This is a genomic window from Arthrobacter sp. zg-Y40 (assembly GCF_020731535.1).
Lineage (GTDB): Bacteria > Actinomycetota > Actinomycetes > Actinomycetales > Micrococcaceae > Arthrobacter_B.
The window spans coordinates 1-56,390 of record NZ_JAJFZS010000002.1; the positions used below are offsets into that span (position 1 = coordinate 1).

The 56,390-nt window shown below is 66.2% G+C and carries 51 protein-coding genes, 1 tRNA gene, 3 pseudogenes and 1 riboswitch (1 of these 56 running past the window's edge); of the genes and pseudogenes, 25 read left to right on the forward strand and 30 right to left on the reverse strand.

Features of this window, described 5'->3' with window-relative positions; translation table 11 throughout:
* Positions 1-118 precede the first annotated feature (118 nt).
* Both clpB and LJ754_RS03400 read right to left on the reverse strand, forming a co-directional pair.
* The gene (gene clpB, locus LJ754_RS03395; protein ID WP_227925441.1) at positions 119-2,743 is read right to left on the reverse strand and encodes an ATP-dependent chaperone ClpB; all 2,625 of its coding nucleotides are present in this window, start codon (positions 2,741-2,743) and stop codon (positions 119-121) included.
* A gap of 140 nt (positions 2,744-2,883) precedes the next feature.
* Positions 2,884-3,480, reverse strand: a complete 597-nt coding sequence (locus LJ754_RS03400) for an SRPBCC domain-containing protein (RefSeq protein ID WP_227911748.1) — start codon at positions 3,478-3,480, stop codon at positions 2,884-2,886.
* Positions 3,481-3,907: 427 nt separating this feature from the next.
* On the opposite strand from LJ754_RS03400, the gene LJ754_RS03405 reads away from it, so the two are divergent.
* The gene (locus LJ754_RS03405; RefSeq protein WP_227925443.1) at positions 3,908-5,884 is read left to right on the forward strand and encodes a BCCT family transporter; all 1,977 of its coding nucleotides are present in this window, start codon (positions 3,908-3,910) and stop codon (positions 5,882-5,884) included.
* A 54-nt stretch (positions 5,885-5,938) separates the two neighbouring features.
* Entirely contained in the window at positions 5,939-7,930 is a 1,992-nt protein-coding gene (locus tag LJ754_RS03410) for a penicillin-binding transpeptidase domain-containing protein (RefSeq protein WP_227925444.1), read from the forward strand.
* Between the two features lie 117 nt (positions 7,931-8,047).
* On the opposite strand, the pseudogene LJ754_RS03415 reads toward LJ754_RS03410, so the two are convergent.
* Positions 8,048-8,443 (reverse strand): annotated as a pseudogene (locus LJ754_RS03415) (YccF domain-containing protein); the annotation flags it as partial.
* 105 nt (positions 8,444-8,548) lie between these two features.
* On the opposite strand from LJ754_RS03415, the gene LJ754_RS03420 reads away from it, so the two are divergent.
* Positions 8,549-9,010, forward strand: coding sequence for a pyridoxamine 5'-phosphate oxidase family protein (locus LJ754_RS03420; protein ID WP_227911752.1), 462 nt, complete (start codon positions 8,549-8,551; stop codon positions 9,008-9,010).
* 65 nt (positions 9,011-9,075) lie between these two features.
* Here the strand turns inward: LJ754_RS03420 and LJ754_RS03425 are convergent, their stop codons facing one another.
* Positions 9,076-10,689: a DEAD/DEAH box helicase gene (locus LJ754_RS03425; RefSeq protein ID WP_227911753.1), complete on the reverse strand. Its 1,614-nt coding sequence runs from the start codon at positions 10,687-10,689 to the stop codon at positions 9,076-9,078.
* A gap of 278 nt (positions 10,690-10,967) precedes the next feature.
* On the opposite strand from LJ754_RS03425, the gene trmB reads away from it, so the two are divergent.
* Positions 10,968-11,837 carry a tRNA (guanosine(46)-N7)-methyltransferase TrmB gene (trmB, locus tag LJ754_RS03430; RefSeq protein WP_227925446.1) on the forward strand — a complete coding sequence of 290 codons (870 nt, stop codon included), beginning with the start codon at positions 10,968-10,970 and terminating at the stop codon, positions 11,835-11,837.
* Here trmB and LJ754_RS03435 read toward each other — a convergent pair.
* A complete protein-coding gene (locus LJ754_RS03435; protein ID WP_227925448.1) occupies positions 11,834-12,586 on the reverse strand; it encodes an SDR family oxidoreductase in 753 nt (250 codons plus the stop codon). The genes trmB and LJ754_RS03435 overlap by 4 nt on opposite strands.
* 101 nt (positions 12,587-12,687) lie before the next feature.
* Here LJ754_RS03435 and LJ754_RS03440 point away from each other — a divergent pair.
* The 3 genes and pseudogenes from LJ754_RS03440 to LJ754_RS03450 form a co-directional block, all read left to right on the forward strand.
* Positions 12,688-13,427: pseudogene (locus tag LJ754_RS03440) on the forward strand (helix-turn-helix transcriptional regulator); the annotation flags it as partial.
* 249 nt (positions 13,428-13,676) lie between these two features.
* Positions 13,677-14,657, forward strand: coding sequence for an NYN domain-containing protein (locus LJ754_RS03445; RefSeq protein ID WP_227911757.1), 981 nt, complete (start codon positions 13,677-13,679; stop codon positions 14,655-14,657).
* A gap of 106 nt (positions 14,658-14,763) precedes the next feature.
* Entirely contained in the window at positions 14,764-15,429 is a 666-nt protein-coding gene (locus LJ754_RS03450; RefSeq protein WP_227925450.1) for a class I SAM-dependent methyltransferase, read from the forward strand.
* Positions 15,430-15,434: 5 nt separating this feature from the next.
* Here the strand turns inward: LJ754_RS03450 and LJ754_RS03455 are convergent, their stop codons facing one another.
* Positions 15,435-16,394, reverse strand: a complete 960-nt coding sequence (locus LJ754_RS03455) for an SDR family NAD(P)-dependent oxidoreductase (protein WP_227925452.1) — start codon at positions 16,392-16,394, stop codon at positions 15,435-15,437.
* Positions 16,395-16,485: 91 nt separating this feature from the next.
* Here LJ754_RS03455 and LJ754_RS03460 point away from each other — a divergent pair, with 91 nt between their 5' ends.
* Positions 16,486-17,022, forward strand: coding sequence for a TetR/AcrR family transcriptional regulator (locus LJ754_RS03460; RefSeq protein ID WP_227911760.1), 537 nt, complete (start codon positions 16,486-16,488; stop codon positions 17,020-17,022).
* 9 nt (positions 17,023-17,031) lie between these two features.
* On the opposite strand, the gene LJ754_RS03465 is transcribed toward LJ754_RS03460, so the two are convergent.
* From LJ754_RS03465 to dnaK, 4 genes are all read right to left on the reverse strand, one after another.
* Entirely contained in the window at positions 17,032-17,544 is a 513-nt protein-coding gene (locus tag LJ754_RS03465; protein WP_227911761.1) for a heat shock protein transcriptional repressor HspR, read from the reverse strand.
* Positions 17,545-17,607: 63 nt separating this feature from the next.
* Positions 17,608-18,615, reverse strand: coding sequence for a DnaJ C-terminal domain-containing protein (locus LJ754_RS03470; RefSeq protein ID WP_227925454.1), 1,008 nt, complete (start codon positions 18,613-18,615; stop codon positions 17,608-17,610).
* A gap of 138 nt (positions 18,616-18,753) precedes the next feature.
* Complete coding sequence (locus LJ754_RS03475; protein ID WP_227911763.1) at positions 18,754-19,383, reverse strand: nucleotide exchange factor GrpE; 630 nt, start codon at positions 19,381-19,383, stop codon at positions 18,754-18,756.
* A 2-nt stretch (positions 19,384-19,385) separates the two neighbouring features.
* Complete coding sequence (dnaK, locus tag LJ754_RS03480) at positions 19,386-21,263, reverse strand: molecular chaperone DnaK (protein ID WP_227925456.1); 1,878 nt, start codon at positions 21,261-21,263, stop codon at positions 19,386-19,388.
* A 254-nt stretch (positions 21,264-21,517) separates the two neighbouring features.
* Here dnaK and LJ754_RS03485 point away from each other — a divergent pair, with 254 nt between their 5' ends.
* Genes LJ754_RS03485 through LJ754_RS03495 form a run of 3 tightly spaced genes read left to right on the forward strand, consistent with a single transcriptional unit; the run spans position 21,518 to position 23,505 of the window.
* Positions 21,518-22,321 carry a class I SAM-dependent methyltransferase gene (locus tag LJ754_RS03485; protein ID WP_227925457.1) on the forward strand — a complete coding sequence of 268 codons (804 nt, stop codon included), beginning with the start codon at positions 21,518-21,520 and terminating at the stop codon, positions 22,319-22,321.
* Between the two features lie 31 nt (positions 22,322-22,352).
* The gene (locus LJ754_RS03490; protein ID WP_227925460.1) at positions 22,353-22,919 is read left to right on the forward strand and encodes a low molecular weight protein-tyrosine-phosphatase; all 567 of its coding nucleotides are present in this window, start codon (positions 22,353-22,355) and stop codon (positions 22,917-22,919) included.
* On the forward strand, positions 22,909-23,505 hold the full coding sequence (locus LJ754_RS03495; protein ID WP_227925461.1) for a uridine kinase family protein: 597 nt from the start codon (positions 22,909-22,911) through the stop codon (positions 23,503-23,505). Before LJ754_RS03490 ends, LJ754_RS03495 begins: the two co-directional genes overlap by 11 nt.
* Positions 23,506-23,534: 29 nt before the next feature.
* Here the strand turns inward: LJ754_RS03495 and cls are convergent, their stop codons facing one another.
* The gene (gene cls, locus LJ754_RS03500; RefSeq protein WP_442860301.1) at positions 23,535-25,010 is read right to left on the reverse strand and encodes a cardiolipin synthase; all 1,476 of its coding nucleotides are present in this window, start codon (positions 25,008-25,010) and stop codon (positions 23,535-23,537) included.
* An 84-nt stretch (positions 25,011-25,094) separates the two neighbouring features.
* On the opposite strand from cls, the gene LJ754_RS03505 reads away from it, so the two are divergent.
* Complete coding sequence (locus tag LJ754_RS03505; protein ID WP_227925463.1) at positions 25,095-25,976, forward strand: aminodeoxychorismate lyase; 882 nt, start codon at positions 25,095-25,097, stop codon at positions 25,974-25,976.
* Between the two features lie 16 nt (positions 25,977-25,992).
* On the opposite strand, the gene LJ754_RS03510 is transcribed toward LJ754_RS03505, so the two are convergent.
* The 3 genes from LJ754_RS03510 to LJ754_RS03520 all read right to left on the reverse strand — a co-directional run bounded on the left by LJ754_RS03510 (position 25,993) and on the right by LJ754_RS03520 (position 29,080).
* Complete coding sequence (locus tag LJ754_RS03510) at positions 25,993-26,748, reverse strand: energy-coupling factor transporter transmembrane component T family protein (protein ID WP_227925502.1); 756 nt, start codon at positions 26,746-26,748, stop codon at positions 25,993-25,995.
* A gap of 86 nt (positions 26,749-26,834) precedes the next feature.
* The gene (locus LJ754_RS03515) at positions 26,835-28,400 is read right to left on the reverse strand and encodes an ABC transporter ATP-binding protein (RefSeq protein ID WP_231706054.1); all 1,566 of its coding nucleotides are present in this window, start codon (positions 28,398-28,400) and stop codon (positions 26,835-26,837) included.
* Positions 28,401-28,456: 56 nt separating this feature from the next.
* A complete protein-coding gene (locus tag LJ754_RS03520; protein ID WP_227925465.1) occupies positions 28,457-29,080 on the reverse strand; it encodes an ECF transporter S component in 624 nt (207 codons plus the stop codon).
* Positions 29,081-29,178: 98 nt separating this feature from the next.
* A riboswitch (TPP riboswitch) is annotated at positions 29,179-29,311 on the reverse strand.
* A gap of 94 nt (positions 29,312-29,405) precedes the next feature.
* On the opposite strand from LJ754_RS03520, the gene LJ754_RS03525 reads away from it, so the two are divergent.
* The gene (locus LJ754_RS03525; protein WP_227925467.1) at positions 29,406-29,669 is read left to right on the forward strand and encodes a DUF4235 domain-containing protein; all 264 of its coding nucleotides are present in this window, start codon (positions 29,406-29,408) and stop codon (positions 29,667-29,669) included.
* Positions 29,670-29,898: 229 nt separating this feature from the next.
* On the opposite strand, the pseudogene mnhG reads toward LJ754_RS03525, so the two are convergent.
* From mnhG to LJ754_RS03555, 6 genes and pseudogenes are all read right to left on the reverse strand, one after another.
* Positions 29,899-30,240: pseudogene (gene mnhG, locus LJ754_RS03530) on the reverse strand (monovalent cation/H(+) antiporter subunit G); the annotation flags it as partial.
* A gap of 4 nt (positions 30,241-30,244) precedes the next feature.
* Positions 30,245-30,505 carry a monovalent cation/H+ antiporter complex subunit F gene (locus tag LJ754_RS03535; RefSeq protein WP_227911771.1) on the reverse strand — a complete coding sequence of 87 codons (261 nt, stop codon included), beginning with the start codon at positions 30,503-30,505 and terminating at the stop codon, positions 30,245-30,247.
* Entirely contained in the window at positions 30,502-31,098 is a 597-nt protein-coding gene (locus LJ754_RS03540) for a Na+/H+ antiporter subunit E (protein ID WP_227911772.1), read from the reverse strand. Before LJ754_RS03540 ends, LJ754_RS03535 begins: the two co-directional genes overlap by 4 nt.
* Entirely contained in the window at positions 31,095-32,708 is a 1,614-nt protein-coding gene (locus tag LJ754_RS03545; RefSeq protein ID WP_227911773.1) for a Na+/H+ antiporter subunit D, read from the reverse strand. Before LJ754_RS03545 ends, LJ754_RS03540 begins: the two co-directional genes overlap by 4 nt.
* The gene (locus LJ754_RS03550; RefSeq protein WP_227911774.1) at positions 32,705-33,190 is read right to left on the reverse strand and encodes a Na(+)/H(+) antiporter subunit C; all 486 of its coding nucleotides are present in this window, start codon (positions 33,188-33,190) and stop codon (positions 32,705-32,707) included. Before LJ754_RS03550 ends, LJ754_RS03545 begins: the two co-directional genes overlap by 4 nt.
* A complete protein-coding gene (locus tag LJ754_RS03555) occupies positions 33,187-36,237 on the reverse strand; it encodes a Na+/H+ antiporter subunit A (RefSeq protein WP_227925475.1) in 3,051 nt (1,016 codons plus the stop codon). The genes LJ754_RS03550 and LJ754_RS03555 overlap by 4 nt, the downstream gene beginning before the upstream one ends.
* A gap of 207 nt (positions 36,238-36,444) precedes the next feature.
* On the opposite strand from LJ754_RS03555, the gene LJ754_RS03560 reads away from it, so the two are divergent.
* The gene (locus LJ754_RS03560; RefSeq protein WP_227911776.1) at positions 36,445-37,824 is read left to right on the forward strand and encodes an MFS transporter; all 1,380 of its coding nucleotides are present in this window, start codon (positions 36,445-36,447) and stop codon (positions 37,822-37,824) included.
* Here LJ754_RS03560 and dcd read toward each other — a convergent pair.
* Both dcd and LJ754_RS03570 read right to left on the reverse strand, forming a co-directional pair.
* A complete protein-coding gene (gene dcd / locus LJ754_RS03565) occupies positions 37,821-38,435 on the reverse strand; it encodes a dCTP deaminase (protein WP_227911777.1) in 615 nt (204 codons plus the stop codon). The two genes, LJ754_RS03560 and dcd, sit on opposite strands and share 4 nt — an antisense overlap.
* 22 nt (positions 38,436-38,457) lie before the next feature.
* Positions 38,458-39,312, reverse strand: coding sequence for a tryptophan 2,3-dioxygenase (locus LJ754_RS03570; RefSeq protein ID WP_227925477.1), 855 nt, complete (start codon positions 39,310-39,312; stop codon positions 38,458-38,460).
* Positions 39,313-39,380: 68 nt separating this feature from the next.
* On the opposite strand from LJ754_RS03570, the gene LJ754_RS03575 reads away from it, so the two are divergent.
* From LJ754_RS03575 to LJ754_RS03625, 11 genes are all read left to right on the forward strand, one after another.
* The gene (locus LJ754_RS03575) at positions 39,381-39,869 is read left to right on the forward strand and encodes an SseB family protein (protein ID WP_227911779.1); all 489 of its coding nucleotides are present in this window, start codon (positions 39,381-39,383) and stop codon (positions 39,867-39,869) included.
* 189 nt (positions 39,870-40,058) lie between these two features.
* The gene (locus LJ754_RS03580) at positions 40,059-41,075 is read left to right on the forward strand and encodes a M4 family metallopeptidase (RefSeq protein ID WP_227925506.1); all 1,017 of its coding nucleotides are present in this window, start codon (positions 40,059-40,061) and stop codon (positions 41,073-41,075) included.
* A complete protein-coding gene (locus LJ754_RS03585) occupies positions 41,072-41,380 on the forward strand; it encodes a protealysin inhibitor emfourin (protein WP_227925479.1) in 309 nt (102 codons plus the stop codon). Before LJ754_RS03580 ends, LJ754_RS03585 begins: the two co-directional genes overlap by 4 nt.
* Positions 41,381-41,455: 75 nt before the next feature.
* Positions 41,456-41,526: transfer RNA gene (locus LJ754_RS03590), tRNA-Gly, on the forward strand.
* A gap of 88 nt (positions 41,527-41,614) precedes the next feature.
* On the forward strand, positions 41,615-42,076 hold the full coding sequence (panD, locus tag LJ754_RS03595) for an aspartate 1-decarboxylase (RefSeq protein WP_227911781.1): 462 nt from the start codon (positions 41,615-41,617) through the stop codon (positions 42,074-42,076).
* Between the two features lie 9 nt (positions 42,077-42,085).
* A complete protein-coding gene (locus tag LJ754_RS03600) occupies positions 42,086-43,012 on the forward strand; it encodes an AEC family transporter (RefSeq protein ID WP_227925481.1) in 927 nt (308 codons plus the stop codon).
* A 174-nt stretch (positions 43,013-43,186) separates the two neighbouring features.
* Positions 43,187-44,509: an extracellular solute-binding protein gene (locus tag LJ754_RS03605; RefSeq protein ID WP_227925486.1), complete on the forward strand. Its 1,323-nt coding sequence runs from the start codon at positions 43,187-43,189 to the stop codon at positions 44,507-44,509.
* Complete coding sequence (locus LJ754_RS03610; RefSeq protein WP_227911784.1) at positions 44,506-45,468, forward strand: carbohydrate ABC transporter permease; 963 nt, start codon at positions 44,506-44,508, stop codon at positions 45,466-45,468. The genes LJ754_RS03605 and LJ754_RS03610 overlap by 4 nt, the downstream gene beginning before the upstream one ends.
* On the forward strand, positions 45,468-46,310 hold the full coding sequence (locus tag LJ754_RS03615) for a carbohydrate ABC transporter permease (RefSeq protein ID WP_227911785.1): 843 nt from the start codon (positions 45,468-45,470) through the stop codon (positions 46,308-46,310). The genes LJ754_RS03610 and LJ754_RS03615 overlap by 1 nt, the downstream gene beginning before the upstream one ends.
* A gap of 38 nt (positions 46,311-46,348) precedes the next feature.
* Positions 46,349-47,584, forward strand: coding sequence for an ABC transporter ATP-binding protein (locus LJ754_RS03620; protein ID WP_227925491.1), 1,236 nt, complete (start codon positions 46,349-46,351; stop codon positions 47,582-47,584).
* A 134-nt stretch (positions 47,585-47,718) separates the two neighbouring features.
* Positions 47,719-48,696: a hypothetical protein gene (locus LJ754_RS03625; RefSeq protein WP_227925493.1), complete on the forward strand. Its 978-nt coding sequence runs from the start codon at positions 47,719-47,721 to the stop codon at positions 48,694-48,696.
* A 1-nt stretch (position 48,697) separates the two neighbouring features.
* Here the strand turns inward: LJ754_RS03625 and LJ754_RS03630 are convergent, their stop codons facing one another.
* The 8 genes from LJ754_RS03630 to LJ754_RS03665 form a co-directional block, all read right to left on the reverse strand.
* The gene (locus LJ754_RS03630) at positions 48,698-50,659 is read right to left on the reverse strand and encodes an NHL domain-containing thioredoxin family protein (RefSeq protein ID WP_227925495.1); all 1,962 of its coding nucleotides are present in this window, start codon (positions 50,657-50,659) and stop codon (positions 48,698-48,700) included.
* Positions 50,659-52,878 (reverse strand): cytochrome c oxidase assembly protein, encoded by a 2,220-nt coding sequence (locus tag LJ754_RS03635; protein ID WP_442860302.1) that lies wholly within the window; start codon positions 52,876-52,878, stop codon positions 50,659-50,661. Before LJ754_RS03635 ends, LJ754_RS03630 begins: the two co-directional genes overlap by 1 nt.
* 124 nt (positions 52,879-53,002) lie before the next feature.
* Complete coding sequence (locus tag LJ754_RS03640) at positions 53,003-53,287, reverse strand: HU family DNA-binding protein (RefSeq protein ID WP_269437355.1); 285 nt, start codon at positions 53,285-53,287, stop codon at positions 53,003-53,005.
* A gap of 302 nt (positions 53,288-53,589) precedes the next feature.
* Positions 53,590-53,895, reverse strand: coding sequence for a 30S ribosomal protein S14 (rpsN, locus tag LJ754_RS03645; RefSeq protein WP_227902692.1), 306 nt, complete (start codon positions 53,893-53,895; stop codon positions 53,590-53,592).
* A gap of 2 nt (positions 53,896-53,897) precedes the next feature.
* The gene (rpmG, locus tag LJ754_RS03650; RefSeq protein WP_013602737.1) at positions 53,898-54,065 is read right to left on the reverse strand and encodes a 50S ribosomal protein L33; all 168 of its coding nucleotides are present in this window, start codon (positions 54,063-54,065) and stop codon (positions 53,898-53,900) included.
* Positions 54,065-54,301 (reverse strand): 50S ribosomal protein L28, encoded by a 237-nt coding sequence (rpmB, locus tag LJ754_RS03655; RefSeq protein WP_146360594.1) that lies wholly within the window; start codon positions 54,299-54,301, stop codon positions 54,065-54,067. Before rpmB ends, rpmG begins: the two co-directional genes overlap by 1 nt.
* A gap of 374 nt (positions 54,302-54,675) precedes the next feature.
* A complete protein-coding gene (locus tag LJ754_RS03660; protein WP_227925497.1) occupies positions 54,676-55,818 on the reverse strand; it encodes a glucose-1-phosphate adenylyltransferase family protein in 1,143 nt (380 codons plus the stop codon).
* Between the two features lie 80 nt (positions 55,819-55,898).
* Positions 55,899-56,390 carry the 3' portion of a MarR family winged helix-turn-helix transcriptional regulator gene (locus LJ754_RS03665; protein ID WP_227925498.1) on the reverse strand. The gene runs 3 nt beyond the window's last position, so 492 of the gene's 495 nt are visible here — the last part of the coding sequence; its start codon lies off the right edge, out of view; it ends in the stop codon at positions 55,899-55,901.

Below are 56,390 nucleotides of genomic sequence, written 5' to 3' on the forward strand. Positions count from 1 at the left end.
CACCCCCCCCCACCCACCACAACAACACCCCCCCCCCCGGGCGGCCCGCCCCCCCCCCCCCCCCCCCCACGCCGTTCGTTTGTTGCCGTTCGTTTCTACTTGCGCTGCCGGGTCCCGGTCAGCTGACTGCAGCCACCGTGAGTCCGGTTTCGGCCACCAGGCCGTCGCCATCCAGCCCGTCCGGCGCACGGTCCACCAGCACGGTGTCCCCGTCGCTGATCTTCCCGGCCAGAATGCCGCGGGCCAGCTTGTCACCGATTTCCCGCTGCACCAGGCGCCGCAGCGGACGGGCACCGTAGGCCGGATCGTAGCCGGTCAGGGCCAGCCACTCGCGGGCGGCGTCGGTCACTTCCAGCACCAGCCGGCGCTCGTGGAGGCGTGCCGCGAGCGCCCGGACCTGGATGTCCACGATCTTCGTCAGGTCTTCCAAGCTCAGCGGATCAAACAGGATGACGTCGTCGAGGCGGTTGAGGAACTCCGGCTTGAAGTTCGCGTTGACCATGGCCATCACCGACTCGCGTTTCTGCTCGTCGTTCATGCCCGGGTCCACCAGGAACTGGGAGCCGATGTTCGAGGTGAGGATCAGGATCACGTTGCGGAAGTCCACTGTGCGGCCCTGGCCGTCCGTCAGCCGCCCGTCGTCGAGCACCTGGAGCAGGATGTCGAAGACGTCCGGGTGGGCCTTTTCCACCTCATCCAGCAGGATCACGGAATAAGGCCGGCGCCGGACCGCTTCGGTCAACTGTCCGCCTTCCTCGTAGCCCACGTAGCCAGGAGGGGCACCCACCAGCCGGGACACGGCGTGCTTCTCCGAGTACTCACTCATGTCGATGCGGACCATGGCCCGTTCGTCGTCGAACAGGAAGTCCGCCAGCGCCTTGGCCAGCTCGGTCTTGCCGACGCCGGTGGGGCCCAGGAACATAAACGAACCGGTGGGCCGGTCCGGGTCGCTGACGCCGGCCCGTGAGCGGCGCACCGCGTCGGACACCGCAGCCACCGCCTTCGTCTGGCCGATCAGGCGGGAACCGAGGGCCTCTTCCATGTCCAGCAGCTTCTGCGATTCGCCCTGCAGCATCCGCCCGGCAGGGATGCCGGTCCACGCGGACACCACTTCGGCAATGTCATCCGCAGTGACCTCTTCGGACACCATCAGCTCCTGGGCTTCCTCCCCGTTTTTGCTCGCCTCCGCCTGCTGGGCGGCGTCGAGTTCCTTCTGCCGTGCGGGGATCTCGCCGTAGAGGATGCGCGAGGCTTCCGTGAGGTCGCCGTCGCGCTGTGCCTTTTCGGCCAGGCTGCGCAGCTCGTCTATCTTTGCCTTGAGGTCACCAACCCGGTTCAGGCCGGCCTTTTCCGCTTCCCAGCGGGCATTGAGCGCTGCCAGCTGTTCCTTCCGGTTCGCCATGTCCTCGCGCAGTACGGCAAGGCGTTCCATGGAAGCCTCGTCCGTCTCATTGGCCAGGGCCAGTTCCTCCATGGTCAACCGGTCCACCGCGCGGCGCAGCTCGTCGATTTCCTCCGGAGCGGAGTCGATTTCCATGCGCAGCCGGGAGGCGGCCTCATCCACCAGGTCAATGGCCTTGTCCGGTAGCTGGCGGCCCGTGATGTAGCGGTTGGACAAGGTGGCGGCGGCAACCAGTGCCGAGTCCGCAATGGCCACCTTGTGATGCGCCTCGTAGCGCTCCTTCAAGCCGCGCAGGATACCGATGGTGTCCGGAACGCTGGGCTCGCCTACGTAAACCTGCTGGAAACGGCGTTCCAGTGCGGCGTCCTTTTCAATGTTTTCGCGGTACTCGTCCAGGGTGGTGGCGCCGATCAGGCGCAGCTCCCCGCGGGCCAGCATGGGTTTGAGCATGTTGCCGGCGTCCATGGACCCTTCGGCGGCACCTGCCCCCACTACCGTGTGCAGCTCGTCGATGAAGGTGACAATCTGCCCTTCGGCATTGGAGATCTCTTCCAGCACGGCCTTGAATCGTTCTTCAAATTCGCCGCGGTACTTCGCCCCGGCCACCATGGAGCCCAGGTCGAGGGACAGCAGGGTCTTGCCGTTGAGGCTTTCCGGGACGTCGCCGGCAACCATGCGCTGGGCGAGGCCTTCGACGACGGCGGTTTTGCCCACCCCCGGCTCTCCTATCAGTACCGGATTGTTCTTGGTCCGGCGGCTGAGGACCTGGATCACGCGCCGAATTTCCGCGTCCCGGCCGATAACCGGATCCAGTTTTCCGGACCGTGCCATCTCGGTCAGGTCGGTACTGAACTTTTCCAGGGCCTGGAAGGTGTTCTCCGGATCGGCGTTGGTCACTTTACGGTCTCCTCGTACGGATGGAAGCACGGCAATCAGGGCGTCATGCCCTGCGTTGTTGTCCCGCAGCACCTTGCCCGCCGGGCCGCTGTCCAGTGACAGGCCCAGCAGCAGGTGTTCGGTGGATACAAAGGCATCTCCCAGCTGCTCCGCTTCGTGCTGAGCGGCACTGATGACCTGGAGCAGGGGCCGTGAGAACTGCGGCTGGGCCACGGAGGACCCTGAAGAGGATGGCAGCTGGTGAATGGCGTTGCTGGCCGCAGCACTCACCGTGTCGACATTCACGCCGGCGGCCTTGAGCAGGGCCACGGCCACACCCTGCCGCTGGTCCATCAGGGCTTTGAGCAGGTGGGACGGTTCGATCTGCGGGTTACCGGCAGTGTTGGCGTTCATGGCCGCAGCCGAGAGCGCCTCTTGGCTCTTGTTCGTGAATTTGGTGTCCACGGATGGCTCCTCAAAACCTCAGCAATATTCAGCCTCAGTGCTGGTCATATAACAAAGTTGAGTCTAGTTAGCTCAACTTTGAAAGTAAAGTTATCCACAGCACTCTTGGGGCGCCCGTCCCAAGGCGGCGCCGGCGTCTCCTACGGGGCGCGCTCCGCCTCAAACTCGTCGGCAGCCCGGCGCCAGCTCTCGTTCCGGGCGTCGAACAGGTCCACCAGCTCTCCTTCGATCTTCAAATCCGGCATAAGTCCCGGCGGCTTTTGCGGGATGGTGCCGCCCAGGTACTCCTCCAGCATGTCCAGGAAGAACTCCCACCCCGCCCCGCCGGTCCAGATCCCGCCGCCGGGTGCCGCGGTGGTGGCAAACCCCTTGCGGACCGAGGCGTAAAGCAGTTCTATCCGGGTCTGGCTGTCTTCGGCCGTCAGATGCAGCTCCAACTCGGCAGGGGCTGCCCCTTCCCGGATCCAGGACACGGTGAGCAGGCGGGGCGGATCACAGCGCAGGATGTCACCATGGGATCCGTCGGGCAGGCTGTAGTTTCCTCCCCTCCGCAAATCCCCCTCCGGCTGCGCCAGCCATTCAGCCACGCGGTCAGGTTCAGCCAGCGCGGACCACACCTCTCCGATGGGATGCCCGATGTCCCTGGCCATCACAACCATCAGTGCGTGGCCGGCCTGAATCTGCCGGCGGCCCAAGGACCGCTCCGTCCTTCTGAGAATCGTGTCCAAATCGGACATCCGCTCACTCCTCCGTAGAACAACCGGCACCCGATCCGGGTCCTTGCGCGGCTGTCGACGCCGCTCGGGCCGTCGGAAGGTGTCCAGTTGGAAGCGAGTTGTGTCGTTGGCCACAAGAGGGCCATTTCTCCAAAACGGTAGCAGGGAAAGCAGGCCCTGCACAGGTCGGAAAGGCTGCCCTGGCCCGGCTTCCTGGGCTTGCACCTGCCATGTCCGTGTGAGCCGGGTCAAAGGAATCGAGGCACTGCGGGCATTTTGGTAGATTCGAAAATGCCTCCGGACAGCGCGTCGCGCTGCAGCCCCCCGGGTGCCCGCCCGCTCCGTTTGGCCTGCGGACGCCTAGGTGTACGCCGCGCCGCGGCCGCCTCCGCCATCCCGTGCTGCCGGAGCGCCTGAAGCTCCGTAGCAACCCAAGGATCGATCCTCAATGAGCAATCTCGCGGAAGCGGAGAAAGCGGACACCGCTGCTCCGCGGACCCGGGTTAATACAACGGTTTTCATCGGTTCGGCCGCCGGAATTCTCGCCATTGCCCTCTGGGCCATGCTGGCCTCCGGCAATGCCGATTCCGTTATCGGTTCCATGGTGGGCTGGGTTTCGGTCAACATGGGCTGGTACTACTTCCTGGTGGTCAGCCTCGTGGTGATTTTTGTCCTGGCCACGGCCCTGACCCGCGTCGGTAAGACGAAGCTCGGCCCTGACCATTCCAGGCCGCAGTTCAGCATGTTCACATGGGCCGCCATGCTGTTCGCCGCCGGCATCGGCATTGACCTGATGTTCTTCTCGGTCTCCGAGCCGGTCTCGCAGTATCTGGCCCCGCCCGCCGGCGATCCCGGCACTGCCGAAGCGGCACGCAATGCCCTGGTACTGACCCTGTTCCATTACGGCATAACCGGCTGGGCGCTGTATGCCCTGATGGGACTGGCCTTGGGCTACTTTGCCTACCGGCACAACCTGCCGCTGAGCATCCGCTCGGCCCTGTACCCGATTTTCGGCAGGAAGATCGAAGGTCCGCTTGGCCACAGCGTGGACATTGCCGCCCTGCTGGGGACCATCTTCGGCATTGCCACCTCTCTCGGCATCGGCGTGGTGCAGTTGAACTATGGACTGAACGTCATGTTCGGACTGCCCGAAAACCTGACGGTGCAGGTTTCCCTGATTGCCTTGTCCGTCATCATGGCCACCATTTCCACCGTCTCCGGTGTGGAGAAAGGCATCCGCCGGCTCTCCGAGCTCAATGTGGTCCTCGCCGTCGGGCTGATGCTTTTCGTCCTGGTCGCCGGCAACACCAACTTCCTGCTCGACGGCATTGTCCAGAACATCGGGGATGTCCTCAGCAACTTCCCGTCCATGACCATGGACACCATGGCCTATGACCGGCCGGATGCCTGGTTGAGTTCCTGGACCCTGTTCTTCTGGGCTTGGTGGATTGCCTGGGCACCGTTCGTCGGACTCTTCCTGGCCCGGATCTCCCGGGGCCGGACCATCCGCGAATTCGTCCTCGGCACCATGATCGTGCCGTTTGCCTTCATCCTGCTGTGGATATCCATCTTCGGGAACTCCGCGCTTGACCTGGTCATGACCGGCAACACAGCGTTCGGGGAGGTGGCAATGAACCAGCCCGAACGCGCCTTCTACGGACTGCTGGAACAGTACCCCTGGGCGCCGGCGACGGCGGCCATCGCCACCTTCACCGGCCTGCTTACCCTCGCGATGCTGATGGTCGGCGGGGTGACCACGCTGCAGAACGCCACCATCATCATGGGGCTGCCGCTGTCCATCCTCCTGCTGTTCATCATGCTCGGGGTCTATAAGGCCCTGCGGGTAGAGAACACGCTGACCGACAGCTACCGGGCTTCCCTGCCGAGCATCATCGCAGGACGCGGCTTGGACGCGCGCGGCGGCCTCAGCTGGCGCCAGCGCCTCTCCCGCGTGATGACCTACCCGGGTCCGCGGCAGGCCGAACGCTTCCTGCAAACCGTCGCCCGGCCTGCCCTGCAGGAAGTCCATGACGAACTGAAGGCGCGGGGCGCCGACGTCGTGCTGTGCGAAGGAGAGGTGGCTCCGTACGGCATCCACCATCTGGACCTGCAGGTGGGCATGGCGCAGGAGCGCGGCTTCAAATACCAGATCTACCCCGTGCGGTGCGATACCCCGTCCTATGCCCACAACGCGTCAGCGGAAACCAAGTATTTCCGGATGGAGGTTTTCTCCCTCGAGGGCAGCCACGGCTATGACCTCATGGGCTATAGCAAGGAACAGGTCATCACCGACGTTTTGGACCATTACGAGACCCATCTGGAGTTCCTGCACCTGAACCGCGAGGTGCCGGGCAACACTTCCATCGCCGAGGACCAGGTTCCCAAGGACAACTGGGAAACCGACTTCGCACAGCGGCGGGAATAACAACAGGCCTGCCACATCCGCAGGTTCGGGCGGGCAGGCAGGTACCCTGTCGGGATGGGGAAAAACCGCACACCCGTTTCCGTTCTCGCCGTCGCCGCTCTGGCCCTGAGCCTTGTCTCCTGTTCGGCGGACAAGCCGTCACCGGATGACGCCGCCGCTACCCTGGCCGAGGGCCTGGGCAACCTGGATGTGTCAGGATCTGCCTTTACGGCGGGAACTCCGGACCAGATCAACAAGGAGCTTCAGACCCTGCTGGCCGACATGGGGCCCCTGCGGCCGGACGTCACCGTGGCCGGTGTCGACGAAGATCCCGATGACAAGGACACCGCGTCCGCCAAGCTTGGGTATGCCTGGGACGTGAACGGGGATTCGCGGCCGGACTGGAACTATGAAAGCATTGTCCGGCTCGAACGCGGCGAGGATGATCAGTGGCTGGTCCAGTGGGCGCCGTCGGTGCTGTTCGATTCCCTGGCCGACGGCGACCGGTTGGCCCGCGCGACCGTGCCGCCTCCCGCCCGCGGCGACATCCTGGACCGGAACGGGGCGCCGTTGATGACTTCCCGTCCGGTGCTGCGGATCGGCATCAACAAGCCCGACGTCCCGGAGGGGCAGGAGGCGTCCTCCGCCGCCGCGCTGGCCGCGCTGGTGGGACTGGACCCCGAGGCCTACACCGCGCAGGTGCAGGCGTCCGGCCCGGAAGCGTTCGTGGAGGCGCTGGTGCAGCGCGCCGAGGCGGACGGACCGGCCACGGTTCAGAGCGTTGAAGCCATCCCCGGCGCCGCAGCGCTGCCCGCGCAGCGCATCCTGGCGCCCACGCGGAGCTTTGCCCGGGCGTTGCTCGGCACCGTAGGCGAGGCCACCGCCGAGGCGATCGCGGAGTCCGAGGGCCGGCTTTCCGCGGGCGACCTGACCGGCCTTTCCGGACTCCAGCAGCAGTACGACGAGCAACTGCGGGGCAGCGACGGAGTGAGCATCACTGTCGAAAACGCGGGCGGAAGCAAGGGCGTTTTTGCCACGGACGCCCTTTCCGGCACCGATGTACAGACCACCCTCGATCCCCGCCTGCAGGAGCTGGCCGAGGCAGTCCTGGAAGGCGAGCCCTCGGCGTCGGCCCTGGTCGCCATCCAGCCTTCCACGGGCGATATCCTCACCGTGGCCAACGGGCCGGGCAGCGGAGGCCAGCAGACGGCCCTGCTGGGCCAGTATCCGCCCGGCTCCACGTTCAAGACTGCCTCTGCCCTGGCCATGCTGCGCAACGGCGTCACTCCGGAGTCCACGGTCCAGTGCCCGGCCGAACTCAACGTTGACGGGCGGAACTTCGCCAACGTCCCCGGCTACCCCGCCAACGCAACCGGAGACATCCCGCTGCGTACGGCATTCGCCAACTCGTGCAACACGGCCTTCCTGAACGCACGCGACACGGTTTCCCAGCAGGCCTTGACGGATGCGGCAGCGGATCTGGGCATCGGTGTGGACGCGGCTATCGGCACGCCCGCGTTCCTGGGATCGGTTCCGGCGGAGGCCGAGGGCACCGCCCACGCAGCGTCGCTGATCGGGCAGGGCGAAGTCCTCGTTTCGCCGCTGGCCATGGCCGTGGCCGGAGCGTCCATCAGCAAGGGCGAGCGGGTGGCACCGGCGCTGGTCCGTCCCGTCGCGGGAACAGAGGGGACAGCCCCGGCCGCATCGGCGCCTGCCGACCCGTCGGCTGGGGCGAAGGCATCGGCTGCTCCGTCAGCAAGTGAATCGGCGGCCCCCGCCCCTGCTCCCAGTAAGCTCACCGCCGCGGAAGCTGCGTCCCTGCGGGAGATGATGCGCGCCGTCGTCGCCGAGGGCGGCGTACAGATGCTGCTGGACGTGCCGGGTGATCCGGTACTGGCCAAATCAGGGACCGCGGAGTTCGGCAGCGAGGACCCGCCCCAAACCCACGCCTGGGTACTGTCCATCCAGGGTGACCTGGCCGTGGCGGTGTTCGTGGAACAGGGCGAACGGGGTTCGACGTCGGGCGGCCCGCTCATGAAGCAGTTCCTGACCGGTGCCCGGGGCTAGTACTGCCGGGACTAGTACTGCCGTTGGCTAGTACTGGCCCGGGCGGTACTCCCCCGGGCCGTACTGCCCCGGCACCGCCCGGCCCGAATAGCCGGGCTGGCGGTAGGCGTTGCCGGCGTACGGGGTGATTTGCCAGGTGTCCGTAGGCACAATGACCTTGCCCAGCGGCATCAGGGAAATGGGCAGCATCTTCAGGTTCGCGATGCCCAGCGGGATGCCCACAATGCTCACGAACATGGGGATGGCGGTCATCACGTGGCCGATGGCGATCCAGATGCCGGCCAGCAGCAGCCAGATGATGTTACCCACCATGCTCAGCGGTCCGGTAAAGCCGCCCCGGTCCACCACCGTGCGGCCGAACGGCCACAGCGCGTAGTTGGCAATGCGGAAGGACGCGATGCCGAACGGAATGGTCACGATCAGCAGGCAGCAGATCACACCGGCCAGCGCATACCCCAGCGCCAGCCAAATACCGCCGAACAGGAGCCAGATGACGTTGAGGATTGCGTGCATTCATCCATTGTTCTCCACCGGCCCGGGTTTAGCCACGGCACCGGCTCCAGCCACGCCCGCAGTTCCTACTTAGCCCCGCTGCCCTTCCTGTCCTACACTGGCGCCATGCCGACTTCCGGGGAAACCGCCGCAGACCAGCTCACCTCCAGCCAGTGCTGGGACTACATCCGGAAAGCCCGGTTCGGCCGGCTGGCCGTAGTCGTAGAGGGCCACCCGGAGATTTTTCCGGTGAACTTCGCCGTGGACCACGGCACCGTTGTGTTCCGGACCGCCGCCGGCACCAAGCTGTCCGGGGCGCTTTCGGGCAGTTCGGTGGCGTTTGAGATTGACGGCTATGACGACAATCTTTCCTCCGCCTGGAGCGTGGTGCTCAAAGGCACCGCTTCCCTGCTCGAGGACAACGCCGAGCTGATAGCTTCGGAGGAGCTTCCCCTTTTCCCCTGGCAGGCGGGCATTAAGAACGCCTTTGTCCGAGTCGATCCGGAGGTCACCTCCGGGCGCCGGTTCCTGATTTCCAACGCCGCCCGGCGCAATGTGCTGCGCGGCATGGGGCTGTACACCGAGTAGGTCTGCGCGCAAACAAAAAAGAGGTCCCGCATCCGGTGGATGCGGGACCTCTTTTCTCAGAACCCTTAGCGGGAGCGGCGCTCGTTGGAGGCCGGGGCGGTGGCGCGGCGGGGACCGGCGGCACGTGCCGGACGGCCCGATGCGCCGCCGGAACGCTGGCCGCTGCCGGCGCCTTCGGCACGCTGGCCGGTGGCGGGACGGCGGTTGCGGCCTGCAGCGGTGGCAGCACCGGCGCTGGCGCGGCGTCCTTCGGTGGCACGGGCCGGACGCTGGGTGCGGCCGCCGTCACCGGCTGCAGCGCGGTCGTTGCGTTCGCTGCGTTCCGTACGCTCGGGACGTTCGGCGGAAACCCGCCCGCGTCCGCCGTTGCCGCCGCGTCCGCCGGCGCGGGGTGCACTGGTGGAACGGGCCGCGCGCTTGCGCTGGGCATTGGCGCCGGTGGAACGGCCGCCGCCCTGCTGCGGCGACTTGGCTGCCAGCTGCGCGGCACGGACATGCGGTTCCACAACGGCCGCGCGTTCGCCGACGAGCTTGGCGATGGACGGGGAGTTGTGGCTGACCTTCTCGATGGAAACGTCGACGCCGGCAGCCTTCATCAGCTTCGACACCTCGCTCTTCTGCTCCGGGAGGGTCAGCGTGACCACGGTTCCGCTGGATCCGGCGCGGGCCGTACGGCCTGAACGGTGCAGGTAGGCCTTGTGTTCCGTGGGCGGATCAATGTGGACTACGAGCTCCACGTCGTCCACGTGGACGCCGCGGGCGGCGACGTCGGTGGCCACCAGGACCCGGACATCGCCGGAAGCGAACTCCGCCAGGTTCCGGTCCCGGGCATTCTGGGACAGGTTGCCGTGCAGGTCCACCGTGGGAATGCCGTTGTCCGTGAGGAACTGGGCCATCTTGCGGGCGTGGTGCTTGGTGCGCATGAACATGATGCGGCGGCCCTGGCCACCGGCCAGTTCCTTGACCAGCAGCTTCTTGGCCGTCTGGTCCTGGACCAGCAGCACGTGGTGCTCCATGGTGGACACCGCTGCCTGCGGCTCATCCACGGAGTGCGTCAGCGGGTTGGACAGGTAACGGCGGACCAGCTTGTCCACACCGTTGTCCAGGGTGGCGGAGAACAGCATCCGCTGGCCCTTTTCCGGAGTGCGGTCCAGCAGGCGCTGGACAACCGGCAGGAAGCCAAGGTCGGCCATGTGGTCGGCCTCGTCCAGCACGGTGATCTCGACGGACTCAAGGCTGATGACCTTCTGCTTCATCAGGTCCTCGAGGCGGCCGGGGCAGGCAATGACGATGTCGACGCCGGCCTTCAGTGCCTTTTCCTGGCGCTGCTGGGACACGCCGCCGTAGATCACGGTGGTGTTCAGGCCCAGTTCCTTGGCCAGCGGCTCAATCACGTTGTTGATCTGTGTGGCCAGTTCGCGGGTGGGTGCCAGGACCAGGCCCAGCGGGCGGTTCGGACGGCGGCGGTAAGCTGCCTCGTTCTCGGCCAGCCGGGTGACCAGCGGCAGGGAGAAGGCGAGGGTCTTGCCGGAGCCGGTGCGCCCGCGGCCCAGGACGTCGCGGCCTTTAAGGGTGTCGGGGAGGGTTTCCACCTGGATGGGGAACGCCTCGTCGATTCCGGCGGCAGCGAGGGAGGAAACAAGTGCCTTGGGCACACCAAGGGCAGCAAAAGTGGTCATAAAAGACAGGCAACTTTCGGTAAGAGGCCCCCAACGCCGTTTGGGCCGGGGGTTCGCCGAAGAAAAGTCAGACAGTGTCTACCGCGCTAACAGGCGGGACAAAAGAAAGCGTTCATCGACGCAGGCTGGACTGCTTACACACACGGCTGCAACCTTTGGCTGCGGCCGTGGCAGGACCAACATCTCCCTACAGTTTACCGTAATGCGGAAAGTTTCCTAATCGGGGCGGGCGGCAGCGGTGAAAACCGGGGCCCCGGCAGCCGATAGCATTAACGGTGATGACTACTGAACCAGCCCTGCCGCAGGCCGAGGGCACCGACCCTGACATCGACGTTGACTCCGAAACTGACGAGGACCGGCATTTCCGCTCTCCGGTCTCCTTTGTCCGGCGCGGCTCGCGCCTCCAGGGCCGCCGCCAGCAGGCCTGGGATGAACTGTCGGACCGTTTTGTGGTGGATGTGCCGCGCGAGGAAGCCGATACCTCGGTGCATCCGGAGTACGTGTTCGACGCCGCGGCGGAGTTCGGGCGCACCGCACCCCTCGTCGTCGAAATCGGGTCTGGACTCGGTGAAGCCGTCACGCACGCCGCGGAGCAGAACCCGGACAAGGACTTCCTTGCCGTGGAGGTCTACCTGCCCGGCCTGGCACAGACCCTGCAGCGCATCGGGCAGAAGGGCCTGACCAACGTGCGTGTGGTGCAGGCCAACGCCCCCGAGGTGCTGACCAGCATGCTCCCCGCCGGATCCGTGGACGAAGTATGGGTGTTTTTCCCGGACCCCTGGCACAAGACCCGCCACCACAAGCGGCGCCTCGTCAAGGAGTCCTTCGCCGAGCTGGTGGCCCGGGTCCTGGTGCCCGGCGGCACGTGGCGGCTGGCCACTGACTGGTCCGACTACGCCGTACAGATGCGCGAAGTCCTGGACGCCTCCGAACAGTTTGAGAACCTGCATACCGGCGAGCAGGCCGGCGAACAGGGTCCGCTGACCCGGGTGCACCGTGAAGGCCTCGAGAACAAGGTGCCGGAGGACGACGTCGATGAGCGCGGCGGTTGGGCTCCCCGCTTCGAGGGCCGCACCCTCACCAGCTTCGAGAACAAGGCGCACCAGGCCGGCCGGCTCATCTTCGACCTCGCCTACCGCCGGATCTAGGCCGGCACCGCAGGATTGATCGCTGCGACCGCCGCATCGTAGCGGCCTTCGGTTTCGGCAAAACGCAGGAACTTCACGGCCTCGACAAGGATTTCGTGCGCATCGGGCTGGGCCTGAAGGAGGGCCATGACCTCATCTGCGAAAGCATCCAGCGGGAGATAGTGCTCGTTCACCGAGCCGCCGGGCATCAGTTCGGTCCGGACCGCCGGCGGCACCAGTTCAATGACCTGCACGGACGTCCCGGCAAGCTGCAGCCGGAGGCCTTCGCTAAACCGGTGGATAAAGGCCTTGGTGCCGTTGTATGTCGGAGTGTTGGCCAGCGGGGTATGGGCCAGCCCGGAGGAAACGGTCATGATCACCGCATCCGGCCGGGTTTGCAGGTGCTCGATAAACGCGGCCACCAGCCGCAGCGGGCCGTTGATGTTGGTTTCCACCAGGCGCTCGGCTCCGGCGAGGAAGCTTTCGCTGCGCATGTCTTCACCGGTCATGATTCCTGCCATGGCAATCAACACGTTCAAGTCCGGGTGCCCGGCCAGCACGGTGTCGCGGGCCGCCAGGACGGAGGCCGGATCGGTGGTGTCGACGGCGACGGTGGCGAAGCCGTGTTCGACGGCCAGCAGCTCCAGGACCTCAGTCCGCCGCCCGCCGATGATGACGGTGTTGCCGGCAGCCTGCAGGCGGACGGCGAGGGCCAGGCCGATGCCGGAGGTGGCACCGGGAATGAAAATGGTGTTTCCGTTAATGTTCATGCCCCCAGTGTTGGCCCGGCCGGCGGCGGGCGGGAGAGGAGCGTTTGTCGTAGGATTCCCGGTCCCTGTATAGAACGGCTGCGGTGGCCCATGATGGATCCATGGACCGCCCCACACTTGCCGACTTCCTCAAATCCCGCCGGGATGCCCTGCGCCCCGACGACGTCGGGCTGTCCGCCGGGACCCGGCGCCGGGTGGCCGGGCTGCGGCGGGACGAGGTTGCGACGCTGGCCGGGATGTCCGTGGACTATTACACCCGGCTGGAGCAGGCCCGCGGCCCGCAGCCTTCGGAACAGCTGCTGGGATCGCTGGCCCGGGCCCTGCGGCTGAGCTACGACGAGCGGGATTACCTCTTCCGTTTGGCTGACCGTAATCCGCCGCCCCGCGCGTCCCTGGACCCTCATGTGGCCCCTGCCCTGCTGCGGGTCCTGGACCGGCTTGAGGATACGCCGGCGCTGATCCTTTCCGCGCTCGGGGAAACACTGGCGCAGAACAGGCTTTCCATGGCACTGCTGGGAGACCATTCCCGGCTCACCGGGCCCGCCCGCAGCAGCGTTTACCGTTGGTTCACCGATCCCGCTGAACGTGAGCTCTATCCGCCGGCTGACCGCGCACGGCAGGGCCGCGCCCAGGTTGCCGGGCTGCGGGTGGCAGTTTCCGCAAACTCGGCCCGTGCGCTGGAACTGGTTCGCCTGCTGCAGAAGCGCAGCCCTGAGTTCACCGAAATATGGAAGGACCGCGCCGTGGCCACCCGGTTCGCCGACCACAAACGCTGCTGCACCCGGAACTGGGCGAAATCGAGCTCGACTGCCAGACCCTGTACAGCGAAGACCAGAGCCAGGCCCTGCTGGTGCTGACTGCCGCCCCGCGCAGCGAGGCAGCGCAGAAGCTTGGCCTGCTGGCGGTGATCGGCCAGCAGCGGTTCGCCCCCGCCGGATAACCGGCCGCGAAGTACGCTCCTTCGGCGGTGCCCCGGCAGGACCGGACGGCACTGCGCCTTGACCCCGGTTTGCCCTTGCAGTACCGGCGGCGGGAAACTGGTGGTACGGATGGCAGTGAGCCCTCCGCCGGCCCAGAAGGATTTTGCACCATGCCCGAACCGAGCGACGCACGCGTCGGCCTCTATATCGACTTCGACAACATTGTCATTTCGCGCTACCAGCAACTGCACGGCCGGAACGCCTTCCAGCGCGACGGGATCCGCAATTTCGACAAGACCAACCGGGATGCAGATCCCGATATTGCCGCGAAGCTGACCGCTGCCACTGTGGACTTCAATGCGATCATCGACTTCGCCGCGTCCTTCGGCACCCTGGTGGTGAACCGGGCATACGCCGACTGGTCGGTCCCCGTCAACGCCAGCTACCAGCGGCAGCTGATGTCCCGCGCGGTGGACCTCACCCAGTTGTTCACCACCACAACGCGCGGCACCAAGAACGGTGCCGACATCCGGCTTGCCGTGGACGTGGTGGAAGACCTTTTCCGACTGCCGGACCTGACGCACATCATCATTGTGGCCGGGGATTCCGACTACATTGCCCTAGCCCAGAAGGCGAAGCGGCTGGGCCGCTTCGTGGTGGGTATCGGTGTGGCCGGTTCCACCAGCACCTCCCTGGCCGCCGCGTGCGACGAGTTCGAGGATTATGACTCCCTGCCCGGCATTGTTGCGGCTGTCGCCGCGGCACCGGGATCCGCCAAGGCCCCTGCTGCGGCAATGGACCAGACCCCCAGCAAGGCCCGCAAGCTCACTGTGGTGCCCATGTTCTCGCACACCGAAGACGCCCGCTTTGAGGAGCCGGACACCGCTGAAGACATTGACCCGCGGACCCTTGCCACCGAACTGCTTGTCCGTGCACTGAAGATCGGCCATGCCAAGGGCGACGACGAGTGGCTCAACACAGGCACGGTAAAGAACCAGATGCGGCGTATGGACCCCTCCTTCAACGAAAAGCCGCTGGGCTTCCGGTCCTTCACCGACTTCCTTTCCTCCCGCAGCGACCTGGTGGAACTGGACGACGACGGCCCGCAGCGCCTTATCCGGCTGCGGCCCGAGGCCGAAGCCCGGGAGTAGCCTGCTCCGGCGGGCTACTCCCGACGAGGACATGGACGACTGCAGGCATGTTGCCGGTCCGGCAACATGGTTTGCGGTGCACCGGTGGCCGGCGCATGCTTCAGTTATGGATTCGAACACCCCGCATCAGCCCGCCCGTCCCGCGCCGCAGCCTGCCCCTCCCCTGCCGGAACCGGCAGGCGTGGAAGAAGAGTGGGACCAGCGCTACGCGGCCAGTGAAGCCCTGTGGAGCGGGCAGCCGAACGGTGCCTTGGTCTCGGAAGCTGCTGCCCTGGCTCCGGGGCGGGTACTCGACGTCGGCTGCGGCGAAGGCGCCGACGCGCTGTGGCTGGCCGCCCGCGGCTGGGACGTGACCGCACTCGACGTTTCCTCCGTAGCCCTGGAACGGGCAGCACGGCAGGCGGAAATGCAGCGCCTGCAGGTCGCCTGGGTGCACAGCGGCCTGGTCGAAGCCCAGCTCGCCGCGGCGTCCTTCGACCTGGTGTCTGCTCAGTATCCGGCATTGCTGCGCACAGCAGATCATGCCGCGGAACAGGCCTTGCTGCAGGCGGTCGCCCCCGGTGGCCTGCTCCTGGTGGTGCACCATGCCTTGACCTCCGACACCGGGCACAGCCACGATCTGGACCAGTATGTGCTCCCGGCAGATATTGCCGCCGCCTTGGACGGGGACTGGCGGATCGAGGCGCAGGAGACCCGTCCGCGGCACGTAGCTTCCGGTGCCGGCGCCCACCACAACGAGGATGTGGTGCTTCGGGCCCGCCGGCTGCGCTGACCGCGCTAGCGCAGGTCCGGCTGCGTTGCCGGGGCTCCAAGTCCGGGGATTTGCACGCCGGCCAGGTCTTCGAGCTGGAGCCAGAGCCGCTCCGGCGATTCAACCGGGCCTGCCGTGTGCGCGTTGGGCTCCACGGCCACGGGCATTCCCCGCAGCCGCTCCTCCGGGGCGAAGTACTCTCCCCCGCGCACCGCGGGATCGGTCAGGGCGCGCACGGCGGGGTATGCCGCGGCGTCTTTCCCCTGTGCCCACGGTGTGTAGGGATTGCGCCGGTACGGTGTCGCAGCATCCCGGACACCCGCCCGTTCCGGCGTTTTGGCATCTACGCCCACCCCGGGCCGGGTGAGGACTGACGCCACCGGGAGACCCGCTGCACGCAGCCGGCGGTCGAGTTCATGGCCGAAAACCTCGGTGGCCGTCTTGGCCTTGGTATAGGCGCCAATGCCGGTCCATGGCAGGCCCCGCACGTCCTGCAGCCCGTACCGCTTGATCCCGACAAATCCCGTGGACGCATGCACCACGCGGCTCAGCCTGCCGCCGGTCTCCCCTGTGGCCGAGAGCAGGGGCAGGATGCCCGCCATCAGGCGAATGTTGGCGGCAACGTGGGTGCCCAGGAGGATCGGCAGCCCGTCACTTGTCATGGTTCGCCGGTTCATGGTCATGGCTCCACCGTTGAGGAAGATGCCGTCCAGACGGGGCAACGCGGCAATTTTGCCTACGGCTGCATCCACGGACGCGAAGGAACCCAGTTCGATCACCACCTCGGAGAGGGAGGCCTCCGGCACATAGTTCCGGATGGAGGCCTGGGCCGCGCCTAATTTGTCAGCCGATCGGGAGGCCAGGACAACGTGTGCCCCCGCTCCGGCCAGCTGCTCGGCGGCGAAATATCCTATACCCGCTGTGGCCCCGGTAATAACAAATGTGCGCCCCGTCTGGCTGGGAAGGGTGGCTGGGTTCCAGGTCATGATTGCCCTCTCGAATCTAAGTGGATCATCTATCCGCTTAGAACCTAGCACACGAAACGGATACTTCATCCGATTGAGTTACACTGGACCCATGCCACCGCTTCGTTCAGATGCCGCCCGCAGCCGATCACGGATCCTGGACGTGGCCCGCCGGCATGACCCCCAAGAGCTGCGGATGAATGACCTCGCCCGGGAGGCGGGCGTAGGGGTAGGGACGGTCTACCGCCATTTCCCGACCATGCGGGCACTGTTGGAGGCACTCACGGCCGACACCTTGGGCCGGATGCAGGAGATTTCACGCCGTGCCGCAGCTGAACCGGATCCAGGCGAAGCGCTTGCCCTCTACCTCGGCGCGGCCCTCGAACTGCAACTGGAGGACGGCGGACTCCAATCCGTCCTGCTTTCCCCGGAGGATGAAACCGAGGGGGTGCGGGCAGCAAAGGAGGAGATTTTCGCTGCATTCAAAGCTGTGCTCGCCCGGGCCAAGTCCGCGGGCATTATCCGCAGCGAACTGACCCTGCCGCAGCTCTCCCACCTGGTTTGCGGGATCGAGCATGCTGTTCGTCTGGGCACCCCGGAGGACAGGAAACCCATGCTGGCCATACTGCTCGCCGGACTGCGCCCCTAAAGAGGAGTGCTACAGGGACTGGACGTATCCGTCGTCGGCGTAGTTCCGCTGCGCTGTCTTGCCTGCGGGAAGCGCGCGCAGCCGGCTGCGGCGTTCCATCAGCGAGACCAGGCCCAGCTGCTTCACGGCAGTGGCGGCCGCCGGCGGCCGCTGTCCGCGGCTGAGGGTAACGACGTCGCCGGCCAGCCCGGCCGCAAAGACCCGGCTGTGGTCCGGGTTGCGGCGCTGGACCTCATCCAGTTCCGTGGATAGTTCCACGATCCGCTGGCGCAGCCCGGTGACCTGGTTCTGCAGTTCCATGATGCGTTTGATGCCCTCCAGGGAAACGCCCTCCTGGGACAGTTTCTGGACCTCGCGCAGCAGTTCAATGTCGCGTTGGGAGTAACGGCGTGACCGGCCGGGCGCCCGGCTGGGCCGGACAATGCCGAGCCGGTCATATTGCCGGAGGGTCTGCGGATGCATTTCCGCAAGCTCAGCGGCAACGGAGATCACAAAAATAGGCGCATTAGCATCTATGCCCATTGTTCCTCCTTGACGGCTGTTGAAATAGTAACGCGGGAAGTTCGCCCTCCGGCGACCGGCACGCTATAGCCGGGCTTTGGCTGCCAGCGAGGCTCGCGGGTCCTCGCCCTTGGTCGCTTCGGCGAACGCTTCCACGGCTTCGCGGGCATCCTTGTTCAGGTGGGACGGCACGGCGACGTCTACGGTCACCAGCAGGTCGCCGTTGCCCTTGGACGTGTGGACGCCGCGGCCCTTGACCCGCAGGGTGCGCCCGGACGGCGTTCCGGCGGGCACCTTCAGGCGGACGGTATCGGAGGTCAGCGTAGGCACCTCGACGGTCGCGCCCAGGGCGGCCTCGGGGAAGGTGACCGGCACATGGATCCGGATGTTGTTGTCTTCCCGGGTGAAAAAGTCGTGCGGGGTGACGTGCACAGTAACCATCAGGTCCCCGGGACCGGCCGCACCGGGCTGGCCCTTGCCCCGGACCCGGATCTTCTGCCCGTCCTTGACGCCGGCAGGCACCCGGACTTCGACTACTTCCCCGCTGGGTTCCCGCAGCCCGATGACGGTGCCGTTGATCGACCCGGCAAAGGAAATAGTGGTGCTGGCCGTGCGGTCCGCACCCTTGGTGGGCGGCGGGGCGCCGAACCCGCCGCCGCCGAACCCGCTGCCGCCGCCGAAGAGGTCGGCGAATTCGGGCGGAATGTTGCTGCCGCCGGCGTTGAACGTGGTGCGCCGGCCCCCGCGCGGGGATGCGCCCTGGCCGAACAGGCCGCCAAAGATGTCTTCAAAGCCCGCACCGCCGCCGGCGCCGCCGCCGGCACCAGCGGGGCCGCCGGCCGTGAACCTGGCACCGCTTCCCATTGCCCGGATGGCGTCGTACTGCTGGCGCTCCTCAGCGTCGGAAAGAACGGAGTAGGCCTCGGAAAGGTCCTTGAACATCCGCTCGGCGTCTGCATCATTCTGGTTCTGGTCCGGATGGTATTTCCGTGCCAGTTTCCGGTACGCCTTTTTAATGTCGGCGTCCGACGCATCCTTGGGAACACCCAGAATCTTGTAAAAGTCCTTATCGACCCAATCCTGACTAGCCAATTGGCGTCCCCTTCCTCATTTGCCGATCCCGCTCGTTTCGAGCACGGCCACCGGACCTGCTGCTGCCCCGGCTTGCTGCGGGACCTGCCTATGGAAATGTCCGGGGCCGCCTGCTGGCGGCCCCGGACGCGGTACTGCTTACTGTTCCGGAACCGAAACAATCACCTGCGCGGCACGCAGGACCCGGTCGCCGGACTTGTAGCCGGACCTCAGGATCTGCGTCACCGTATCGAACGTGACATCCGCACTCTGCTGCTGGATGAGCGCCTCGTGGATGTTCGGATCGAACTCCACCCCGGTCTCATCGATACGGGCCAGGCCGTAGGTCTTCAGCGTGTTCTCCAGCTTTGTGGCGATCGCGGCGAAGGGGCCCTCCGCCAGGTCGCCGTGCTGGCGTGCGGCGTCGATGTCATCCAGGACCGGCATCAGTGAATTCAGCACACCGATTACCGCCATTTCCCGGGCCACATCCCGGTCGCGTTCCACCCGCTTGCGGTAGTTCACGTACTCGGCCTGCAGGCGCAGCAGGTCGTTGCGCAGTTCCGCCGCCTCGGGCGAACCGGCGGCAGCAGGCTGCGCCGGCACGTCGGCGTTGTTGAGGATCTGCTCCGCCTGGGACAGTGCGTCGCCCCCGGCTGCCGGGGCGGAAGCCGATGCTTCCTCCCCGGTGCCGCCGTTGGCCTGCGTCTCGTCCTGGCCGGGCGTGCCCTGGCCGCTTACCGGTTCTTCGCCTTCGGGAGTGTTCCCGTGCTCGTTACCCGCCGGCATGATTACTTCTTTTCTTCGTCGTCGACAACTTCGGCGTCCACGATGTCTTCGTCATCGTTGGCGCTGCCGGCAGCGGAACCGTCACCGGCCGCACCGGCGCCCGGGGCGCCTTCAGCACCGGCAGCGGAGGCCGAAGCGTAGATGGCTTCGCCGAGCTTGGTCTGGGAAGCCTGCAGCTTCTCAAACGCGCTCTTGACCTCGTCGTCGTTGTCCGTGCCCTCAAGGGCCTTCTTCAGCGAGTCGACGTCGCCCTTGACCTCGGTCTTGACGTCTTCGGGCAGCTTGTCGTCATTGTCGGTGAGGAGCTTGTCCACCGAGTAGGCCAGCTGCTCGGCCGAGTTGCGGACGTCGGCAGCCTCGCGGCGCTTCTTGTCCTCGGCTGCGTGCTCTTCGGCCTCGCGGACCATCCGGTCAATGTCGTCCTTGGACAGCGAGGACCCGCCGGTGATGGTCATGGACTGCTCGGCGCCGGTGCCCTTGTCCTTGGCGGACACGTGCACAATGCCGTTGGCGTCGATGTCGAAGGTGACCTCAATCTGCGGGACACCGCGCGGAGCCGGCGCAATGCCGGTCAGCTCGAAGGTGCCCAGCGGCTTGTTGTCGCGGGTGAACTCGCGTTCGCCCTGGAAGACCTGGATGGCCACCGACGGCTGGTTGTCATCCGCGGTGGTGAAGGTCTCGCTGCGCTTGGTGGGGATGGCCGTGTTGCGCTCGATCAGCTTGGTCATCACTCCGCCCTTGGTCTCGATGCCCAGGGACAGCGGGGTGACGTCGATCAGCAGCACGTCCTTGCGCTCGCCCTTCAGGACACCGGCCTGCAGTGCGGCGCCAACGGCCACAACTTCGTCCGGGTTTACGCCCTTGTTCGGTTCCTTGCCGCCGGCCAGCTGCTTCACGAGCTCGGAAACGGCGGGCATACGGGTGGAACCGCCCACGAGGATGATGTGGTCAATGTCGGCAACCTTGATGCCGGCTTCAGCGATGACGTCGTTGAACGGCTTCTTGGTGCGGTCCAGCAGGTCCTTGGTCAGGTCCTGGAACTTGGCACGGGAAAGGTGCTCGTCCAGGTGGACCGGGCCTTCGGGGGTGACCGAGAGGTACTGCAGGGAGATGTTCGTGGAGGTGGCCGAGGAGAGTTCCTTCTTGGCCTGTTCCGCGGCTTCCTTCAGGCGCTGCAGGGCGATCTTGTCCTTGGACAGGTCCGCACCCTTGGCCTTGGCCTGGCTCAGCAGGTAATCCACAATGCGCTGGTCCCAGTCGTCGCCGCCGAGGCGGTTGTCACCGGCGGTGGCGCGGACCTGGATGGTGGAGAAATCGTCTTCGTCCTTGCCGACTTCCAGCAGGGAAACGTCGAACGTGCCGCCGCCAAGGTCGAAGACGAGAATGAGTTCGTCTTCCTTGCCCTTGTCCAGGCCGTAGGCCAGGGCAGCTGCGGTGGGCTCGTTGACAATGCGCAGCACGTTCAGGCCGGCAATCTCGCCGGCTTCCTTCGTGGCCTGGCGCTCAGCGTCGTTGAAGTAGGCCGGAACGGTGACCACGGCGTCCGTGACCTTCTCACCGAGGTAGGCCTCGGCGTCGTTCTTCAGCTTCATCAGGATGCGGGCGGAGATTTCCTGCGCGGTGTACTTCTTGCCGTCTACGTCCACGCTCCAGTCGGTGCCCATGTGGCGCTTGACGGAGGAGATGGTGCGGTCAATGTTGTTGACGGCCTGGCGCTTGGCGATCTCGCCGACCAGGACCTCGCCGGACTTGGCGAACGCCACGACCGACGGCGTGGTGCGGCCGCCTTCAGCGTTGGCGATGACCGTGGGCTCGCCGCCTTCCAGCACCGAGACGACCGAGTTGGTGGTTCCGAGGTCGATACCTACTGCACGTGACATATTTGCTTCCTCTTTCCTTGGAAAAACCCGCATCTTCGTGACTTCTCCCGCGGCGGTTCCCTTCCCGGACCGGGATGGCTTCCTCCGCTGGACATCGCGTAGAGCAATTGAGCGTTCTGGACTCAACTTTACTCAGAGCTGATTCTTTGTCAACAAACTTGAGCGCAGGAGGCTCAAGTTTGGTTGGAGCCCTTGCGGAACACGCGGTCGCGCTTTGGCTCCCTGCGGCGGCCGGAGGGCGGTAGGGTCCTGCTATGCGTCCCGAAACGTACACCCACGGCCACCACCAGAGCGTGGTGTCCGCCCACGCGGTCCGCACGGCGAAGGACTGCGCCGCGTATCTGCTGCCCGAAGTGAAGCCGGGCATAAGCATGCTCGACGTCGGCTGCGGCCCGGGCAGCATTACGGCGGACCTTGCCGAACTGGCAGCCCCCGGGCCGGTGATCGGCCTGGACGCCTCTGAGGACGTCCTGGTCCTGGCCCGCGAACTGGCCGCCGCCCGCGGCCTGGCGAATGCCTCCTTCGCCGGGGGAAACATTTATGACCTGGACTTCCCCGACGAGACCTTCGACGTGGTCCACGCCCACCAGGTGCTCCAGCACCTGGCGGATCCGGTGGCCGCCCTGCGCGAAATGCGCCGGGTCACCAAGCCCGGCGGGCTGGTGGCAGTGCGCGACGTCGATTTCCATGGCATGAGCTGGTACCCGGCGGTTCCCGAGCTGGCCGAATGGATGCAGGTCTACCAGCACATTGCCCGCGGCAACCAGGCCGAACCCGACGCCGGGCGGCACCTGCTCTCCTGGGCACTGGAGGCAGGGTTCACTGACCTGACACCCTCATCCTCCAACTGGCTGTACGCGACCGAAGACCAGCGGGCCTGGTTGGCCGCATCATGGTCCGAGCGGGTGCTGCATTCCGCCTTCGCCGAGCAGGCCTCCGAACGCGGGCTGGCGGACGGGGAGGGTTTGGAACGGCTCTCCGCCGGCTGGCAGGAATGGGCCGCAGCACCGGACGGCTGGTTCCTGATGCCCTGCGGCGAGCTGCTCGCCCGGGCCTGAGCAGGCCGGTGTTCTGCGTAGGATTTAAGGCATGTTCCGGATCCAGACCGTATGCACGGGCAACATTTGCCGCTCCCCCATGGCCCAGTTTGCGCTGGCCCGCGCCTTCGGCGACGCCGCCGCGGAACGGCCGGTTGCCGGGGAAGAGCCGGCGGCAGTGGCGGTGGACTCCGCCGGACTGAGCGGCTGGGAAGCGGGCAAGCCGATGGATAAGCGGGCCGCGGCCGAACTGCGGCGCCACGGCTATCCGGATACTGGCATCACTGCCTTCCGGGCCCGCGGGTTCCAGCCGGAATGGTTCGCCGAACGTGACCTGATCCTGGCCATGGACTACGGCCATTTTATGGAACTGTCGCTGCAGGCCCCCACGCAGGCGGACCGGGCCAAGGTGATGATGCTGCGGGCCTTCGACCCGGCCCTGCAGACACCGGCCGGCCGGCCGCACCCCTGTGCGGAACTGGGCATTGCGGACCCCTGGTACGGGGACCAAAAGGACTTCGAGGAGTCCTACGCCCTCATCACGGCCGCCGTGCCGGGCGTGCTGGAGTATGTGGAACAGCTCCTGGCGAACCGGCGCGAAAGCCGCCATGACCGCTGAGCCCGCAGCTTCCACCGGAGACTCCCGCAAACCCCTGCTCATCGCCGTCGACGGTTTCTCCGGAGCCGGCAAAACGACGCTCGCCACCGAAGTGGCCGCAGCCTTGAGCCGCCGCGGAAGCGTGCGCCTGTTCCACCTCGAGGACATTTACCCCGGCTGGGACGGCCTGGAATCGGGAATGGCCTACTACCGGGAGCAGGTCCTGCGTCCGCTCGCCCGGGGGCAGACGGCCCGCTGGCAGGCCTGGGACTGGGAAGCCGGACGCCGCGGACCCTGGCGGAGCACCGAACCGGCCGACGCCGTCGTCTTCGAAGGGGTGGGCGCCGCGCACCGCGAGGCCCGCAGCATGCTGGACACCGCCGTATGGGTGGCCGCCGAGGAATCCGTCCGCCGCCGGTACGCCCTGGAGCGCGACGGCAGCACCTACGCCCCGCACTGGGAGCGCTGGGCCGCGCAGGAGCGGCGCTGGTCCGCCGACGACGACGCGTCCGCCGCCGCGGACCTCGCGGTGCGGATGGTGGGTCCGGGCGCCAATCCAGCAGCGGCATTGGCGTCGGTCCTCGGCGTGCTGGACCGCGCTGCCTGAACTGACGGCGCTGGCCGCCGCGCGGGCTCCTACTGCAGGGTGGCGGTCAGCCGGGCCACGTTGTCGATGTAGCGCTGCCAGAGGGGCCGGTCCACCCAGTCCTCCAGCAGCAGTTCCTTGGACAGGGCGCGGTAGGTGTCCTCGACCCGGCGCATCTGTTCCACGATGGTGCCGTCGAACATCATCATGGAGACTTCGAGGTTCAGCGAGAAAGAACGCATGTCCATGTTGGAGGAGCCCAAGACGGCCACCTCGTTGTCAATGGTGAAGTGCTTGGCGTGCAGGACCAGCGGCTTGGGGTACTGGTAGATCCGGATCCCGGCCCGGAGCAGCGCCTCGTAGTAGGAGCGCTGGGCGTGGTCCACCAGGAACTGGTCGCCCTTTTCGGAAACGAACAGTTCCACTTCCACGCCGCGCTGGGCCGCCGTCGTCACCGCGTAAAGCAGGGTGTCATCGGGCACGAAGTACGGGCTGGTGATGGAAATCCGGTCGCTGGCCGAATAGATCAGGGACGCGAACAGGCGCAGGTTGTTTTCGGTGCTGAAGCCCGGTCCGCTGGGGACCACCTGGCAGGTCACGTTGCCCGGGTCGTAGGTCCATTCGTACAGGCTGAGTTCGCGTTCTAGGTTCTCATCGGTTTCGGCGTTCCAGTCGGTGGCGAAAACGACGTTGAGCTCATCCACCACCGGTCCTTCCACCCGGGCCATCAGCTCCACCCATTTGCGGCCGGAGCGGCGGTTGCGGCCCTTGTGGTAGGCCGGCTCAATGAGGTTCTGCGATCCGGTGAACGCAACGGCTCCGTCCACCACCACCAGTTTCCGGTGGTTGCGCAGGTCCGGACGGCGCCAGCGGCCCCGGAAGGGCTCCACCGGCAGCATCCGCCGCCATTGGACATCACTGTTGCGCAGTTCGCGCAGCATCTTCCGGTAGCCCTTGATCCGCAGGGTGCCGATGTGGTCGAAGAGCAGCCGAACGGTGACGCCGCGGGCAGCCGCTGACTTGAGTGCCTGGAAGAACTGCCTGGTCTGGGCGTCGTAGCCCATGATGTAGAACTCCACATGCACGTAGCGTGCGGCTTTTTCCACTGCACGGGTCATCATGTCGATGGACTCCGCGTAGTCGCGCTGCAGGTCGACCTTGTTGCCGTCCAGTGTAGGGAAGGACCCCAGCCGGCGGTTCAGCTCGGCGGCGTTGAGCACCCACTCCGGCCCGCCGTAATTACTGCCCTCGGCCTCAAGTTCCTTGGTGTTCTCGCGCACCGCCCGGTTGATCTCCGCCTGCCGCCGCACCCGGTGGTCCGACAGCCGGTGGTTCCCGAAGAGGGAGAAGAGGATGATGCCCGGGATGGGAAGGAAGAAGATGCACAGCAGCCACGCCATGGCCGTCGTGGGACGCCGGTTGCCGGGAACAACGCCCAACGCAATAATCCGGATACCGTAATCCACCACGGCCAGCACGGTCGCCGTCCATCCGGACAGGTCAAAACCGGTCAGAGACCACCACACGCTCAAGCTCCTCCCAGCAGCACCCTGCCCTCAGCCTATCGGTACGGGGGTCCCGGGCGTGTCCCGCGCCGCTAGGCTGGTGCCATGACTGTTCTGGTTTTCCTGGATTCCGCGTACCCCGACGGCCGCCCTGCCGATCCTGCGGTGCCGCAGCTGCTCGTGAGCGACCTGGGGGTCACCCGCGGTGACGGGATTTTCGAGTCGCTGCTGGCCGTGGACGGTGTGCCCCGGAAACCGGACGCGCACCTGGACCGGCTGGCGTCCTCGGCACAGCTGCTGGACCTGCAGATCCCGGTACGCCAGGCCTGGGAGCGGGCCATCGCGACGGCATTGGCGCTGCACTTCGGGCAGGGCGCTGCCGGGCCGCAGGGCCGGGCCGCGGTGAAACTGGTGGCCACCCGGGGCGTGGAAGGCAGCGGGACCTCCACCGCGTGGGTGCAGGTTTCCGCCGCGCCCGACGCGGCGCGGCAGCAGACCAACGGGATTAAGGTGCTGCTGCTGGACCGCGGCTATGACAGCATGGCCGCGTCCCGGGCACCGTGGCTGCTGCTGGGCGCCAAGACGCTTTCCTACGCCGTGAACATGGCCGCCCTGCGCTACGCCAAGGAACATGGGGCCGATGACGCCATTTTTACCTCCTCGGACGGCAAGGTCCTGGAGGGACCCACCTCCACGGTGGTGCTGGCCCGCGAACGGGACGGCGTCCGGACCCTGCTGACCCCCGAACGGAAGAGCGGCATCCTGGCCGGAACCACCCAGGACGCCCTCTTCAAGGCCGCCGAAGCTGCCGGCTGGGAACTGGGCTACGGCCCAATGGTTCCGGAGGACCTGTTCGCGGCCGACGGCTTGTGGCTGGCTTCCAGCATCCGGCTGCTGGTTCCGGTCCGTTCCATCGACGGCCGCGAGCTGCCTTTCTCCGAGAGCCTGAACAGCGAACTCGCGAAGCTGGCCGACACCGCACTCTGAGCACAGCCCCTGATGCTCAGGTCAGGATGAAGTTGAACGTGCCGGCCGCCAGCGCCGCTGCCACCGCGGCGGCGGACACGACCACTCCCGTGGCCAGCACCGCGGCGTCGATCCTGCTGAACGTTGAGGTCCGTGCCCAGGACCGGTCCCCCGCGCCAAACCCGCGGGCCTCCATGGCCACGGCCAGCCGCGTGGCCCGGCGGATGGCCTGCACCAGCAAGGCCAGTGCCTGCCCGGCGAAACCCTTCAGCCGGGCCGCCGCACCGGCATCGGGCCCCGCGCCGCGCGCGTGGCGGGCCAGCCCGATGGTCCGCCATTCCTCGACCAGCAAACCCACCAGGCGCATGGCCGCCAGTGCGCCCAGCACAAACCGGTGCGGCAGCCGCAGCTTCTGCGCCAGGGCGTCGGCCAGGTCGGTGGGATCGGTGCTGGTCAGCAGGTAGATCCCGGGCAGGGCTATGGCCAGCCCGCGCAGTCCAATGGCAATACCCGCGGCCACGGAACCGGAGGTAAAGATCAGCGGTCCCGCTGCAAGCAGCACCGCCCCGGTCTTCTCCGCCAACAGCGCCGTACCCCAGGCCCCGATCAGCGCGGCCACCAGCAGCGGCGAGATGCGCCGCAGGAGCGTACCCGCCCGGATGTGGAGCAGCGGCAGCAGGAGAAGTTCCAGGGCCAGGACGACGGCGGCGCTCACCCAGTCCACGGTGACCAGCACCGCCAGGGTCAGCAGGGCCGCAGACGCGAGCTTGGACAACGGGTTGGCGCGGGTCAGGAAAGTAACGGCGGTGCGGACGGGCGCGCCCGCGTCTTCTCCAGGCGCCGTTCCACCGGACTCCGCGGCCGAGATCTCCGCCCGGCTCACCGGAGCACCTCGGTTGCATTATCCGCGGCCGGCCCTGCTGCCGGGTCCGGCACCGGCTCGGCGGCGGCGTCCCGGACCGTTCCGCCGCCCACCTGCAGGGTCCGCGCGCCCAGCGCCTGGATGAAGCCGGCGTCGTGGGTCACCGACACCACGCACCGGCCATCGTCCAGCTGGGCACGCAGCAGGGCCACCAGTTCCGCCCAGGTTCGGGCGTCCTGGCCAAACGTCGGCTCATCGAGCAGCAGGATGGACGGCGCCGTGGCGAGCATGGTTGCCACGGACAGCCGGCGCTTCTCCCCGCCGGAGAGCGTGAAGGGGTTGGCATCCAGCAGGGCGTCGAGGTGCAGCCGTTCGGCAAGCTCCCGCACCCGGGCCGCGGACTCCTTTTCCAGCCCGAGCCGGCGCGGGCCGAAGGACAGTTCGTCCAGCACGGTGTTGGTGAGGAACTGGTGCTCCGGTTCCTGGAACACGGTTCCGATCCTGCTCACCAGCTGCGCCGACGTCCACCGGTGCGGTTCGGGCGCAGCGGTGCCGGCCAGCAACGGTTCGGCGGCGATGGTTCCGCTCCGCGGCCGCAGCAAGCCGCCCATGGTCAGGGCGAGGGTGGATTTGCCGGCACCGTTGGGTCCGGTAATGCCGACGGCGGTTCCGGCGTCCAGCGCCAGGTCCGCCCCGGTGACCACGGCAGGTCCGCGGCCCGTCCGGGCGGCAGCCAGCCCGCGGGCCGCCAGCAGCCGGTTCCCGCCGGCAGCCGGGGCCCACGCACCGCCGGGAATCTCCGGCCGGGCGCCCGGAAGCCAAACCCCGGCTGCGGCCAGGGTTTTCCGGTGCACCATATCCCCCAGCACCTGCTCGGGTGGTCCGTCGGCCAGGACACCGCCGCCGGCAGCCAGTACCACCACGCGGTCCACCACCTCCGCCCAGACCTCCACGCGGTGCTCCACCACAATGACGGTGGCGCCGGTGCGGTCCAGCACCCGCACCACGGCGTCGCGGATTTCCGCCACGCCCGCCGGGTCCAGGTTGGCGGTGGGTTCGTCCAGCAGCAGCAGTCCGGGTTCCATCGCCATCACGGAGGCCAGGGCCAGCCGCTGCTTCTGCCCGCCGGAGAGAGCGGAAGTGGAACTCTCCAGCGGCACGTCCAGTCCGACGTCGGCCAGTGCGGCCCGCACCCGGGGCCAGATCTCCCCGGCCGGGACCGCAAGGTTCTCGGCGCCGAAGGCAACTTCATCCCCCACACGGGACAGCACGGTCTGCGCATCGGGATCCTGCAGCACCAGTCCGGTCCGGCCGCGGGCTGCGGGATCCGCCGGATGGACACCGTCCACTGAGATCCTGCCCTGTTCCTCCCCACCGGTATCCGGTCCCAGCACGCCCGCGAGGGAATGCAGGAGTGTGGATTTTCCGGCGCCGGAGGCCCCGAGCAGCAGCACCCGCTCCCCCGGTGCTACCGACAGGTCCAGTCCGGACACAGCCGCACCGGCCCTGCCCCCGTGCCGCCAGCCCCAGCCTTGGGCGGTAACGGCGGCGGGACTGCTGCGCCGCGCGACGGCGGAAGGCAGCACCCGGGGTGCGGCCGCGCCGGGAGCCCGGCGGCGGGCGTTCAAAAACCGCACCGCTATGCCTTGCCTGTCCGTCCGGACGCGAAGGGTGCCAGAGCGCCGGTCCGTGCCAATGCCCGGACCGCCAGCCAGGACAGTCCGCCGGCCAGGACCGCACCGGAGAACGCAGTGAGCAGGACATACAACAGCTTCCACTGAGCTGCCCACTCCACGTTGTACAGAACGTTTTCACTCAGTCCCAGGAACAGGCCCGAACCCAGCCCGGCCAGCAATGCCACGGGCAGGGAGAAGCGGCGGTAGAGGAACAGCAGGAACACCAGTTCGGCACCGAGGCCCTGCAGGAAGCCGGAGAGCAGCACGGATAGGCCGAACTGGGTGCCCAGCACACCGGACACGGCCGAGGCCAGCACTTCGCAGTAGATCGCGGCCCCCGGCTTGCGGATGATTAGCCCGCCCAGCACACCGGCAATAAGCCAGCCGCCGGTATAGAGGCCTGCCAGCGGCGGGAACGCGGCGGTCAGCGCACTGATCCCGGCGTAGCCGAGGGACCAGGCCCAGAAAATGACGCCCACGGCCACGGCCACTACGGACGCAACAACAATGTCCACCACGCGCCATGTGCGTGCCGGCGCTGCGGGCTTGGCTGCGGACGGTGCCGCAGCAGAAGTAAAGCGGTTCATGAATATCCTCCTGATAGCAGGAGGGGAGGGTAGCGGCGCGCCGGCAATGCCGGTGCCGTTCCTGCCGTGCCCCGGCGAGTGCCGGGACGTGGCGGGAATTCCCTGAGCTCTCGACTCCCTTCGCCGGTACTAACCGGATCAGGTTCGAGGGTCTGCGGATGTCCGCACTCTCAGCGCCTTGTCTCCGCTGCCCGAAGGCCGTGCGGAGGGGGCGCTCCCCTGTCGTGTGTTTGCGGTACCACTCTACACACGCGTGCCAGCTCCCCGCAGGGGTACCGAACGGATACCGTAGGGTTAGGAAAAACGCCCGAAGCTAGGAGTACCCATGAACCTGATCCTCAAACTGCTCGGAACCGGAGCCAGTATCCTGTCCGGAATCGTGGCCGCCAAGGTACTGGATTTCGTCTGGACCAAGGCCACGGGCAACGAGCCGCCCAAGGACGCCGAGGGCAGCCTGGAAAACAGCCTCCGCGCTGCCGTGGCTTTCGCCGTGGTGTCCGGCGCCGTCAGCTCGGTCATCCGGGTCCTGACCAACCGCGGCACGCAGCGGGCCATCCAGCGCTACCAGAAGACCCCTGAGGTCGTCTGACCCGGCCTGCCGGCCCAAGCACCGCCTGCGGCGCTCAGCCCTCGGGATTCTTTCCCGGGTGCTGGGCGCCGCTGCTTAACCCGGCCTCGCGTTCGCGGCCGGCCAGCAGTTCGTCGTCGTCCAGTTCCCCGGTGTAGGCCGGTTGCTCCTCGCCGGGATCGTCGTCCACGCGCGGGTCCTCGTTTTCGTCCTCGAGCGCCTCCGCCTCAGCGTCCTGGAGCAATCGCTGGGCGCGCTCGACGACGTCGTCCAGTTCGTCGATCACGAGCAGTTCCGGCCGCAGGTGCTTGGTGCGGTACCCGGCCCGGCCCACCATGTGCGCGGAAACAGGTGCCGTTAGCAGCATAAAGATCCATGCGACGGCCAGGACCGGCAGCAGTTTCCAGCTGCGGAACTCCACGGCCATGGCCAGCAGGAAAAGCAGCAGGCCGAGGACCTGCGGCTTGGACGCAGCGTGCATGCGGCTGAGCAGGTCGGGGAAGCGGATCAGGCCGATGGCCGCCGCCAGGGACATCAGTGCCCCGCCGAACATCAGGACAGCGACAATCGCGTCGTACACGGTTTCGTCCATGGCCCTACCGCCTGTCCGTCACGAAGCGCGCAACCGTTACCGACCCGATGAAACCGACCAGGGAAATGGCGACCAGCAAGGCCAGGTAGTCCAAGTTGCGGTAGACGATCATGTCCACGGCCAGGGCGCCGCCCACAATGGCCAGCAGCACGTCCGAGGCAAGCACCCGGTCCAGGATCGACGGCCCGCGGGCAATCCGGTAAATCGCCCCCGCGCCGGCCACGGCCAGCATGAGGCTCACCACCACCACGGCAACGTTCATCATGCCTTGCCTCCAATCTTCCGCTGACGGGTTTCATCACTCTCGGCGCGCAGGGCAGCCAGTTCCTCTTTGGTGCCCATGGTCCGGATCAGCCACGCCTCGGCCTGCAGGACGTCGGCGCGCACCTTCTCCGCCTGCTCAGCCGTGGACACGTCCAGGGCGTGCAGGTACAGGGTGGAGGTGGAACGGTCGACGTCGACAATCAGCGAGCCGGGAATCAGGGACAGTGCGTGGCCCGTGGCCGTGACCAGCAGGTCCGACCGGCTGCGCAGCTTCACCCCGATCACGCCGTTGCGGATCCGCGGGCCGCGGACAACCGCCAGCCAGAGCACATGGAAACTGGCCTGCACCAGTTTGTAGAAGAACCGGCCGGCAAAGACGAGGCCGTAGAACAGGTTGAACCGGCCGCTGAGCTCCACCGGCGGCAGGTAAAAGATATTCGCCACGATAAACGCGATCACCGTGCCGAAGAGCAGGTTGCCGGCACTGAAATCCTGCCAGAGGGCACCCCACAGGAACACCAGCCAGATCAGCAGCGGCAGTTCCTGCAGCAGCGGGATACGGGCGCGGTTGCGCATGCGCGCTTCCTTCGTCATTGGTCAGCCGCTCCTTCCCCGAGTACCGCTTCAATGTACGGAGTACGTTCCAGCAGGTCCCGGGCGGCACCGTCGCTGAGCGAGAACAGCGGCCCGGCGAGCACGGTCAGGCTGACGCCCAGGGCAACCAGGCCCACGGTGGGATAGACCATGGTGCGCGGCAGCAGGTCCACCGAGTCCCGGTGGGCGAACCGGCCCGTGGTGTGTTCGCTGACGTCCTGCGACTTGCGCAGGCTGGCACCGTCCGGCCCGACGGCCAGCAGGATCGGATCCGGATGGACGGCATCTTCCGGGGTCCGCCAGAAGGCGCGGTTCCATACCCGGGCCATCACCAGCAGCGTCAGCAGGCTGGTGGCGGCGCTCGCGGCTACCAGGACGTAGGCCAGCGGGGTGCCCAGCTCGACGCCGGCCTGCATCAGGCCCAGCTTCCCCAGGAACCCGGAGAACGGCGGAATGCCGGCCAGGTTGATTGCCGGGATGAAATACAGCACGGCGAGCAGCGGGGAGAGCTTCGCCAGCCCGCCGAGGCGGTCCATGTTGGCCGTCCCGCCCCGGCGTTCAATCAGGCCCGTGACCAGGAACAGCGAGGTCTGCACGGTGATGTGGTGCACCACGTAGAACACAGCGGAGCCGATGCCGACCACGGATGCGACTGCCAGGCCGAACACCATGTAGCCGATGTGGCTGACCAGGGTGAAGGAGAGCATACGTTTGATGTCCGTCTGGGCCAGGGCACCGAGGATACCCACGAGCATGGTCAGCCCGGCCACCACCATCAGCAGCGTATTTATCCGGTCTCCCGGGAACAGCAGGGTCTCTGTCCGCACCATGGCGTAGACGCCCACCTTCGTCAACAGGCCGGCGAACACGGCCGTCACCGGTGCCGGGGCGGTGGGATAGGAGTCGGGCAGCCAGAAGGACAGTGGGAAGACGGCGGCCTTGATGCCGAACGCCACCAGCAGCATCAGGTGCAGCATCAGCTGCGTCGCCGGATCCAGCTCCCCCAGCTTCAAGGCCAGATCCGCCATGTTCACCGTGCCGGTGGCCGCGTAGATCATGGCAATGGCGATCAGGAACAGCAGCGAGGACACCACGCTGACCACCACGTAGGTGACTCCGGCCCGGATTCGCGGCGTGGTGCCGCCCAGGGTCATCAGCACATAGCTGGCCGTCAGCAGGATCTCGAAACCTACATAGAGGTTGAACAGGTCCCCGGCCAGGAAAGCGTTGGAGACGCCGGCCACCAGGATCAGGTAGGTCGGGTGGAAGATCGAAATAGGGCCGTCTTCATCGCCGTCGGCCATACCCTGGCCGGCGGCGTAAATGAGCACGGCGAGGCTGATGGCCGAGGAGACCACCAGCATCAGGGCGGAGAACTGGTCCACCACCATCGTGATTCCGAACGGCGGCAGCCAGCCGCCGAGGTTAACCGCCACGGCACCGGTGTTCCAGACCGAGAGCAGCAGAATCACTTCCAGTGCCAGCGTCACGGACAGGATGCTGACGCTGACCACCCGCTGGGAACGCTGGTGCCGGATCAGGATGAAGGCCAGGGCGGCGCCGAGGAGCGGCAGCACGACGGCCAGGGGCGCGAGGCTTGCTGTAGTCATCGGTTCACCTCCGGGTCCTTCTCTGCGTTGCCGCGTTGGGACCCGGGAGCCTCTTCGGCTTCTTCGGGCGGGGTGAATTCCGTGGTGTCCTCCGGTACATCGGCGTCGTCTTCCGCGTCGAAGCTGCTCTGGCTGGCGACGCGGCGGTCCTCAATGTCGTCCTGGACCTCGTCCTGGCGGCCCAGCACCCAGGACCGGTAAATGATCCCGAGCATAAAGGCCGTCACGGAGAACGAAATGACAATCGAGGTGAGGATGAACGCCTGCGGCAGCGGGTCATTGTAGGCATCTGCGGCCAGGTCCTTGTTGAACATGGGAGCCAACCCTGCCGGGCCGCCGGTTGCCAGCAGCAGGATGTTCGTTGCATTGGTCAGCATGGCCAGGCCAAGCACCACCCGGGTCAGGCTCCGTTCAAGCAGCAGGTAGATGCCGCAGGCGTACAGGGCACCCATCACCAGGAGAAGGGTTATATTCACGGTCACCGGGCCACCTCTTCCTCTTCGGGCCGGGATCCCGTGCCGGGAACACCGTCGAGCCGCTGGCCAAGGTCGATGATCTGCGGTTCCTCCACTATGTCTTCGTCTTCGTCGTCGTCGTCGCCCTCGCTGCGTTCATCGATTTCCGAACCCAGGCTGCGGAGGACATCAAGCACCAGGCCCACCACCACCAGGTACACGCCTATGTCGAAAATCGTGGAGGTGACGAACTTGACCTCCCCAAACACCGGCCAGGAGAACTTGAGGATGGCGCTCTGCAGGACCTGCCCGCCGAAGAACAGGGGAGCGGCAGCGGACAGGGCCGCCAGGCCCAGGCCGCCGCCCAGCAGGGCTCCGGCGCTCACGGGGCTCGCCTCGGCCAACTCGAACCGTCCGCCGGCGAGGTACCGGATGGTCAGCGCCAGCCCGGCCATGAGCCCGCCGGCGAAGCCGCCGCCGGGGGCGTTGTGGCCTGCTATCAGGAGGTAGACCGAGAAGAGGATGACCGAGTGGAACAGCAGCCGGGTAATCACCTCGAAGATGATGGAGCGGCGTTCCGGGGCCAGTGTCCGGCCGGCCACCAGCCAGGCATCCCGTCCCACGCTGGAGAATTTGCGGGCCAGGGCCAAGGTTGCCTGCCGGCGCCCGGTGGAGGCGAACTGCTCCCGGCCGCGGTCCACGGAACCGGAGGCCACGCCCTCGGCGCGGCGGCGCTTATCGCCGCGTCCGCGGACGAAAATCAGGGACGCCAGACCGGTGGCGGCGATGGCCAGGACGGAAATCTCGCCGAAGGTGTCCCAGGCACGGATATCCACGAGGGTCACGTTGACAATATTGGATCCGCCGCCGCCCTCGTACGCCAGCGGCGGGAAATCCAGGGAGATGGGGGTGGCCACCCGCGACGCCATGGCTGACATCGCGAAGACAATCATGGAGGCACCGAACGCAATGCCCAGCAGGGCCCGCAGGAAACGGTGCCGTTTGGGCTCGCGCTTCCACAGCCGGGCCGGCAGGGACCGCAGGGCCAGCACAAAGGCCACCAGCACAATTGTCTCCACCAGCATCTGGGTCAGCGCCAGGTCCGGGGCCCCCTGGAGGGCGAAAATAAGGGCAATGCCGTAGCCGCTCACCGACACCATCAGCACCGCCAGGAAACGCTTGCTGGCGCGCGCTGCGGCTACCGCACCGATGATGACGGCAGCACCGATCACGGCCTGCAGCGGGTTGTCGAACCAGCGGAAGCTCTCGGGCATGGGCGCGGAGCGGAGGATGAGCGCCGAAAGGGGCGTGAGGATCGCCATGATGAGGATGACGAACAGGTAGAAGGTGAGCGAACCGCGCTGCGTGCGGCCCGTGACCCAGACGGCGACGTCGTCCAGCACACCGATGGCGCCGCGGTAGGAGCGCTCAGCGTCAATCGGGGAGGCAACGTCCCGCTGGAAGGACTCCATTTGCCGGCGCAGCAGGAACAGCGCTGTACCGGTGGCCAGAGTCAGCACGGTCAGTCCCAGTGCCGGGGTCAGCCCGTGCCACAGGACCAGGTGGGTCGGTTTCCCGTCCGCCGGGAAGAGCCCGGCATAGGAGGACACCACCGAATCCAGCGGGGCCGGCCACAGTCCGAAGACCACGGTGGCGGCGGCCAGCACGGCGGGAGCCCCCAGGAAGGACCAGGGCACGGCCTTGAACGGGGTGGCAGCACAGCCGTTCTTGACGGCAAACGCGCCCCACACAAAGCGGGCGCTGTAGGCGAAGGTCAGGATGGAGCCGGCGACAATGCCGGCCAGCAGCAGCCAGGCCGCAAAGCTGCCCTGCTGTTCGCCGTAGTGCACGAAGGTTTCGTAGATGGATTCCTTCGCCACGTAGCCCAGCAGCGGCGGCACACCCGCCATGGACGCGGCACCGATCACGGCGACTACGCCCAGCTTCGGTGCGGCCCGGAAAATTCCGGAAAGCTTGCGGATGTCGCGGGTGCCGGCCTTGTGGTCGATGATCCCGACCACCAGGAACAGCGTGGCCTTGAAGAAGCCGTGGGCCAGCAGCATGCCCATCCCGGCGACGGCTGCTTCCCGGCTGCCCAGGCCAACCACCAGGGTCAGGAAACCGAGCTGGCTCACAGTGCCGTAGGCGAGGATCAGCTTGATGTCGTACTGCCGCAGGGCACGCCAGCCGCCCAGCAGCATGGTGGCCAGGCCCAGCACCAGCACTATGGGGTGCCAGAACGCGGTTTCGGAGAAGCCGGGAGCAAGCCGGGCGGTCAGGTAGATGCCGGCCTTCACCATGGCGGCGGCATGCAGGTAGGCACTGACCGGAGTGGGTGCGGCCATCGCGGCGGGCAGCCAGAAGTGGAAGGGCAGCAGGGCTGACTTGGACACGGCGCCCACCAGCATCAGGGCGACGGCGACGTTGACCAGCATGCCCGAGCCCACCAGTTCCGGTGCCTGCGCCATGATCTCGGAGATCCGGTAGGTATGCGCGGCCGAGCCGAGCATGATCATGCCAACCAGCATGGCCAGGCCGCCGAAGGTGGTGACGATCAGGGCCTGCAGCGCTGCCCGGCGGGCGGAGAGGCGCTGGGCCGCGTACCCGATGAGCAGATAGGACAGGATGGTGGTCAGTTCCCAGAAAATGAACAGCAGGATCAGGTCATCTGCCGTCACGAGGCCAAACATGGCTGCGGCAAAGGCCAGCAGCTGGGCCCCGAAGGATCCCATCTTCGGATCATTGGGGCGGAAGTACCGGGCGCAGTAGAAAAGGACCAGCGCACCTACCCCGAGGATCAGGATGGAGAGCACGGCTGACAGCGTGTCCATCCGGAAGGCCAGTTCCACCTGCAGGTCCGGAATCCAGGGGATGGTCACGGACGGCGGGGCGTTGGGGGCTCCCGAGGCGAGCGTCTGGTTGGCGCCGGTGTACTGCGGGAACGTGGCCATCAGCCAGGCGAACGCAGCCGCGGGGAAGGCGGCAAGCACGTAGAACGCCGACCGGCCAGCCTTCCGGAAAAATATGGGCGCAACCAGTGCCACCGTAAACATAACGGTGAGCACAAAAAGCACTATGATCTCCCGGACTCTCTCGTCGATTGTGCAGCGCTAAAGGCTGTAGTGATCGCTGTAGTTATCAAGGGGGCGGTCAAGGTCGTACATACATTCTACCCATGGCATACACATCCCTTCCCATTCGGGTCCGCCGGCGCTACACCCAGCAGCCGCACGGCGGCGTGGAATGCCGGGGAAAATGCCGGTTGCCGTTAGGCTCTGCGCATGAGTGTCAGAACACATAAAGAGCCCGCGGGGGCGGCGCCCGCTTCCAAAGCCGCCCGGTGGAAGCAGGTAGCGGCATGGGCCGCCTGGGACTGGGGCTCGGCGTCCTTCAATGCGGTGATGACCACTTTTGTCTTCACCGTCTACCTGACCTCCAATGCCTTCGGGGACACGGATGACAACTCCGCGGTGCTCGGCGCAGCGCTGGCCGTTGCCGGCGTCGCGGTCGCGCTGCTGGCACCCATTACCGGACAGCGGTCCGACGCCGGCGGCCGGCGCCGCACCTGGCTCACCGTCAACACGCTGCTGACCTGCGTGCTGATGGCGGCGTGCTGGCTGGTGCTGCCTTCCCCCGATTACCTGATCCTCGGCGTGGTCCTGATTGCAGTGGCCAACCTCTTCTTCGAATTCGCCGGCGTGAACTACAACGCCATGCTGAGCCAGGTGTCCACTCCCGCCTCAGTAGGCAAAGTCAGCGGGCTCGGCTGGGCCATGGGATACGTGGGCGGCATCGCCGCGTTGGCCCTGGTGCTGGTGGGCTTTGTCCAGCCGGAGGTCGGCTGGTTCGGCGTCACCTCGGAGAACGGCCTGAACCTGCGCTCCGTAGCCCTGTTCTCCGCGGTATGGTTCCTGCTCTTCGCGCTTCCGCTGATGTTCGCGGTTCCGGAGGTTCCGCGGCAGGACGCCGTGGCGCGGATCGGTTTCCTGGCCTCCTACAAGCTCCTGTTCCGGCGCATCAAGGCCCTGTACAAGACCGACCGGCACACTATTTACTTCCTGCTGGCCAGCGCCGTCTTCCGTGACGGACTCGCTGCCGTGTTCACCTTCGGCGGCGTGATCGCTGCGGGAACATTCGGCTGGGAGCTCTCCGAGGTGATCATGTTCGCCATCTTCGGCAACGTAATTGCCGCCGTCGGATCCGTGATCGGCGGTTTCCTCGATGACCGGGCCGGACCCAAGCCGGTAATCATCGGGGCCCTCATCGGGCTGATCCTGGCCGGCACCGCCGTTGTGGTGCTGGGACCGGGGAACCAGGACATGCTGGGGCTGCAGTGGAGCGGGGACACCACGTTCTGGATCTTCGGCCTGCTGCTGTGCCTGTTCGTAGGCCCCGCACAGGCTGCCTCACGTGCGTTCCTGGCACGGCTGGCACCTGTTGGCAAGGAAGGGGAACTCTTCGGGCTCTACGCCACCACCGGACGGGCCGTCAGTTTCCTGGCCCCCACCCTGTTCTCCGCCTGCATCGTGATCTTCGGTGCCCAGCGCTACGGCATCATCGGCATCGTGGCCGTGCTGCTGCTGGGACTGCTGGTCCTGCTTCCGGTCCGCTCCCCCGGCCCCCGCACCCGGTCCGGAGACCGGGCGGGGCAGGCAGGCTAGGAAGCGGCGGCTTCCGCCGCGGCGCCGTCGGTTCCGCCGACGTCGGTGCGGTGGAAGTTGAGGTGGCTGCGCGACGCCGTCGGGCCGCGCTGGCCCTGGTAGCGGTTGCCGTACCGGCCGGAGCCGTAGGCGTACTCAGCCGGGGAGCTGAGGCGGAAGAAGCACAGCTGGCCAATCTTGGACCCGGGCCACAGCTTGATCGGCAGGGTGGCCATGTTGGAGAGCTCCAGCGTCACGTGGCCGGAGAAGCCCGGGTCGATGAAGCCGGCGGTCGAGTGCGTGAGCAGCCCCAGCCGGCCCAGGGAGGACTTGCCTTCCAGGCGGGCGGCAATGTCGTCCGGCAGGGTCACCTGTTCATAGGTGGAACCCAACACGAATTCGCCCGGATGCAGGATAAAGGGCTCGTCCGGGTCAACTTCCACCAGCCGGGTCAGCTCAGACTGGTCCAGCGAGGGGTCGATGTGGGCGTACTTGTGGTTGTCGAAGAGCCGGAAGAAGCGGTCGATGCGCACATCAACGCTGGAAGGCTGGACCATCGCGGGGTCATACGGGTCCAGGGCAATCCGGTTCTCGGCAATCTCGGCTCGGATATCGCGGTCAGAAATCAGCACTCTTCAAAAATAGCGCATGCCCCTAGCGGCCGATTTCAGTGCGCACCGCGTACAGCTCGGGGAAGAACGTCAGTTCCAGCGCCCGGCGCAGGAAGCCGGCACCGCTGGAACCGCCCGTGCCCCGCTTCATGCCGATAGTCCGCTCCACGGTCTTGAGGTGTCGGAAACGCCACAGCTGGAAGTTGTCCTCCAAGTCCACCAGTTCCTCGCAGGCCTCATAGATGTCCCAGTTCGCTTCGTGGTTCTCATATACGTACTTGAAGATCTCCAGCAGTGATTCGTTGTAGACGTGGGCCTTGCGGACGTCCCGGTCCAGCAGCGCCGGGTCCACGGCATAGCCCCGGCGGTGCAGGCAGCGGATGAACTCGTCATAGATGCTGGTCTGGGTCAGCAGCCCTGACAGCAGCGCCTGTGCTTCCGGATCTGCCTGGAAGACGGCGATCATGGCCTCGTTTTTGTTGCCCAGCAGGAACTCCACGGCCCGGTACTGGTAGGACTGGAACCCGCTGGAAGCACCCAGGTCGCCGCGGAACTGCGCGTATTCGGACGGGGTCAGGGTGGCCAGCACCGACCACTGCTCGGTCAGCGAGCGCTGGATGTGCTTGATCCGGGCAATTCCCTTCATGGCCGAGCGCAGGTCATCCTCCTGCAGCCGCGTCCGGACGGCCAGCAGTTCGTGCAGGACCAGCTTCAGCCACAGCTCGGAGGTTTGGTGCTGGATGATGAACAGCATCTCGTCATGGTGCTCCGGCCGGCTCACCGGATGCTGGGCCGAGAGCAGCTGGTCCAGGGCGAGGTAGGACCCGTAGCTCATCTTGTCGCTGAAATCGCGTTCAATGCCGGGCTCGAGGCTGCGGGTGTTCTCATTGCGTTCCATGCCCACCACGGTAACCGGCGGATATGCCAGACTTGGGTTTTTGCCCCCGATCTTCCCAAGGAGTTTCCATGGAACCGGACAACACCCCAGAAATCCCGGCGATGCCGCTTGCCCATGAGGATGCCCCGGCCCCCGGCGCAGCACTGGAAGAGGCCATCACCGCTGGCCGTGAAGGACGGCTCAGCAACCGTGAAGTAATGTCCGTCATCTGGACCTCGGAACTGCTCAGCGTGGGACGCCTGGCCAAGGAGGATGACCCGGCCACCTTCCAGGCCGTGGTCCTTAAAGCCCCGGACGCGGAGTACTCGGTGGCAGCAACCTTCACGTCCGCCGACCGGATTCCGCAGCAGCTGCGCGAAGCGGCTCCCGTGGTGGTGAAGGCCAGTGGTGAGGCGACCATCCGCAGCATCGCCCCGGGATACGGCATGTCGGTCAACCCCGGCCATGAGGTGGGACTGGAAATCGGTCCGGACGTTGTTGCGTCCCTGGTCGCAGCGTCCGAACTGGCTGATGAAGATGCAGACGGTTCGGATCGGCAGGCGTCAGCGGAGGGCTAAATCCGGGCCGGACGGACCCGAATTAGGCGGATTGGGTTGCGTTACGGCCATTTGATGGTCATTTTGCGGTACTAGCCCTTGCAGTGTCGGTGGTGGAGCCTACGCTTGGGAACCTCACAACAGATGGAGGGCTGTACCGTGACCAAGCCGAGCGTTACTCATTCGATCTGTTCCATCGTTCCGCCCTATATGCTCAAGCGCCTCGCTGCGGCCGACGACCCTGCCCGGGCGACGGCGGCCGCGGCGGCACGCCACACCCTCACCGCCGAATCAAATATCGCTGCGGTCCGCTCGATCCCGCACCAGGTACCGGCCCGGGGAGCGGGAACAGCCTTCGCCCCTTCACTGCGCCGCAGCGTTGCAGACGCCCTCGGCTTGGAGGAACTGCCCGGTACCGTGGTGCGCTCCGAGGGACAGCCGCCCACCTCCGATCCGGCGGTGGATGAAACCTATGACGGGCTGGGCGCCACCTACCGTCTCTTCAACGACGCCTTCGGCCACTCCTCCCTTGACGGCGCGGGCCGCTCGCTGGAGGCAACCGTCCACTACGGACACGACTACGACAACGCCTTCTGGGACGGTTCCCGGATGGTGCTCGGCGACGGAGACGGCGAGGTATTCCAGCGCTTCAGCAAATCCCTCACCGTTATCGGGCACGAGCTGACGCACGGACTGATCCAGTACACCGCCCAGCTCACCTACCAGGACCAGGCGGGCGCCCTGAACGAATCCGTGGCAGATGTCTTCGGTGTCCTGGTGGAGCAGAAACTGCTGGGTCAGGAAGCGGCCGAAGCCAGCTGGCTGGTGGGTGCAGGACTGTTTACCGAGCAGGTGGGCGGACAGGCACTGCGGTCCCTCAAGGCTCCGGGCACTGCCTACGACGACGACGTGCTCGGCAAGGACCCGCAGCCGGGGACCATGGACGGCTATGTATCCACCACGGCCGATAACGGCGGAGTGCACGTCAATTCCGGCATCCCCAACCACGCCTTCTACCTGGTTGCTGCGGCACTTGGCGGGTACGCCTGGGAGCGTGCCGGCCAGATCTGGTTCGACACCATTACGGAGCGGAATTTCCCGCCGGACGCCACTTTCGCGGTCTTCGCCGGAGCCACGATTACCGCTGCTGAAAAACGGTACGGGGCCGGAGCCGAAGAAACTTCTGCTGTGCAGGCCGCATGGAAAGAGGTTAACGTCATGGTATGAGACTGGTTGTAGTGCGCAGCGGCGGCTTCGCGGGCATGCAGCGCACCTGGAGCACGCAGGTCACCCCTGAAGAGGCGCAGGAACGCTGGCTGCCCCTCCTGCAGGACCCGCCCGAAGCCGTGGACGGTGATCCGGACCGCTTCATTTATGAAATCTCGGTGGGTCCGGAGGCCGTCACGATTCCCGAGCGCGAGGTCAAGGGCCGGTGGCGTGAACTCGTTGAGCGGGCCCGCAGCGGCGGTCCGGACGACTCCGCTGCTGCGCAGGCTTCAGCGCAGGACACCGGTCCCGCACGCGAGGCGTGAGGGCCCGCACTGCGAATTCGGCAACCGTGCGGTTCCATGTAGAGTTAGGGACTGCACCGGATTCTTCCGGGCGCTGCGGGCGTAGCTCAATGGTAGAGCGCTAGCTTCCCAAGCTTGATACGCGGGTTCGATTCCCGTCGCCCGCTCCCTTTGGGTCCGTTCCGTTCCCTGCCTGTGAGCCCCCGTCAACCCCGGGGCTCGAAGTCCGCCGCAATCGGCGTAGACTTGTCCGCGATGAACCGGAAAATGTTTAAGTCCAAGATCCACCGCGCTACGGTGACCCATGCCGACCTGCATTACGTGGGTTCGGTGACGGTCGACCTCGACCTGCTCGAAGCAGCGGACATCCTGCCCGGCGAGCTGGTCTCGATTGTCGATGTCACCAACGGTGCCCGCCTGGAGACCTACACCATTGCAGGCGAGCGGGGCTCCGGCGTGCTGGGCATCAACGGTGCCGCCGCCCACCTGGTGAACGTGGGCGACACCGTCATCCTGATTACCTACGCCGACATGACCACCGAAGAAGCCCGCAGCTTCGTGCCCACCGTGGTCCACGTGAATTCCGCCAACCGCATCCTGGAGCTGGGCACGGATCCGGCCGAAGCAGTCACCGAGGGCACCGAGCGTCCGCCGCTCGCCCTGGACAACAGCCAGCTCACGGGCGACAACGTGAGCTCCGCCGCCCAAGCGGGATAACAGCTTCGGGTGCTGGGGGTACTCACCGGATTCGCCGTTGTATGGATCATCATCCTTACCGGCTATGCCATCGGCCGGCTCAAGGTACTGGGCGACAATGCCCAGACCGTCCTGAGCCGGCTCGCTTTTTTTGTGGCCTCCCCCGCACTGCTGCTCACCACACTCAGTGACGCGGACCTGCCCACGGTTTTCTCCCTGCCGCTGCTGGTGGCTGCCGCCAGCGCCCTGGCCACCGGCGGACTGTACGTCCTCGCCACCCGCTGGTGGCTGCGCCGGCCGCTGCCGGAAACGCTGGTGTCAGCCATGTCCTCGTCCCTGGTCAACGCGGCGAACCTCGGACTTCCAATTTGTGTTTATGTCCTTGGCGACGCCGCCTACATTGCCCCGGTGCTGATTTTCCAGCTGGCCTTCTTCACCCCGTTTTTTCTGATGATGCTTGATTCCGCCACCAGCGGGCGGCGCACCTCGGTGGCAGTTTTCGCCGGGCAGGTGATCCGCAACCCGATTGTGGTGGGCTCGCTTATCGGCCTGTTCCTGGCCGCCACCGGCCTTCGGCTGCCGGAAATCATCCACGAGCCGGTGACCCTGATCGCCGGCGCAGCGGTGCCGGCCATGCTGCTGGCCTTTGGCCTGTCCCTGGTGGGCTCGCGTCCGCTGGATGCCGGCGGTGGGCGGCGTGCCGACGTGATCCTCGCTTCGGGCTTCAAGCTGCTGCTGCAGCCAATGCTGGCCTACCTGCTGGCCCGCTTTGCCCTCGGCATGGAAGGCCACCTGCTCTTCGCCGTCGTCGTTACGGCAGCCCTGCCCACGGCCCAAAACGTCTTTGTGTCCGCCTCGCGGTATGGCGAGGGGGTGCTGGTCGCGAAGGACACCGTCCTGCTTACCACCGTCGCTTCCCTGCCCGTCCTGGTGCTGGCCGCTGCCCTCCTGACCTGAGGTTCTACGCGCTTTGGCACGTTTCTTTGTGGCGTAAATTACTATCTAGGCCTATGGTCAAAGCACTTGCTGCTTAGTGTTTGCTGGGAGTCAGTCCTAGAGTTCGTTTGCAAGTCACAGCCACGTGGGCCGTACTGCAGCCCGCGCCTACAACGAGGTGGAGGCACAGTACCGATGCCAAAGGATGCAAGACACTGGGGGCGCACCCGGAAAGGGGCCCGGGCCGCTGTCGGCGTTGCCTTGGCACTCGGCGCGACCCTCCTGACCGGCTGCGGCACCGATGAGGGCGCAGCACCCACTCTGACCTGGTACATCAACCCGGATGCCGGCGGCCAGGCGGAGCTGGCCAAGCAATGCACCGAAGCATCCGGCGGTGCCTACACAATTGAAACGTCCCTGCTGCCCAACGATGCCGCGTCCCAGCGGGAGCAGCTGGCCCGGCGCCTGGCTGCCGGTGACAAAAGCATGGACATCATGAGCCTTGATCCGCCCAACGTGCCCGAGTACGCGGAACCGGGCTACCTTGCCCCGGTGCCCGCCGACGTCGCCGAGCGCACCACCCAGGGCGTCCTTGAAGGCGCCCTCGCGGGCGCAAAGTGGAAGGACGAAGTGGTGGCCGTGCCGTTCTGGGCCAACACGCAGATCCTCTGGTACCGCAAGTCGGTCGCTCAAGCTGCGGGGCTGGACATGAGCAAGCCGGTGACCTGGGACCAGATCATCGAGGCCGCCAAGAGCCAGGACAAGTACATCGGCGTCCAGGGCGCCCGTGCCGAATCAATGACGGTCTGGGTCAACGCACTGGTGGAATCGGCCGGCGGCACCATCGTGGAGAACCCGGACGCCCCGGCCGATGAACTCAAGCTCGGCCTGGACACCGAAGCGGGCAAGCAGGCAGCAGAGGTGGTCTCCACCATCGGCAAGGAGGGCCTCGGCGGGCCCGGGCTGCCCACCCAGACGGAAAACACGTCCATGATCCAGTTCCAGGGTGACCAGGGGTCCTTTATGGTCAACTACCCCTTCGTCTGGCCGGCCACCAACGCGTCGGTGGAAGAAGGGGCCCTGCCGGACACGCTGATCGACGACATTGGCTGGACCCTGTATCCGGCCATGACGGAAGGCGAGGATACCGCGCCTCCGCTGGGCGGCATCAACCTGGGTGTGGGCTCGAACAGCCAGCACCCTGACCTTGCCTACCAGGCCATTGAATGCATTGTCTCCCCGGAGAACCAGGCACAGTACTTCGCCACCAACGGCAACCCGCCGTCCAATGAAGATGCCTACAACGACCCCTCGGTTACGGAAACCTTCCCGATGGCACCCACTATCCGGGACTCCCTGGAGCTGGCCAAGCCGCGGCCCCAGACCCCGTACTACAACGAAATCTCCACCGGCATCCAGCAGACCTGGACACCGCCGAGCGATGTAAACCCGGATTCCACACCGGCCACCAGCCAGGAGTTCATCATCGAGGTCCTTAGAGGGGAGAAACTGCTGTGAGCACTTCCGTCGAAGCAGCCCGGGAAGCCCCGGCACCTACCCGTCCCGTCAAGCAGCCCCTCAGCGACAGGGCCAAAGCCGAACGCCGGCTGGGCCTGTGGCTTGCCGGGCCCGCGTTCGTCATCATGCTGGCCGTCACGGCCTACCCCATCCTGCTGGCCCTGTGGGAATCGCTGTTCAAGTACCGCCTGACCGCGCCTGCCGACCGTGAGTTCGTGGGGCTGGGCAATTACGCCACCATCCTTTCGGACGGCCTGTTCTGGCGGGACCTCGGCGTCACCGTCCTGATCACGGTCATCACCGTGGTTGTGGAACTGATCCTCGGCTTTGCCCTGGCCCTGGTCATGAACAGCGCCCTGAAGGCCGTCCGCGGCTGGCTGCGGACCGCCATCCTGGTGCCGTACGGCATCATCACCGTGGTCTCCGCCTTTGCCTGGTTCTACGCCTTCGACATCAACTCGGGCTACATCAACAGCTGGTTCAGCTGGGTGCCGGGCATCGACGCGGACCTGAACTGGTTCGCCGACACCTGGACGGCGCTGTTCGTCATCATGGCATCGGAAATCTGGAAGACCACACCGTTCATTTCACTGCTCCTGCTGGCCGGCCTGGCGCAGGTGCCCGGAGAACTGACCGAAGCGGCCGAAGTGGACGGCGCAACCTGGTGGCAGCGCATGTCCAAGGTCATCATCCCCAACATGAAGGCCGCCATCATGGTGGCGGTCCTGTTCCGGGCACTGGACGCGTTCCGCATTTTCGACAACGTCTACATCATGACCAACGGCGCCTACGGCACCGAGGTGCTCTCGCTGTTGGCCTACCGGACCTCCATCACACGCCTGGAGATCGGCATGGGTTCGGCAGTATCGGTCCTGCTGTTCGTCTGCGTGATCATCATCTGCTTCATCGCCATCAAACTGTTCAAGGTGGACCTTACCGGTGCACGAGGGGGTAACTAGTGAAATCCTCACCAACCAAGCGGCGGTGGATCTGGGGCATCATCTCGGTGCTGGTCATCCTGTACGCGCTCTTCCCCGTCGCCTCTATCTTTGCGACCTCGTTCAAGCTGCCGAGCGACCTGACCTCCGGGACGTTCCTGCCCAACACCTGGTCAACCACCAACTACGAGCAGATCCTGGTCGGCGACGCGCAGGGCCTGTTCCTGAGTGCCCTGCGCAACTCCATCGGCATCTGCCTCATTGCCACGTTCGTCGCCGTCATCCTGGCCACCCTGTGCGCGTACGCCATTGCCAGGCTGGATTTCCCCGGCAAGCGCCTCGTGCTGACCACGGCACTGGGCGTATCCATTTTCCCGGTGATCTCCATCGTGACCCCGCTGTTCAACCTGTGGCGCAACATCGGCCTCTACGACACCTGGCTCGGGCTGATCATTCCCTATCTGTCCCTGACCCTGCCGATCTCCATCTGGACCCTGGCAGCGTTCTTCCGGCAGATCCCGTGGGAACTGGAACAGGCCGCCCAGGTGGACGGTGCCACCACGTGGCAGGCGTTCCGCAAGGCCATCGTGCCGCTTGCGGCGCCCGGCGTCTTTACGACGGCGATCATCGCGTTCTTCATTGCGTGGAACGACTTCGTGTACGGCATTTCGCTGACCTCCACCGAAGCAGCCCGGCCGGTTCCCGCCGCCCTGGCGTTCTTCACCGGCGCTTCCCAGTTCGAGGAGCCCACAGGAGCCATTTCGGCGGCGGCCATCATCGTCACCATTCCCGTAGTTGTCCTGGTGCTTGCGTTCCAGCGCCAAATCGTCTCCGGCCTAACCCAGGGCGCCGTCAAGGGCTAGGCCCTTCGGCACCCGGATGAAAGAAAAGGATCCCAACCATGGCATCTATTACCCTTAACCACCTCGTCAAGAAGTACGGCGACGGTTTCCCGGCCGTCAACGACGTCAGCCTGGATATTGCCGACGGCGAGTTCGTCATCCTTGTGGGCCCGTCCGGCTGCGGCAAGTCCACCCTGCTGCGCATGATCGTGGGCTTGGAAGACATTACCTCCGGCGACCTGCTGATCAACGGCCAGCGCGTCAACGACAAGGCGCCGCGGGACCGCAACCTGGCCATGGTCTTCCAGAACTATGCCCTGTACCCGCACCTGACCGTGTACGAAAACATTGCGTTCCCGCTGCGCCTGAACAAGGGCAAGTACAACGACGAGCAGGTGAAGAAGCTCGTCACCGATGCCGCCGCCACCCTGGAACTGACCGAGCACCTGGACCGCAAGCCGGCCAACCTCTCCGGTGGGCAACGGCAGCGGGTGGCGATGGGACGGGCCATTGTCCGCCAGGCCGATGCCTTCCTGTTCGACGAGCCGCTTTCCAACCTGGACGCGAAACTGCGCGGCCAGATGCGCTCGGAGATCTCCCAGATGCAGCGCCGGCTGGGCGTAACCAGCATCTATGTGACCCACGACCAGACCGAGGCCATGACCCTCGGGGACCGGGTGGCCGTGCTGAAGAAGGGCATCCTGCAGCAGGTGGCATCCCCGCGGGAACTCTACGAACAGCCCATCAACCTCTTTGTGGCCGGGTTCATCGGCTCCCCGTCCATGAACTTCCTGCCCGCCACGCTGGAGAACGGGGTGCTGCGCACCGCCGTCGGCGATATCCGTATTCCGGAAGAGAAGGCAGCCAAGGCAGCAGGCAAGAAGGTTGTCCTGGTCGGTATCCGCCCGGAGTTCTTCGAGGATGCGTCGCTTGTGGAGGGACACAAACTGGAGCACGGCTCCACCTTCACCGCGCCCATCACGCACACTGAGTGGCTGGGCAATGAGCAGTACGGGTACATCCACTTCGATCCCACGCCCGAGGTTCGTGAACTGCTGGACGCCCTGGCGCGGGACATGGACGCCGACGAGCTCCGGCCGCAGGTGGTGGTCACCCTCGACGCCGCCAGCCGGATCCGCGGCGGCCGCGACGCCGAACTGTGGCTGGACACCCGCAAGGTACATCTCTTCGATCCCGAGACGGGCGAAAACCTCACCCGGGATGCCGCCGCCGGTGCGGAGCTGACCGAGGAAGCCAACGCCGCCCGTGCCGAGGAGATTGCCGCAGCACGCTAGGACGTTCCCGCCGCGTCCTGACCTCCCGTTGCCCCCGCAGGGCTGCATAAGAGCGCTGCGGCAGCGCCTGACACGTTGGCCGGACCGGGGAACCGATCCGGCCAACGCTGCCTCGGGCAGGTAACGTAATACCGGTGCAGGGAACATCACCGGTAATCAAGGCAGTGGCCAGTTGGCTGCTTGCCCTCATGCTCACCATTGCGGCCGCCGTCGTCGCCGTCTACTTCGTGAACGCGAAGGCGTACGGCCCCGAACACCAAATCCGCGCCTATCTGCAGACGGTGGCCGACGGCGAGGGCGGGCAGGCCCTGGGGCTCCTCCACGCCTCGGTCCCCGAGGCCAATGCCGCACTGCTGGACGACGAGGGACTCCGTGCCTCGGTCAAGGGCCTGGAGGTGCTGGAGGTCGGCGAACCCGAGGACCTCGGCGAGGACCGCGTCCAGGTTCCGGTGCGTTATGCGTACGACGGCACGGAGGGCACCACCGGGTTTGTCCTCGAGAACGCCGGAAAACACTGGATGTTCTTCGACACATGGGAGTTTGTCCCGTCAGCCCTGCCCACGGTGCAGGTCAATGCCCCCGCACTGCGGGAAGCGAACCTCAACGGTGTACGGGTAACGCTGCCCGAGGGCGTGAACACGTTTGCCGCTTTCCCCCTCTCGCGGGTGGCGGCCTCCTATGAAAGCCCGTATCTGGCGGCCCCCGAGCAGCACACGGTGGTGACCGCGGAGTCCGAGGAACAGCTGAATCTGGCCCCCGAGGCCACCAAGGACCTGATCTCCAAGGTGGACACCAGCATCCGCGCGTTCCTGGACGAGTGCACCGCCGCGGACCGCCTGGCTCCCCCGGGCTGTCCGTTCTACCACTTGACCAACAACCGGGTGGACCAGCCCATCAAGTGGAGCATTGCGCAATACCCCCAGGTAAAGCTGACGCAGACCGAGGGCCGCTGGGTCCTGAGCCCGCTGACCGGCACGGCCCGGGTCACGGCCACCCAGATCGACCTCTTCACCGGAGCCAAGAGCCCGCTGGTGGCCGAGGAGGGCTTCACCTTCAACGCGGCCCTGCGGGTGGACGGCGAAGAGGTGTCCGTCACCCCCCAGGTGGACTGACTTAGTCCAGGCCGCGCAGGTCCAGGACCAGCGCGGACTCGCCGTCGGCCTGCACCTCAACCGGGATTCCCCAGTCCTGCTGGTACATGTGGCACGCAGCGTGGTCGGGGATTTCACCGCCGGGCTCGCCGTCGCATGCCGCCGCGCGGGCGGTGATGTGCAGGACTCCCCCGCTCACCTGGTCCGACAGCACGATCTCGCGGGTCAGGCCGGTGGCCGTGCCGCCGCCGGAGACCAGCAGCTCCTCCGGGGAGGCGGAAATCTTCAGCTGCGTGGGGTCGCCCCAACGGTCATCCAGCTTCTGCCCCTTGGGGGCGGCGAAGCGGATGGTCAGAGCCAGGGGGCCGGCAGCCACGGCGGTCTTGGGCCGCTGCGTCTGGCGGGCACCTTCGTCCACGGACTGGGCGTCCTTCGGGATGGGCAGGCGGACCAGCTGGTGCCGGTTTGCTTCGACCACAATCAGCAGCGGCTCGGTGGAACTGCTGTCCACCAGGACGTCCGACGGCTCGGCCAGTCCCCGGGCCAGGGTGGAGACGGTGCCCGTGGCCGGATCATAGCGGCGCACGGCGCCGTTGTAGGTGTCCGCCAGGGCCACCGAACCGTCCGGCAGCACCGCCACGCCCAGCGGGTGCTGCAAACGGGCCTCGGACGCCTCGCCGTCGCGGAACCCGAAGTCGAACAGGCCGGCGCCGACGGCGGTGTCCACCTGAACGCTGCCGTTGGCGTCCACCGTCAGCCGGCGCAGGGCCGAGGTTTCAGAGTCGGCCACCCAGATGTTTCCGTCGGCGTCCTCGGCCAGTCCGGAGGACTGGGCGAACCAGGCCTCCTTGGCTGCGCCGTCGAGCAGTCCTTCCAATCCGGTGCCCGCCAGCACGGCTACCCCGCCGGTCGCGGGGTCGAAACTGAAAACCTGGTGCGTACCGGCCATGGCCACCACCAGGCGGCCGAGCTTCGCGGACCAGACGAGGTCCCACGGCGAGGACAGCGAAACATTCAGCGGATCAGCGCCAAGCAGGTCGGAAGCATCTGCCGGAACACTGCCTGCCCCAGCCGCGTCCTCTGCGGTGGCCGCCTCGGCGGCACCGGCCTTGGACTGGTTCCCGGCGTCCAGCAACCGCTGCACGCCGTTGCCGGCCAGCGTAGTGACCGTTCCTGCTGCCATATTCACCCCGCGCAGGCGGTGGTTCACGGTGTCCGCCACAACGACGTCGTACCCGGCCTGCGCAGCCACATCGGCGGGCAGCAGGGCCACGCCCTGGGGCTCGTTGAAGCGTGCCGCGCCAGCGTCGCCGTCGCGCCATCCCTTGGTGCCCTCGCCGATCACGCGGCGGACCGTGGCCAGGTCGGCTTCAAGCTCCACCAGCCGGTGGTGGCCTGTGTCGGCCACCAGGAAGGTGCCGCCGGGCAGGGCGGTTACCTTGCCCGGGAAGCGCAGGTCTCCGGCGGAGGGCTCTGCGGGCACGTAGGGACCGTCGCCGCGGTGCAGCGTCCCCTTGGCCTCATGCTCGGCCACAAGCTCGGCTACGAGCGATTCCAGGCCCGCTGCGTGGCCCTCGCCGGACAGGTGCGCCACGATGTAGCCCTCGGGGTCCAGAACTACGAGTGTGGGCCATGCGCGGGCGGTGTAGGCCTGCCAGGTCAGCAGCTCGGGGTCGTCCAGGACCGGGTGGTGGATGTCATAGCGCTCGACGGCCGCGGCCAGGGCCACCGGGTCCGCTTCGTGCTCGAACTTGGGTGAGTGGACTCCCACCGTCACCAGCACGTCCGAGTACTTCTCCTCGAGGGGCCGCAGCTCATCCAACACGTGCAGGCAGTTGATGCAGCAGAAGGTCCAAAAATCCAGCAGCACAATCTTGCCGCGCAGATCCTCCAGGTTCAGCTGCCGGCCGCCGGTGTTCAGCCAGTTCCGGCCCTCCAGCTCTGAGGCCCGCACCCGGTATCCGGCACGCACGGTTTCAGTCATTAACGATCTCCTTGGTCCTGGGTCCTGGCATCATGCTGGGCCAGTGTTGCAAACATGTTGTTGTAAGCAGTGAGGTCGGCGTCATTATTCCGCTCGGCCGCGCGGTCGGAACGCCGCGTCTCCCGTGCGTCGCTCTTGGACCACTGGTAAGCGACCCCGATGGCGACGAAAAGCGTGGGGATTTCACCGATGCCCCACATCAGGGACCCGCCCAGCTGCTGGTCTGCCAGTGCCGACAAACCCCACTCCCGGGCCATGTTGCCGAAGTAGGAGGCCTGGATGAGCGCTGTGCCGCCCATCACTGCCACGCCGAAGAACGCGTGGAAGGCCATGGTGGCCAGCAGGATGACCAGCCGCAGCGGGTACGGCGCCCGGGCGGGCAGCGGGTCGATGCCAATCATGGTCAGGATGAAGATGTAGCCGGTGAGCAGGAAGTGCAGCACCATCAGCTCGTGGCCCACGTGCTCGCGCAGGGCGAAGCCGAACAGGTCCGAGTAGTAGAAGATCACAATGGACCCGGCAAAGTTCACGGCGGCGAAGATGGGGTTGGTGATGATCTTCGAGTAGCGCGAGTGCACTCCGATCAGGATCCATTCCCGGATCCCGCGGGTGCCGTCCCGGCGCGGGGCCAGGGTCTTGAGCGCCAGGGTCACCGGCGCGCCAAGCACCAGGAACAGGGGCACCACCATGGTCAGGGCCATGTGCCCCAGCATGTGGGTGCTGAACAGGACCATGCCGTAGACCGCAGGCGCCCCGGAGGTGATGTAGGCCAGGGCCACCAGGCCAATAAGCCAGCACGCGGTGCGCAGCACCGGCCACTTGTCTCCGCGGCGGCGCAGTTTCACCGCACTAATCAGGTACGTCACGGCCAGGGTGAGGATAATCGCCACCCACAACCAGTCCGGCCGCCATTCGGTCAGGTACCGCTCCGAGGTCAGTTCCGGGGGCAGGTCGTATCCGGTGAGGATGCGTGCCGGCGACGCGTCCGTGGGCAGTTCTTCCGAGCGCGGGGGTGCGGTGCGGCCCAAGGCCACCGCCACGCCGGACACGGCGCCCATGATGGCCAGTTCCACGGCCACCAGCTGCCACAGCACCCGCTGCGCGGACAGGTCCCCCTTGGAACCGGCCACGGCCGTTGCTCCGGCGGTACCGGGCGTGCGTGCCGGGTTGGAGCCGGCAAGGCGGGGAATGATCCAGCGGCGGTGCATCAGTCCCAGCAGGCCCAGCAGCAGGGTCAGCGCAGCCTTGGTGAGCACCAGGGCGCCCCACCGGCTGCCGAGCTGGTCCAGCGAGGTGATCCGCAGCGAGGCGTTGACGACGCCGGAGAGGAACACCAGTGCGAAGGCGAAGCCGGCCAAGGCGGAGAACCGGGTCAGTACGACGCCGGTGATGGAACCGAGCTGCCGCGAAACAACGGCCAGCACAATGATCCCGCCGATCCAGAGGCACACACCCAGCAGGTGCAGGCCAATGGAGTTCACAGCCGCGCTGTGGTCGTCACCGCCGGCCGAGTGGCCAATCAGGGCGGTGGGCAGCAGCGCGCCGACGGCAAGGATCAGGGTGAAGGCCAGCATGCCCAGGGAACGTACGCCGAACGTCAGTGCAGTGACGACGGCGGCAATAATGCTGATCGCCAGCCAGGCCCGGCCGGTGGAGAAGTCCGTGAGGAAGGAAGCCAAGCCGTCGGTGTACCCGGAGCCGGCGCTGAGCGGAAGGCCGGAAACGTCCGAGTACGTGAACACCATGACCGCCAGGGCGGACACGGTCCAGAGAATGGCGGCTCCGCTGGCCAGCGTCAGTGTGCGGGTGAACGCGGGATGCTCCGGTTCGGCTGATGCGGCCTGGCCGGTATCGGATTTGCGCGTTCGTTTGAAGTTCAGGTGTTTGGGCACAATAGCCACTGCGAACAGCAGTGAGCCGATCACCGCCGCCATGGAGATGTTCTGTACCGCTTTGGCCGCTGGCAGTGCCCAGCGGGTCAGCGCACCGGGGTCCCCCAGCTGCGAAGCCCCGGCTGCGCCTGTGAAGAGCAGCGCGGAGGCGAGGGCAATAAAAACGAGGGCGCCGGCAGCCGCCAGCCAGCCGGTCCGCACCGCGCCAGCGTCAGCGTTCCCGCCGTCCGCTGCGCTTGGATCATTCCCGGTGGGCGGCTGCGGGCGCAGGTCAGCGCCTGCAGAGCGGGCGGTGGAGGTTTTGGCAGATTTTGGCACAGTACCCATTCTCTACCCCCGGTAAAAATAGGGCCAATCATTGTTGCCACCCTCACGGTGTGCCCGGACGCAGAAAGGGCCGGCATCATGGATGCCGGCCCTCTGTACGCTGCGGCTTAGGCCGCTGCGGATGCTACTTCTTGGAGACAGCGGCCTTCAGCTTGGAGCCGGCGGTCAGCTTGACGCTGTGGCCTGCCGGGATCTGGATGGTTTCGCCGGTCTGCGGGTTGCGGCCCGTGCGTGCAGCGCGGTCGGTGCGCTCAACTGCGAGCCAGCCCGGGATGGTGATCTTCTCGCCGTTGGAAACGGAGGTTGCGAAGATGTCGAAGACGGCATCCAGCACGCCGTTGACTGCGGTCTGGCTGTTGCCGGACTTTTCTGCAACTGCGGCAACAAGTTCACTGCGGTTCATAGCCAATTTATGTCCTCCTGGACTCTGGGGTATTTCGTGCGGAAACGCGGATGCGAAACCGCCGCTGTTCGAAAACTTACCAGCTTGGACCCCCAACTCCGGCAAAAACCCCTGCATTCAGCGGATTTTTCCGGTTTTTCGAGCCGAAAAAGGCCAATTTCGGCTGGCCGGACCACCAACTCGCGTCCCCGGCCTCCTGCGTGATACCGTCCCGCGCCCCAGCTGGTACAGCGCGGCCCTGAAGCCCAATTAACAGCAAAAAGGGCGACCCCTTCAAGGGGCCGCCCTTTTTGGCGGTAACGCAGTGCTTACCAGCTGGACTTCTTGATGCCCGGCAGTTCGCCTGCGTGGGCCATGTTGCGGAAACGCACACGCGAGATACCGAACTTCTGGAGGGTACCGCGGGGGCGGCCGTCAATCTGGTCACGGTTGCGAAGGCGGACCGGGGAAGCGTTGCGCGGGAGCTTCTGCAGGCCGAGGCGTGCAGCTTCGCGGGCTTCGTCGGTAGCGTTTTCGTCTACCAGGGTCTTCTTCAGTTCGAGGCGCTTTGCAGCGTAGCGCTCAACAACGACCTTGCGCTGCTCGTTGCGGGCAATCTTGGACTTCTTTGCCATTCTTAGCGCTCCTCACGGAATTCGACGTGCTGGCGGATCTTGGGATCGTACTTCTTCAGAACCATACGATCCGGATCGTTGCGACGGTTCTTGCGAGTTACGTAGGTGTAGCCGGTGCCCGCAGTGGACTTCAGCTTGATGATCGGACGTACGTCCTTATCCTTAGCCACTACAGCTTCACACCCTTCGCGATCAGGTCGGTAACAACAGCGTCGATGCCGCGGATGTCAATCGTCTTGATGCCGCGTGCAGAAACCTGCAGCGTCACGTTGCGGCGCAGGGACGGAACCCAGTAGCGCTTCTTCTGAATATTCGGGTCGAACCGACGCTTGTTGCGGCGGTGCGAGTGCGAAATGCTGTGACCAAAGCCGGGGATGGCTCCGGTTACCTGGCAGTAAGCTGCCATGATCTCTCCTCCAGTTGTAGTAAATATGACGGTCCTCAAAAAACAGACACAAGGCCAAAGCGCCTAAGCACCTGCCATAAAGAGCGTCCCGCCACCAGTTTTGACACCGTTATTACTGCGACTTTCCGGAGGTTGACCTGGCGGGGTGAGATCCAGCCGAAGTGCCTCGCCGCGGGGAAGACGGTGAAGTTCAGGTAGCCGAACGGGGAAACCCGGCTCGACAGCCCTCAATTCTAGGTTTATACGGGTGGCCGCGCAAATACTCCTCCGCCCGCGCGGGGCAGGCAGATTAACATACGCACGACTTAACGCCTCTCCATCCTAGGGCCAACGGGCGTTTCGTTCAAACTCGCAGCGCCCCCGGGTGCCGGGTATCACGACGACGGCGGATCGACCTTTGAATCCCGTCCCACCACTGCCACGCCGTTTTCCGGATCCTGCTCCGCGCCGTCGAGTTTGCGTCCCTGGCCGATCACCGTTCCGGAGTCCACCACCAGGTTGGCGATACGGGCGCCGGAGCGGACCACCACATCCTCCAGCAGGACGCAGGAGTCGACTTCCGCACCGGCTTCCACCACTGCGCCGGCGCTGAGCACGCTGCGCCGCACCGACCCTTCCACCCGGGACCCGGGGGCCAGGAGGCTGCTCTCGACCCGGGCAACCCGGCCTGCAAAACCGGGCAGCCGGCGGGGGCTGGCGGAGAGCATTGGCCACTGCTGGTCATCGAAATCCAGTCCGCGTCCGTCAATCAGGTCCATGTGTGCCTGGTGGTAGCTGCGCGGGGTGCCCATATCCCGCCAGTAGCCCGGCAGCCGGTGCTCCACCACCTTGGCGTTTTCCACCAGGTAGGGAATGAGCTGGTCCCCGTAGTCTTCGAGCTGCCCGTCCCGACGCACCAGCTCGTCCAGGGCATCCAGGAGCACATCGGCGTCATAGAGGAAGATCTCCGCAGCCACCAGATCCGACTTGGGGTCCTCGGGCTTGTACTCGAATCCGGTGACCGTCCCGTCCGATACCTCCACCACCCCGTGGTCTCCGGGATTGTCGTTGGCCAAAGTGGTGACGACGGTCAGCGCCGCCCCGCTCTCCTGGTGGGTGTCTACAACCTCGCGGTAATCCAGCCGGTACAGGTGGTCGGCGCTGAGGACCAGGACCAGGTCCGGATCGAATTCACGCATGTAGTCCGCCTGCCGGTACAGGGCGTCCGCGTTGCCCTGGGCGAACCCTTCGCCCTCGCCGCCCTGGAACGGCGGCAGCACCCGCAGTCCGCCGTTGGTACGGTCCAGGTCCCAGGGCCGGCCGCTGGCCAGCTGGTCATTAAGTGACTGGGGTTTGCACTGCTCCACAATCCACACGTCGCCGAAGCCGCTGTTGTGCACGTTGGAAAGGGAAATGTCGATCAGGCTGTAGGAGCCGGCCACCGGCATGGCCGGTTTTGCCCGGTGTCCGGTCAGGCTCCCCAGCCGGCCGCCGGTGCCGCCGGCCAGGATTACGGTCAGGATTCGGGGTACGCGCATGCTTTTGTGCCTCTCGTCGTGCCGTGTTCGGTACTTTCCACGCTAACAACCCCGCGCGGGCACGGCACAAGCGGAACTGACTAGGGCCGCTGGCAGGGGCCCAGGATGCCGTTGCCGGGATTAATCCGCGTGAGGATCTTCTTGCCTACCCGCTCCAGGTCCTCTACGTCCTGCTCGGTGAGCCCGTCAAAGACCACGCTGCGGACCGATTCCACGTGGTCCGGCGCCAGTGCCTTGAGCGCGGCCATCCCCTCATCGGTCAGCGACGCAGTGGTCACCCGGGCATCGTCGGGCGACGGCGAGCGGGACATCCAGCCGCGCTGCTCGAGTTTCTTGACCACGTGCGACAGCCGGGACAGGGACGCGTTGGAGCGGGCAGCCAGTTCGCTCATGGGCAGGCAGCGTTGCTCGGACTCGGAGACCATGGCCAGGACGTGGTAATCGAAGAGGGTCAGCCGGGCACGGCGGAAAAGATCGGCGTCGAGGGTGGCGGGCAGCAGGCTGGAAACGGCATACAGGGCAAGCCAGGCCTGCCGCTCCTGGGGGCTGAGCCAGCGGGGGCTGTTTTCGGT

Bases quoted from the DNA above. Each gene is read 5' to 3' on its own strand.
- rpmB (WP_146360594.1), bottom strand. From the start codon at position 54,301: ATGGCAGCTTACTGCCAGGTAACCGGAGCCATCCCCGGCTTTGGTCAC.
- LJ754_RS03485 (WP_227925457.1), top strand. From the start codon at position 21,518: ATGCGTCCCGAAACGTACACCCACGGCCACCACCAGAGCGTGGTGTCC.
- LJ754_RS03420 (WP_227911752.1), top strand. From the start codon at position 8,549: ATGCCGACTTCCGGGGAAACCGCCGCAGACCAGCTCACCTCCAGCCAG.
- LJ754_RS03425 (WP_227911753.1), bottom strand. From the start codon at position 10,689: ATGACCACTTTTGCTGCCCTTGGTGTGCCCAAGGCACTTGTTTCCTCC.
- LJ754_RS03570 (WP_227925477.1), bottom strand. From the start codon at position 39,312: ATGGAACGCAATGAGAACACCCGCAGCCTCGAGCCCGGCATTGAACGC.
- trmB (WP_227925446.1), top strand. From the start codon at position 10,968: ATGACTACTGAACCAGCCCTGCCGCAGGCCGAGGGCACCGACCCTGAC.
- rpsN (WP_227902692.1), bottom strand. From the start codon at position 53,895: ATGGCAAAGAAGTCCAAGATTGCCCGCAACGAGCAGCGCAAGGTCGTT.
- LJ754_RS03560 (WP_227911776.1), top strand. From the start codon at position 36,445: ATGAGTGTCAGAACACATAAAGAGCCCGCGGGGGCGGCGCCCGCTTCC.
- panD (WP_227911781.1), top strand. From the start codon at position 41,615: ATGAACCGGAAAATGTTTAAGTCCAAGATCCACCGCGCTACGGTGACC.
- LJ754_RS03490 (WP_227925460.1), top strand. From the start codon at position 22,353: ATGTTCCGGATCCAGACCGTATGCACGGGCAACATTTGCCGCTCCCCC.
- LJ754_RS03540 (WP_227911772.1), bottom strand. From the start codon at position 31,098: ATGACGAAGGAAGCGCGCATGCGCAACCGCGCCCGTATCCCGCTGCTG.
- LJ754_RS03620 (WP_227925491.1), top strand. From the start codon at position 46,349: ATGGCATCTATTACCCTTAACCACCTCGTCAAGAAGTACGGCGACGGT.
- LJ754_RS03635 (WP_442860302.1), bottom strand. From the start codon at position 52,878: ATGGGTACTGTGCCAAAATCTGCCAAAACCTCCACCGCCCGCTCTGCA.
- LJ754_RS03520 (WP_227925465.1), bottom strand. From the start codon at position 29,080: ATGAACCGCTTTACTTCTGCTGCGGCACCGTCCGCAGCCAAGCCCGCA.
- LJ754_RS03545 (WP_227911773.1), bottom strand. From the start codon at position 32,708: ATGACTACAGCAAGCCTCGCGCCCCTGGCCGTCGTGCTGCCGCTCCTC.
- dnaK (WP_227925456.1), bottom strand. From the start codon at position 21,263: ATGTCACGTGCAGTAGGTATCGACCTCGGAACCACCAACTCGGTCGTC.
- LJ754_RS03455 (WP_227925452.1), bottom strand. From the start codon at position 16,394: ATGACCTGGAACCCAGCCACCCTTCCCAGCCAGACGGGGCGCACATTT.
- LJ754_RS03445 (WP_227911757.1), top strand. From the start codon at position 13,677: ATGCCCGAACCGAGCGACGCACGCGTCGGCCTCTATATCGACTTCGAC.
- LJ754_RS03585 (WP_227925479.1), top strand. From the start codon at position 41,072: ATGAGACTGGTTGTAGTGCGCAGCGGCGGCTTCGCGGGCATGCAGCGC.
- LJ754_RS03460 (WP_227911760.1), top strand. From the start codon at position 16,486: ATGCCACCGCTTCGTTCAGATGCCGCCCGCAGCCGATCACGGATCCTG.
- LJ754_RS03435 (WP_227925448.1), bottom strand. From the start codon at position 12,586: ATGAACATTAACGGAAACACCATTTTCATTCCCGGTGCCACCTCCGGC.
- LJ754_RS03660 (WP_227925497.1), bottom strand. From the start codon at position 55,818: ATGCGCGTACCCCGAATCCTGACCGTAATCCTGGCCGGCGGCACCGGC.
- LJ754_RS03475 (WP_227911763.1), bottom strand. From the start codon at position 19,383: ATGCCGGCGGGTAACGAGCACGGGAACACTCCCGAAGGCGAAGAACCG.
- LJ754_RS03580 (WP_227925506.1), top strand. From the start codon at position 40,059: ATGCTCAAGCGCCTCGCTGCGGCCGACGACCCTGCCCGGGCGACGGCG.
- LJ754_RS03505 (WP_227925463.1), top strand. From the start codon at position 25,095: ATGACTGTTCTGGTTTTCCTGGATTCCGCGTACCCCGACGGCCGCCCT.
- LJ754_RS03535 (WP_227911771.1), bottom strand. From the start codon at position 30,505: ATGATGAACGTTGCCGTGGTGGTGGTGAGCCTCATGCTGGCCGTGGCC.
- LJ754_RS03465 (WP_227911761.1), bottom strand. From the start codon at position 17,544: ATGGGCATAGATGCTAATGCGCCTATTTTTGTGATCTCCGTTGCCGCT.
- LJ754_RS03400 (WP_227911748.1), bottom strand. From the start codon at position 3,480: ATGTCCGATTTGGACACGATTCTCAGAAGGACGGAGCGGTCCTTGGGC.
- LJ754_RS03495 (WP_227925461.1), top strand. From the start codon at position 22,909: ATGACCGCTGAGCCCGCAGCTTCCACCGGAGACTCCCGCAAACCCCTG.
- LJ754_RS03605 (WP_227925486.1), top strand. From the start codon at position 43,187: ATGCCAAAGGATGCAAGACACTGGGGGCGCACCCGGAAAGGGGCCCGG.
- LJ754_RS03405 (WP_227925443.1), top strand. From the start codon at position 3,908: ATGAGCAATCTCGCGGAAGCGGAGAAAGCGGACACCGCTGCTCCGCGG.
- LJ754_RS03630 (WP_227925495.1), bottom strand. From the start codon at position 50,659: ATGACTGAAACCGTGCGTGCCGGATACCGGGTGCGGGCCTCAGAGCTG.
- LJ754_RS03450 (WP_227925450.1), top strand. From the start codon at position 14,764: ATGGATTCGAACACCCCGCATCAGCCCGCCCGTCCCGCGCCGCAGCCT.
- LJ754_RS03525 (WP_227925467.1), top strand. From the start codon at position 29,406: ATGAACCTGATCCTCAAACTGCTCGGAACCGGAGCCAGTATCCTGTCC.
- LJ754_RS03575 (WP_227911779.1), top strand. From the start codon at position 39,381: ATGGAACCGGACAACACCCCAGAAATCCCGGCGATGCCGCTTGCCCAT.
- LJ754_RS03410 (WP_227925444.1), top strand. From the start codon at position 5,939: ATGGGGAAAAACCGCACACCCGTTTCCGTTCTCGCCGTCGCCGCTCTG.